This window comes from Sphingomonas ginkgonis, from assembly GCF_003970925.1.
Taxonomy (GTDB): domain Bacteria; phylum Pseudomonadota; class Alphaproteobacteria; order Sphingomonadales; family Sphingomonadaceae; genus Sphingomicrobium; species Sphingomicrobium ginkgonis.
Map to the genome: position 1 here is coordinate 410,314 of NZ_RWJF01000001.1, position 54,532 is coordinate 464,845.

At 69.4% G+C, this 54,532-nt stretch carries 58 protein-coding genes and 1 tRNA gene (2 of these 59 running past the window's edge); 36 read left to right on the forward strand and 23 right to left on the reverse strand.

The genetic code is table 11. The features are described from left to right. Together HMF7854_RS02025 and HMF7854_RS02030 are read left to right on the forward strand one after the other, a co-directional pair. Positions 1-651 carry the 3' portion of a tetratricopeptide repeat protein gene (locus HMF7854_RS02025; protein WP_239016798.1) on the forward strand. 258 nt of this gene lie to the left of the window's left edge, so only the last 651 of its 909 coding nucleotides appear in the window; the start codon falls outside the window, past its left edge; its stop codon occupies positions 649-651. Beyond that, complete coding sequence (locus tag HMF7854_RS02030; protein ID WP_126717579.1) at positions 648-1,280, forward strand: LON peptidase substrate-binding domain-containing protein; 633 nt, start codon at positions 648-650, stop codon at positions 1,278-1,280. The genes HMF7854_RS02025 and HMF7854_RS02030 overlap by 4 nt, the downstream gene beginning before the upstream one ends. A 3-nt stretch (positions 1,281-1,283) precedes the next feature. Here HMF7854_RS02030 and HMF7854_RS02035 read toward each other — a convergent pair whose 3' ends face one another. After that, entirely contained in the window at positions 1,284-2,504 is a 1,221-nt protein-coding gene (locus HMF7854_RS02035; protein WP_126717580.1) for an FAD-dependent monooxygenase, read from the reverse strand. A gap of 138 nt (positions 2,505-2,642) precedes the next feature. Between HMF7854_RS02035 and HMF7854_RS02040 the strand changes: the two genes are divergently transcribed. The 4 genes from HMF7854_RS02040 to ribA all read left to right on the forward strand — a co-directional run bounded on the left by HMF7854_RS02040 (position 2,643) and on the right by ribA (position 7,704). Further along, on the forward strand, positions 2,643-4,991 hold the full coding sequence (locus HMF7854_RS02040; RefSeq protein ID WP_420822356.1) for an FtsK/SpoIIIE family DNA translocase: 2,349 nt from the start codon (positions 2,643-2,645) through the stop codon (positions 4,989-4,991). Between the two features lie 88 nt (positions 4,992-5,079). Continuing rightward, a complete protein-coding gene (locus HMF7854_RS02045) occupies positions 5,080-5,691 on the forward strand; it encodes a LolA family protein (RefSeq protein WP_126717581.1) in 612 nt (203 codons plus the stop codon). A 193-nt stretch (positions 5,692-5,884) separates the two neighbouring features. Next, positions 5,885-6,673: an exodeoxyribonuclease III gene (locus tag HMF7854_RS02050; RefSeq protein ID WP_126717582.1), complete on the forward strand. Its 789-nt coding sequence runs from the start codon at positions 5,885-5,887 to the stop codon at positions 6,671-6,673. A gap of 5 nt (positions 6,674-6,678) precedes the next feature. Continuing rightward, positions 6,679-7,704: a GTP cyclohydrolase II gene (gene ribA / locus HMF7854_RS02055; RefSeq protein ID WP_338056344.1), complete on the forward strand. Its 1,026-nt coding sequence runs from the start codon at positions 6,679-6,681 to the stop codon at positions 7,702-7,704. Here the strand turns inward: ribA and HMF7854_RS02060 are convergent. Further along, complete coding sequence (locus tag HMF7854_RS02060; protein ID WP_126717583.1) at positions 7,701-8,357, reverse strand: YggS family pyridoxal phosphate-dependent enzyme; 657 nt, start codon at positions 8,355-8,357, stop codon at positions 7,701-7,703. The two genes, ribA and HMF7854_RS02060, sit on opposite strands and share 4 nt — an antisense overlap. Positions 8,358-8,380: 23 nt before the next feature. Here HMF7854_RS02060 and HMF7854_RS02065 point away from each other — a divergent pair, with 23 nt between their 5' ends. After that, the gene (locus tag HMF7854_RS02065) at positions 8,381-8,848 is read left to right on the forward strand and encodes a mutator mutT family protein (RefSeq protein WP_126717584.1); all 468 of its coding nucleotides are present in this window, start codon (positions 8,381-8,383) and stop codon (positions 8,846-8,848) included. On the opposite strand, the gene HMF7854_RS02070 is transcribed toward HMF7854_RS02065, so the two are convergent. Next, positions 8,838-9,560: a porin gene (locus HMF7854_RS02070; protein WP_126717585.1), complete on the reverse strand. Its 723-nt coding sequence runs from the start codon at positions 9,558-9,560 to the stop codon at positions 8,838-8,840. The two genes, HMF7854_RS02065 and HMF7854_RS02070, sit on opposite strands and share 11 nt — an antisense overlap. 196 nt (positions 9,561-9,756) lie before the next feature. Between HMF7854_RS02070 and HMF7854_RS02075 the strand changes: the two genes are divergently transcribed. From HMF7854_RS02075 to HMF7854_RS02090, 4 genes are read left to right on the forward strand one after another with little or no spacing between them, the layout of a single operon-like run. Next, positions 9,757-10,191, forward strand: a complete 435-nt coding sequence (locus HMF7854_RS02075; protein ID WP_126717586.1) for a DUF3576 domain-containing protein — start codon at positions 9,757-9,759, stop codon at positions 10,189-10,191. A 16-nt stretch (positions 10,192-10,207) separates the two neighbouring features. Next, the gene (gene leuS, locus HMF7854_RS02080; protein ID WP_126717587.1) at positions 10,208-12,715 is read left to right on the forward strand and encodes a leucine--tRNA ligase; all 2,508 of its coding nucleotides are present in this window, start codon (positions 10,208-10,210) and stop codon (positions 12,713-12,715) included. Continuing rightward, positions 12,712-13,215 (forward strand): LPS assembly lipoprotein LptE, encoded by a 504-nt coding sequence (gene lptE, locus HMF7854_RS02085; RefSeq protein ID WP_126717588.1) that lies wholly within the window; start codon positions 12,712-12,714, stop codon positions 13,213-13,215. Before leuS ends, lptE begins: the two co-directional genes overlap by 4 nt. Further along, positions 13,212-14,228 (forward strand): DNA polymerase III subunit delta, encoded by a 1,017-nt coding sequence (locus HMF7854_RS02090; RefSeq protein WP_126717589.1) that lies wholly within the window; start codon positions 13,212-13,214, stop codon positions 14,226-14,228. Before lptE ends, HMF7854_RS02090 begins: the two co-directional genes overlap by 4 nt. Positions 14,229-14,230: 2 nt before the next feature. Here the strand turns inward: HMF7854_RS02090 and HMF7854_RS02095 are convergent, their stop codons facing one another. The 9 genes from HMF7854_RS02095 to hemE all read right to left on the reverse strand — a co-directional run bounded on the left by HMF7854_RS02095 (position 14,231) and on the right by hemE (position 23,355). Beyond that, positions 14,231-15,121 (reverse strand): ParB/RepB/Spo0J family partition protein, encoded by an 891-nt coding sequence (locus HMF7854_RS02095; RefSeq protein ID WP_126717590.1) that lies wholly within the window; start codon positions 15,119-15,121, stop codon positions 14,231-14,233. Beyond that, entirely contained in the window at positions 15,118-15,900 is a 783-nt protein-coding gene (locus tag HMF7854_RS02100; RefSeq protein WP_126717591.1) for a ParA family protein, read from the reverse strand. The genes HMF7854_RS02095 and HMF7854_RS02100 overlap by 4 nt, the downstream gene beginning before the upstream one ends. Beyond that, positions 15,897-16,523: a 16S rRNA (guanine(527)-N(7))-methyltransferase RsmG gene (gene rsmG, locus HMF7854_RS02105; RefSeq protein WP_126717592.1), complete on the reverse strand. Its 627-nt coding sequence runs from the start codon at positions 16,521-16,523 to the stop codon at positions 15,897-15,899. Before rsmG ends, HMF7854_RS02100 begins: the two co-directional genes overlap by 4 nt. Beyond that, positions 16,520-18,208 (reverse strand): tRNA uridine-5-carboxymethylaminomethyl(34) synthesis enzyme MnmG, encoded by a 1,689-nt coding sequence (gene mnmG, locus HMF7854_RS02110; protein ID WP_126717593.1) that lies wholly within the window; start codon positions 18,206-18,208, stop codon positions 16,520-16,522. Before mnmG ends, rsmG begins: the two co-directional genes overlap by 4 nt. A gap of 85 nt (positions 18,209-18,293) precedes the next feature. Further along, complete coding sequence (gene mnmE / locus HMF7854_RS02115; RefSeq protein ID WP_126717594.1) at positions 18,294-19,562, reverse strand: tRNA uridine-5-carboxymethylaminomethyl(34) synthesis GTPase MnmE; 1,269 nt, start codon at positions 19,560-19,562, stop codon at positions 18,294-18,296. Then, entirely contained in the window at positions 19,562-20,272 is a 711-nt protein-coding gene (locus HMF7854_RS02120; RefSeq protein ID WP_420822371.1) for a YjbE family putative metal transport protein, read from the reverse strand. The genes mnmE and HMF7854_RS02120 overlap by 1 nt, the downstream gene beginning before the upstream one ends. 150 nt (positions 20,273-20,422) lie before the next feature. Further along, complete coding sequence (gene rho / locus HMF7854_RS02125; protein ID WP_126717596.1) at positions 20,423-21,679, reverse strand: transcription termination factor Rho; 1,257 nt, start codon at positions 21,677-21,679, stop codon at positions 20,423-20,425. A gap of 150 nt (positions 21,680-21,829) precedes the next feature. Continuing rightward, positions 21,830-22,297, reverse strand: coding sequence for a CopD family protein (locus HMF7854_RS02130; protein WP_126717597.1), 468 nt, complete (start codon positions 22,295-22,297; stop codon positions 21,830-21,832). After that, positions 22,294-23,355 (reverse strand): uroporphyrinogen decarboxylase, encoded by a 1,062-nt coding sequence (gene hemE, locus HMF7854_RS02135; RefSeq protein WP_275401997.1) that lies wholly within the window; start codon positions 23,353-23,355, stop codon positions 22,294-22,296. Before hemE ends, HMF7854_RS02130 begins: the two co-directional genes overlap by 4 nt. A gap of 290 nt (positions 23,356-23,645) precedes the next feature. Here hemE and HMF7854_RS02140 point away from each other — a divergent pair, with 290 nt between their 5' ends. From HMF7854_RS02140 to HMF7854_RS02180, 9 genes are all read left to right on the forward strand, one after another. Continuing rightward, positions 23,646-24,230: a Maf family protein gene (locus HMF7854_RS02140; protein WP_126717598.1), complete on the forward strand. Its 585-nt coding sequence runs from the start codon at positions 23,646-23,648 to the stop codon at positions 24,228-24,230. A gap of 16 nt (positions 24,231-24,246) precedes the next feature. Further along, positions 24,247-24,840 carry a dephospho-CoA kinase gene (gene coaE, locus HMF7854_RS02145; protein WP_126720013.1) on the forward strand — a complete coding sequence of 198 codons (594 nt, stop codon included), beginning with the start codon at positions 24,247-24,249 and terminating at the stop codon, positions 24,838-24,840. Positions 24,841-24,848: 8 nt separating this feature from the next. Beyond that, on the forward strand, positions 24,849-25,568 hold the full coding sequence (gene dnaQ / locus HMF7854_RS02150) for a DNA polymerase III subunit epsilon (RefSeq protein WP_126717599.1): 720 nt from the start codon (positions 24,849-24,851) through the stop codon (positions 25,566-25,568). Between the two features lie 50 nt (positions 25,569-25,618). Beyond that, the gene (gene hpf / locus HMF7854_RS02155; RefSeq protein ID WP_126717600.1) at positions 25,619-26,203 is read left to right on the forward strand and encodes a ribosome hibernation-promoting factor, HPF/YfiA family; all 585 of its coding nucleotides are present in this window, start codon (positions 25,619-25,621) and stop codon (positions 26,201-26,203) included. 67 nt (positions 26,204-26,270) lie between these two features. Beyond that, entirely contained in the window at positions 26,271-26,735 is a 465-nt protein-coding gene (locus HMF7854_RS02160; RefSeq protein WP_126717601.1) for a PTS sugar transporter subunit IIA, read from the forward strand. Then, positions 26,716-27,186, forward strand: a complete 471-nt coding sequence (locus HMF7854_RS02165; RefSeq protein ID WP_126717602.1) for a PaaI family thioesterase — start codon at positions 26,716-26,718, stop codon at positions 27,184-27,186. Before HMF7854_RS02160 ends, HMF7854_RS02165 begins: the two co-directional genes overlap by 20 nt. Then, positions 27,183-27,524 (forward strand): DUF1491 family protein, encoded by a 342-nt coding sequence (locus HMF7854_RS02170; protein WP_126717603.1) that lies wholly within the window; start codon positions 27,183-27,185, stop codon positions 27,522-27,524. The genes HMF7854_RS02165 and HMF7854_RS02170 overlap by 4 nt, the downstream gene beginning before the upstream one ends. Before the next feature lie 201 nt (positions 27,525-27,725). Continuing rightward, a complete protein-coding gene (locus HMF7854_RS02175; RefSeq protein WP_239017018.1) occupies positions 27,726-28,352 on the forward strand; it encodes a cell wall hydrolase in 627 nt (208 codons plus the stop codon). Positions 28,353-28,389: 37 nt separating this feature from the next. Next, entirely contained in the window at positions 28,390-28,887 is a 498-nt protein-coding gene (locus HMF7854_RS02180) for an MmcB family DNA repair protein (protein ID WP_185829122.1), read from the forward strand. Between the two features lie 4 nt (positions 28,888-28,891). Here HMF7854_RS02180 and HMF7854_RS02185 read toward each other — a convergent pair whose 3' ends face one another. Continuing rightward, positions 28,892-29,497: an ankyrin repeat domain-containing protein gene (locus HMF7854_RS02185; RefSeq protein ID WP_126717605.1), complete on the reverse strand. Its 606-nt coding sequence runs from the start codon at positions 29,495-29,497 to the stop codon at positions 28,892-28,894. A gap of 62 nt (positions 29,498-29,559) precedes the next feature. Here HMF7854_RS02185 and HMF7854_RS02190 point away from each other — a divergent pair, with 62 nt between their 5' ends. Together HMF7854_RS02190 and HMF7854_RS02195 are read left to right on the forward strand one after the other, a co-directional pair. Next, positions 29,560-29,997 carry a YcgN family cysteine cluster protein gene (locus HMF7854_RS02190; protein WP_126717606.1) on the forward strand — a complete coding sequence of 146 codons (438 nt, stop codon included), beginning with the start codon at positions 29,560-29,562 and terminating at the stop codon, positions 29,995-29,997. Then, positions 29,987-30,691: a M48 family metallopeptidase gene (locus tag HMF7854_RS02195; RefSeq protein ID WP_239016800.1), complete on the forward strand. Its 705-nt coding sequence runs from the start codon at positions 29,987-29,989 to the stop codon at positions 30,689-30,691. The genes HMF7854_RS02190 and HMF7854_RS02195 overlap by 11 nt, the downstream gene beginning before the upstream one ends. Here the strand turns inward: HMF7854_RS02195 and HMF7854_RS02200 are convergent. Then, positions 30,653-32,806 carry a transglycosylase domain-containing protein gene (locus HMF7854_RS02200; protein WP_126717608.1) on the reverse strand — a complete coding sequence of 718 codons (2,154 nt, stop codon included), beginning with the start codon at positions 32,804-32,806 and terminating at the stop codon, positions 30,653-30,655. The genes HMF7854_RS02195 and HMF7854_RS02200 overlap by 39 nt on opposite strands. Positions 32,807-32,848: 42 nt before the next feature. Then, positions 32,849-33,262: a peptide-methionine (R)-S-oxide reductase MsrB gene (gene msrB, locus HMF7854_RS02205; RefSeq protein WP_126717609.1), complete on the reverse strand. Its 414-nt coding sequence runs from the start codon at positions 33,260-33,262 to the stop codon at positions 32,849-32,851. Between the two features lie 101 nt (positions 33,263-33,363). On the opposite strand from msrB, the gene HMF7854_RS02210 reads away from it, so the two are divergent. From HMF7854_RS02210 to HMF7854_RS02230, 5 genes are all read left to right on the forward strand, one after another. Then, complete coding sequence (locus tag HMF7854_RS02210; RefSeq protein WP_185829123.1) at positions 33,364-33,873, forward strand: DUF4402 domain-containing protein; 510 nt, start codon at positions 33,364-33,366, stop codon at positions 33,871-33,873. A gap of 149 nt (positions 33,874-34,022) precedes the next feature. Continuing rightward, positions 34,023-34,544 (forward strand): DUF4402 domain-containing protein, encoded by a 522-nt coding sequence (locus HMF7854_RS02215; RefSeq protein ID WP_185829124.1) that lies wholly within the window; start codon positions 34,023-34,025, stop codon positions 34,542-34,544. 221 nt (positions 34,545-34,765) lie between these two features. Beyond that, positions 34,766-35,278, forward strand: coding sequence for a DUF4402 domain-containing protein (locus HMF7854_RS02220; RefSeq protein ID WP_126717612.1), 513 nt, complete (start codon positions 34,766-34,768; stop codon positions 35,276-35,278). 159 nt (positions 35,279-35,437) lie between these two features. Next, positions 35,438-36,256 (forward strand): fimbrial biogenesis chaperone, encoded by an 819-nt coding sequence (locus tag HMF7854_RS02225; RefSeq protein ID WP_126717613.1) that lies wholly within the window; start codon positions 35,438-35,440, stop codon positions 36,254-36,256. A gap of 25 nt (positions 36,257-36,281) precedes the next feature. Then, a complete protein-coding gene (locus tag HMF7854_RS02230; RefSeq protein WP_126717614.1) occupies positions 36,282-39,047 on the forward strand; it encodes a collagen binding domain-containing protein in 2,766 nt (921 codons plus the stop codon). 80 nt (positions 39,048-39,127) lie between these two features. Here the strand turns inward: HMF7854_RS02230 and HMF7854_RS02235 are convergent. Then, a tRNA-Leu gene (locus tag HMF7854_RS02235) sits at positions 39,128-39,214 on the reverse strand. Positions 39,215-39,412: 198 nt separating this feature from the next. Between HMF7854_RS02235 and HMF7854_RS15590 the strand changes: the two genes are divergently transcribed. Next, positions 39,413-39,583, forward strand: a complete 171-nt coding sequence (locus HMF7854_RS15590) for a hypothetical protein (RefSeq protein WP_185829125.1) — start codon at positions 39,413-39,415, stop codon at positions 39,581-39,583. A 9-nt stretch (positions 39,584-39,592) separates the two neighbouring features. Here the strand turns inward: HMF7854_RS15590 and HMF7854_RS15975 are convergent, their stop codons facing one another. Further along, entirely contained in the window at positions 39,593-40,555 is a 963-nt protein-coding gene (locus HMF7854_RS15975; protein ID WP_126717615.1) for a zinc-ribbon domain-containing protein, read from the reverse strand. 131 nt (positions 40,556-40,686) lie between these two features. Between HMF7854_RS15975 and ftsE the strand changes: the two genes are divergently transcribed. From ftsE to HMF7854_RS02260, 4 genes are read left to right on the forward strand one after another with little or no spacing between them, the layout of a single operon-like run. Beyond that, positions 40,687-41,391, forward strand: a complete 705-nt coding sequence (ftsE, locus tag HMF7854_RS02245; protein WP_126720015.1) for a cell division ATP-binding protein FtsE — start codon at positions 40,687-40,689, stop codon at positions 41,389-41,391. Further along, a complete protein-coding gene (locus tag HMF7854_RS15640) occupies positions 41,391-42,260 on the forward strand; it encodes a cell division FtsX domain-containing protein (RefSeq protein ID WP_185829126.1) in 870 nt (289 codons plus the stop codon). The genes ftsE and HMF7854_RS15640 overlap by 1 nt, the downstream gene beginning before the upstream one ends. Then, positions 42,257-42,796 (forward strand): YdcF family protein, encoded by a 540-nt coding sequence (locus HMF7854_RS02255; RefSeq protein WP_126717616.1) that lies wholly within the window; start codon positions 42,257-42,259, stop codon positions 42,794-42,796. Before HMF7854_RS15640 ends, HMF7854_RS02255 begins: the two co-directional genes overlap by 4 nt. Next, complete coding sequence (locus HMF7854_RS02260) at positions 42,796-43,491, forward strand: lysophospholipid acyltransferase family protein (protein WP_338056325.1); 696 nt, start codon at positions 42,796-42,798, stop codon at positions 43,489-43,491. The genes HMF7854_RS02255 and HMF7854_RS02260 overlap by 1 nt, the downstream gene beginning before the upstream one ends. Here HMF7854_RS02260 and pheT read toward each other — a convergent pair. Beyond that, complete coding sequence (gene pheT, locus HMF7854_RS02265; protein WP_126717618.1) at positions 43,468-45,825, reverse strand: phenylalanine--tRNA ligase subunit beta; 2,358 nt, start codon at positions 45,823-45,825, stop codon at positions 43,468-43,470. The genes HMF7854_RS02260 and pheT overlap by 24 nt on opposite strands. Then, on the reverse strand, positions 45,822-46,883 hold the full coding sequence (gene pheS, locus HMF7854_RS02270; RefSeq protein ID WP_126717619.1) for a phenylalanine--tRNA ligase subunit alpha: 1,062 nt from the start codon (positions 46,881-46,883) through the stop codon (positions 45,822-45,824). The genes pheT and pheS overlap by 4 nt, the downstream gene beginning before the upstream one ends. 82 nt (positions 46,884-46,965) lie before the next feature. On the opposite strand from pheS, the gene HMF7854_RS02275 reads away from it, so the two are divergent. Continuing rightward, positions 46,966-47,877, forward strand: a complete 912-nt coding sequence (locus HMF7854_RS02275; RefSeq protein WP_126717620.1) for a DUF5996 family protein — start codon at positions 46,966-46,968, stop codon at positions 47,875-47,877. Here the strand turns inward: HMF7854_RS02275 and HMF7854_RS02280 are convergent. Beyond that, the gene (locus tag HMF7854_RS02280) at positions 47,874-49,283 is read right to left on the reverse strand and encodes a helix-turn-helix domain-containing protein (RefSeq protein WP_221766403.1); all 1,410 of its coding nucleotides are present in this window, start codon (positions 49,281-49,283) and stop codon (positions 47,874-47,876) included. The two genes, HMF7854_RS02275 and HMF7854_RS02280, sit on opposite strands and share 4 nt — an antisense overlap. Positions 49,284-49,478: 195 nt before the next feature. Here HMF7854_RS02280 and HMF7854_RS02285 point away from each other — a divergent pair, with 195 nt between their 5' ends. From HMF7854_RS02285 to HMF7854_RS02295, 3 genes are all read left to right on the forward strand, one after another. Next, positions 49,479-49,682, forward strand: a complete 204-nt coding sequence (locus HMF7854_RS02285) for a DUF4170 domain-containing protein (protein WP_126717622.1) — start codon at positions 49,479-49,481, stop codon at positions 49,680-49,682. A gap of 52 nt (positions 49,683-49,734) precedes the next feature. Then, positions 49,735-51,330, forward strand: a complete 1,596-nt coding sequence (locus HMF7854_RS02290; protein ID WP_126717623.1) for an isocitrate lyase — start codon at positions 49,735-49,737, stop codon at positions 51,328-51,330. An 82-nt stretch (positions 51,331-51,412) separates the two neighbouring features. Next, positions 51,413-53,488, forward strand: coding sequence for a malate synthase G (locus tag HMF7854_RS02295; RefSeq protein ID WP_126717624.1), 2,076 nt, complete (start codon positions 51,413-51,415; stop codon positions 53,486-53,488). Positions 53,489-53,576: 88 nt separating this feature from the next. On the opposite strand, the gene rplT is transcribed toward HMF7854_RS02295, so the two are convergent. The 3 genes from rplT to HMF7854_RS02310 all read right to left on the reverse strand — a co-directional run. After that, entirely contained in the window at positions 53,577-53,960 is a 384-nt protein-coding gene (gene rplT, locus HMF7854_RS02300) for a 50S ribosomal protein L20 (protein ID WP_126717625.1), read from the reverse strand. A gap of 13 nt (positions 53,961-53,973) precedes the next feature. Continuing rightward, entirely contained in the window at positions 53,974-54,177 is a 204-nt protein-coding gene (gene rpmI, locus HMF7854_RS02305; RefSeq protein WP_126717626.1) for a 50S ribosomal protein L35, read from the reverse strand. Positions 54,178-54,313: 136 nt separating this feature from the next. Continuing rightward, positions 54,314-54,532, reverse strand: partial view of an SDR family oxidoreductase gene (locus HMF7854_RS02310; protein WP_126717627.1) — the 3' portion only. 444 nt of this gene lie beyond the right edge of the window; the window shows 219 of its 663 coding nt (coding positions 445-663); its start codon lies off the right edge, out of view; the stop codon is at positions 54,314-54,316.

The following is a 54,532-nucleotide window of genomic DNA, read 5'->3' on the forward strand; positions in this document are numbered from 1 at the left end:
TATGCGCTGTACCGCGGCCAGCCGGTCGGCGATCTCACGCCCTATCGGAGTGAGGGCCAGCTCCGGCAGATCCTCGAGCAGCTCGTCGGACGTCTTGGCGTCAAGGGTGAGGCACAGGCGCTGGAGGCGCAGGTCGACCCGCTGCTGCAGATGGCCGAGCAGGTACTGGAGGACGGCGACGCACCCCGCGCGGAGAACATCCTGCGCCAGGTGCTGGAGCTCGCCCCCTACCATCCCGAGGTCAATGCGGCGCTCGCCCGCGCCCTGGTTGCCCAGCAGCGCGGCGACGAAGCACGCGCCCTGCTCGACGGGCTCGACGAGAAGACCCGGAAGGATCCGGCCGTTGCTCGGGCGAGGGCTGCTTTGGAGCTCGCGTCCGCAGCGCCCGTCGGCGATTCAGCCGAACTCGAGGCGCGCGCCGCGGCCAACCCCGATGACCTTGACACCCAGTTTGAGCTGGCCCAGGCGCAGATAGCGGCGGGCGATCGCGACCGGGCGGCCGACCTGCTGCTGGAGATCGTCGGCAAGGACCGGGAGTGGCGCGAAGGCGAGGCGCGGCAGCGCTTCCTCCAGCTGCTCGAGGCGCAGGGTCTCGGTGACCCGTGGAGTCGCAACCAGCGCCGCCGCCTGTCGGCCCTGCTCTTCACATGAGCCGGATTCAGATCCCGATCTTCCCGCTGGCCGGCGCGCTGCTGTTCCCGCGCGCGCAGCTTCCGCTCCACATCTTCGAGCCGCGCTACCGTGAGATGGTTCGCGATGCGGCCGCCGGGCCGGGCCGGATCGGGATGATCCAGCCGTCGAGCCTCGCCGACGGGCCGGAGCGCCCGCCGATCGCGGCCGTCGGTTGCCTCGGCGAGCTGGTCAACGTCGAGGAGCTCGACGACGGGCGCTTCAACATCGTCCTCCAGGGTTCTCACCGCTTTCGCGTGGTCGACGAGCTGTCGGTCGACACCGCCTACCGCCAGGCGGACGTAGAGCTGGGCCTGTTCGACGACGAGGAGCCCTCACCCCTCAGTATCGCCCGCCGAGCGTCGGTCGAGGAGGAAGCGCGCCGATTGGGCGACGCGATGGGGCTGACGGTCGACTGGAACGCGGTGAACCGGCTCGACGACGAAATGCTGGTCAATGCCATTGCCCAGGTCGCGCCCTTCGATCTCGGGGCCAAGCAGGCGCTGCTGGAAGCGGTATCGCTCCACGACCGGGCCGACCTGCTGGTGCAGCTGATGCAGTTTCAACGGCTCGCGCTGACCGGGTTCGAAACCCAGCCGACGCTGCAGTAGCGGCTAGACCGGCAGCCCGCGCAGGAGCAGCGGGAGGTCGCCCGAGGTGCCCCGGGCTTCCGCCATCATCCGGTCCTTGATGGGCGCAACCCGGTCGATGACGCTCATTCCCAGTCGGCGGATCGCGGACGCGGTCCGGCCGGGAATACTGTAGACTCGGGTCAGGCTATCGGTCGCCATCGCGACGCTGAGCGAATCGAGGCTGCGCCAGCGCTGATAGCGGTCGAGCAGCTGGCGATCGCCGAGGTCGAGTCCGAGCCGCGCCCCCTCGACCAGCACCTGCGCGAGCGCCGCGGCATCGCGAAAGCCGAGGTTCACGCCCTGCCCGGCGATGGGGTGAATGCCGTGGGCCGAATCGCCGACCAGCGCCAGCCGCCGGTCCGTGATCCGCGCGGCATGGTGGAAGCCGAGCGGGTAGGTCGAACGTGGCGAGAGCATCTCGACGGCACCCAGGAAGCCGCCCATCGCCCGGTGCACCTCGGCCGCAAAGTCGGCGTCGGACAGCGACAGCCAGCCTTCGGTGTCCTGCCGCGGCACCGACCACACCAGCGCCGACCGGTGCCGGCCATCGCGATCGTTCATCGGCAGCAGCGCAAAGGGACCGGACGGAAAAAAGATTTCCCACGCGATATTCTCGTGCGGCTCTTCGTGCGCGAAGGTCGAGACGATCGCCGAATGATCGTAGCGCCAGCGAGCGAAGCGGATCCCGGCCTGCTCGCGGGTGGGCGAGCGACGGCCCTCGGCGGCGACGAGCAGCGGCGCGCTGAGCTGGCGACCATCCTGCAGCGACACGGTGACGCCATGCTCGGCGCGCTCGACCCGCGCCGGACTCGCCTTCCACATCAGCCAGAGATGGCGACCGACTTCTGCCCGGGCGCGGAGCGCGGCGCGGAGCTGCCGATTTTCGTACATGAAGCCGAGTGGCTCATCGTCGTCCGCGTCCGGGGCGAAGGTCAGCCCGCCAGGCTGAAGCCCGTCGGCGACCTTGATCGCGCGGATGGGGCATCCCGCTTCCGCGAAATGCTCCGACACGCCGGTGACGTCGAACATCCGCCGGCTCGAGGAGGAGACCGCACTGGTGCGTCCATCGAACCCAGCCGCGCCCTGCTGCTCGGGATCGGCAGGATCGACCACGATCGCCGACAATCCGCTCGCGTCGAGCGCGGCGGCGAGCGACAGGCCGACCAGCCCGCCGCCGAGAATGATCACGTCCGCACGGTCCATGGCCTCCCTCTGTCACCCCGGACGCGGCGACGCAATCCGGCCACAGCCCGGCGCTCGCGATCGCTGGCTCGCCGCTCATCCTTGACCCCCGAGTCCGCCGCAAGGCATTGTGACGCCACGAGTTGGGGAGGGATGGTGATGGCGACCGCAGCAGCGCGGCTACGCAAAGGCGAGATGGCGAAGGACCTCGGGCCCGACTGGCGCGAGCGGCTGTCCGATTCGCTTCGCCAGTTCGCGATCCGCGTGTGGGGCGCCGTCCTGCTCGCGCTCAGCATCGCCGGCGCGGTCGCGCTCGCGACCCACTCGACCGTCGACCCGAGCTTCTCCACCGCCGCCGGGGGTCCGCCGCTCAACTGGCTGGGGTCGCCGGGCGCCTACGCCAGCGACCTGCTCCTTCTGCTGTTCGGCCCGGGCGCCGCGCTGTTCCTCCCGGTGATCGGGCTGGCCGGAGTCCGGCTGATGCGGATGGAACCGACTGGACGCATCGGCCGTGCCCTGCTGGTCGTCGCCGCGGGCGTCCTGCTGATCGGCCTGGCGCTTGGGCTCACCGCCGGCTCCGCCGTGTCAGGGCTTCCCGCCGGCTGGGGCGGCGCGCTGGGGCTAGCGGGGGCGAACGGCATCGACGCCGGGCTCGACCGGATCTCTAATCCGGGCATCGCCGGCCCGGTACGGCTGGCGCTGATTCTCCTGCTCGGCGTTGCCGGGCTGACGCTGGCCTTCTTTTCGCTAGGTCTTCGCTCGGAGGAAAAGGGCTGGTTTGCCAGCCTGTTCCGCCGCGCCCCCCGCGATGTAGAGGCCAAGCCGCGCCGGACCGAGGCGCCGCGCGAGCGCGCCGGTCGTGCCGCGGCGGCGGCCGAGCCGCCCCGCTCGCGACCTGCCGTTTCCGTCGCCGAGCCCGCCCCGCCGGTGGCGAGCGCCCGCGGCAAGGGCGAGAAGAAGGGCAAGGGCCAGCAGACCAGCCTCGCGCTCGGCGACAATTACCAGCTGCCCGGACTCTCGCTTCTCGCGCCGATCCCCGACAGCGGGGCGACCAAGGTCGATAAGGCAGGTCTCGAGCGCAACGCCCGGCTGCTCGAAAGCGTGCTCGAGGACTTCCATGTCCGCGGCGACATCGTCGAGGTCCGGCCCGGGCCGGTCGTCACCATGTACGAGCTCGAGCCCGCGAGCGGGATCAAGGCGAGCCGGGTCATCCAATTGGCGGACGATATCGCCCGCAACATGTCGGCGCTCTCCGCCCGGGTCGCCACCATCCCGGGTCGAAGCGTGATCGGGATCGAGCTGCCCAACCCCAAGCGCGAGACCGTCTCGCTGTCCGAGCTGATCGCCAGCGACATGTTCGAAGACCAGAACATGTCCCTGCCGCTGATCCTCGGCAAGAATATCGCCGGCGATCCCGTCATTGCCGATCTGGCACCGATGCCGCACCTGCTCGTCGCCGGGACCACCGGCTCGGGCAAGTCGGTTGGGCTCAACGCCATGATTCTCTCGCTGCTCTACCGGCTGAACCCCGACGAGTGCCGGATGATCATGATCGATCCCAAGATGCTCGAGCTCAGTGTCTACGATGACATCCCGCATCTCCTCTCGCCGGTGGTGACCGAGCCGGCGAAGGCGATCCGCGCGCTGAAGTGGACCGTGGAGCAGATGGAGGAGCGCTACCGGATGATGGCGAGCCTCGGCGTCCGGGCGTTGAAGAGCTTCAACGACAAGGTCCGCGAGGCCAAGGCGAAGGGCGCCAAACTCGGTCGCCGGGTGCAGACCGGCTACGACGCAGACAGCGGCCAGCCGCTCTACGAGACGGAGGAGCTCGACTATGAGCTTCTGCCGCAGATCGTGGTCGTGGTCGACGAACTCGCCGACCTGATGATGACCGCCGGCAAGGAGGTCGAGTTCCTCATCCAGCGCCTCGCCCAGAAGGCGCGGGCAGCCGGCATCCACCTTATCATGGCCACCCAGCGGCCGTCGGTCGACGTCATCACCGGGGTCATCAAGGCCAATCTGCCGACCCGAATCAGCTTCCAGGTGACAAGCAAGATCGACAGCCGCACCATCCTCGGCGAGCAGGGCGCCGAGCAGCTGCTGGGCAAGGGCGATATGCTCTACATGGCGGGTGGCAAGCAGATCATCCGCGTCCATGGCCCGTTCGTCAGCGACGAGGAGGTTCGCGCAGTCGCCGAGCATTGGCGCGGCCAGGGCGTTCCCGACTATATCCAGGCGGTCACCGAGGAGCCGGAGGACGGCGGCTATCTGCTCGACGGCGCCCCGATCGGCGAGGACGACCCGGAAACCAGCCTCTACCGCAAGGCGGTGCAGGTGGTGGCCGAGAGCCAGAAGGCGTCGACCAGCTACATCCAGCGCCAGCTTCGGATCGGCTATAACAGCGCGGCCCGGCTGATCGAGCAGATGGAGAAGGAAGGAAAGGTCAGCCAACCCGACCATGTGGGCCGGCGCGAGGTGCTGATCGACACCGATGGCCACCCGCTCTGAGGCTGAACGGTCCGGAACCGCCGGGTTCAGGACGCATTCAATCCGCTCGGCCCAACGCTCGGCCAAGCTATTTTCCGGGAGTTTCCTGATGATTTCCACCCGCACCCTGGCGCGGGCGCTTGCCCCGGTTGCGGTCTTCGCCGCCGCCAGCCCGGCCGCCGCTGCGCCGTCCCCCGCGTTGGCACAGGTCCAGCAATCGCTTGCCGCCACCCAGTCGATGACCGCCGCTTTCCGCCAGACCGACGGCAAGGGTCAGACGCTCGCCGGGACGCTGGCGCTCAAGCGGCCCGGCAAGATCCGTTTCGCTTACGGCGGCGGGGCGGACGCGCTTCTCGTTTCCGACGGCGCGACGCTCCACTATCTCGATTATGACGTCGGGCAGCACAGCAAGTGGCCGATCGGCAAGTCACCGCTCGCCATTCTCCTCGCCACCAACCCCGATCTGGCGCGGATCGCCACAATCCTGCCCAGCGACAGCCGTGTCGTCCTCGTCCGGGCGCGCGACGCCCGTCGGCCAGAGTTCGGGACGCTGGTGCTCGCCTTCAGCAAGTCGGCCGGGGCGCCAGGCGGGCTGCTGCTGGAGGGCTGGAGCGCGATCGACGCGCAGAACAAGCGGACCACGGTCAAGCTCGACAACCAGCGATACAACGTCGCGGTGCCGGAGAGTGCCTTTTCATTCACGGAGCCGAAAAAACGGTAGCCTGCGGCTACCGTTCACCTGAGGGTCAGCTAACTGCTTCTATTTCAAAGGTGATCATCAGGCACCTGAGGTTTCCCCCTGTTACTTGGGTCCGGTGATCACCTCGCGTGACGAACGCTTGGTCGGCCCTCGCTCCATGCCCCCGGAGCGGGGGCCTTTGCGTATCCGGGCCCCGGGGCGCTAGGGGAGCCAAGTGACGCTCAAGATCGCCAGCTGGAACATCAACTCGGTTCGCGCCCGCGCACCGATCGTCGAGCGGTTGCTTGACGAGGAGCAGCCCGACATCCTTTGCCTGCAGGAAACCAAGGTGATGGACGGCATCTTCCCGGGCGACCTGTTCCGCAGCCGTGGATATGTCCACCAGCTGCTCAACGGCCAGAAGATGCACCACGGAGTTGCGATCCTCAGCCGGGTGCCGCTCGCCGACCATGGCAAGCACGACTGGCAGGACAATGGCGAAGCCCGCCACGTCGGTGCCCGGCTGCCCGGCGGGCTCCGGCTCGAGAATGTCTACATTCCGGCCGGCGGCGATGTCCCGGACCGCGAAAAGAATCCCAAATTTGGCCAGAAGCTGGACTTTGTCGAGCGGATGACCCGCTGGTCGGAGAAGTTGGCTGAGCCGACTTTGATCGTCGGCGACTTCAACATTGCGCCGCTCGAATGCGACGTGTGGAGCCACAAGGCCCTGCTCGACATCGTCAGCCACACCCCCATCGAGGTGGAGGCGCTGGGGCGGTTGCAGGACGCGCACGGCTGGGTCGACCTCGGCCGCCGCCACATCCCCGCACCGGAACGCAACTTCACCTGGTGGAGCTACCGGGCGATCGACTGGGCGGCGAGCGACCGGGGCCGCCGACTCGACCATATGTGGTGCTCGCCCGAGATCGCCGAGCGTACCCGCAGCCACCGCGTGCTCGAGTCCTGCCGCGGCTGGGAGCGGCCCTCAGATCATGTCCCGCTGATCCTCGAGATTGACGCTTGAGCGAGGTGCCGGCCGCGCTTGCCGCGCTCCGTTCGGGTCGCCCGGTCGGCGTCGGCGCGCTGACCATCCTGGCGGTCGAGACCGCCGGTGATGCAATGCTGGCACTGCTAGACTCGGACCGGACCGCACCTGCCGTCATCAGCCACGAACGCGCTGCGGCGCTCAGCCTCGCCAATGAGATCGCCGGCGCCAGTGGTGCCCCCGTGCGGGTTGGACGGAGCGACTGGCTCGGCGCCGACGAGGTGCGCGCGCTCGCCGATCCTGCCCGCGACATGAACCGCTTCCTGGCCGGTCCGCTCGAGGTCGCCGCCGCGGAGCCGGTGGAGGAGGCCGCTGCCGCCCTGCTGCTGTGCCGGCTCGCCGGCGTGCTCCCGGCGATCTGGCTGGTCGATGCCGAGGTACCCGTACGGGTCACTCCAGCCGAGGTCGTCTCTGCCGCCCGCCGCGGCCGGGCGGAGATCGTTGCCCGCGCCCGCCTGCCCATCGCCGGGCTCGACCAGACGCAGATGGTCGCTTTCCGTGCGCCCGACGACGGCAGCGAGCATGTCGCATTGATGGTGGGGGCGCCCGGCGGCCGGCCGCCGCTCGTCCGGCTCCACAGCGAGTGCCTTACCGGCGACGTGTTTGGCTCCCTCAAGTGCGACTGTGGGCCGCAGCTTCACGAGGCGCTCCGGCTGATCGCCGCCGATGGAGGCGGGATCCTCCTGTACCTGCGCCAGGAAGGACGTGGGATCGGGTTAGCCAACAAGCTGCGGGCCTATGCGCTGCAAGACCGCGGTCTCGATACGGTCGAAGCCAATCGCCGGCTCGGCTTCCCCGACGATGCCCGCGACTATGCGCTCGCCGCGGCGATGCTCCGCACGCTTGGATTTGACCGGGTCCGCCTTCTCACCAACAACCCGAACAAGCTGGCCGGGCTTGCCGCCGAGGGGATCGAGGTGGTGGAGCGGGTTGCTCACCATCTTCCCGCCAACCCGCACAATGCCGACTATCTCGCGACCAAGCGCAAGAAGAGCGGCCACCTGGTCTAATCCTCGAAGAAGGCCGTCCCGACCCGCAGCACCGTGGCGCCCAGCATCATTGCGGTCGGAAAGTCCGCGCTCATGCCTATGCTGAGTCCACCGACGTCATGCCGCCGCGCCAGCTTCGCCAGCAGCGCGAAGAAGGGGCCAGGCTCCGGCTCGGCTGGCGGAATGCACATCAGCCCGGCCAACGGCAGCGGAGTCGCACGGACCTGCTCGAGGAAGGGGGCCAGCGCGGCAATGGCGACTCCGCCCTTCTGCGGTTCGTCACCGATGTTGACTTGGACGAAGGTCTCCGGCGCGCGCCCCGCCACCTTGGCCTCGCGAGCAAGGGCGGCAAGTAGCGACGGCCGATCGAGCGAATGGATGGCGGAAAAGAGGCGGACTGCGGCCTCGGCCTTGTTTGATTGAAGCTGGCCGATCCCATGCAGCCGGACGTGCGGGAAGCGCTCGAGCAGCGGCGGCCACTTGGCCTCGGCTTCCTGCACGCGGTTCTCGCCAAACTCTGACTGGCCGGCGTCGATCAGGGCCTCGATCGCTGCGGCATCGCGCGTTTTCGACACGGCCACCAGCCGGATCGCCTCCGGGTCGCGCTGGGCTACGTCGGCCGCTCGCGCGATCTGGTCGAGGATCCTCTGCCGGCGAAGGGAAGCGCTGCTCATGGCGCCGCGCTATAGGAAAGGCGATGCCCACCCGCCAGCACCAGCGATGGCTGTTCACCGATCCGCGGCTCGAACCGCTGGAACCCGTTCTCGCCCGGCTGCCGCGCGGGGCGGGCGTGGTCGTGCGCCATCACCACCTGCCGCCCGCCGAGCGGCGCCGGCTGCTCGACCGCCTCGCCCGGGTTGCGCGGCGGCGCGGCTTGCTGCTGGTCGATGAGGCGCGAGGTCAGGTCGCGCGAATCCATGACTGCCGCGAGCTTCGCCGGGCACTCGGCCGCAACGTCCCGCTGATCTTCGTCAGTTCGCTCCATCGGACCCGTTCGCATCCCGAGCGGACGCCACTGCCGCGGATGCGCGCGGCGACATTGGCGCGGCTCGCCGGCGGTCGCGCACTGGCGCTTGGCGGGATGGACGCACGCCACTATCGGCGCGTGGAACGGCTGGGGTTCAATGGCTGGGGAGCGATCGACGCGTGGCGCGTCAGAACTTGAACGCGGTCCCGATGTAGACGGCCTGGCTGTCGCGCCGCTCGTCGCTCAGCGCGACACGGTCGCGCTCGACCTTGTAGCGAACGCCGCCGGTCAGCGAGAGGCGCTGGCTCAGGCGATAATCGGTGCCGAGGTCGACGGCGTAGTTCTGCTGGTCGCCGAGCGCGACGGCCTGCTTGCCCGTGCTGCGGTCGGCGCTGGCGGCGATCCGCGGGGTGAAGCGGTTGAGGTTGTAGCTGACCCCGAGCACCGCGCCCTCGCGGCTCCCGAGCGCCGGGTTGGGCGCGCTCGAGCGGGCGACGTCGCCGGACACCGCGAAACGCTTCCAGCCCACCGCGACGCCAAGATTGTAGCTGGCTGGAGTCAAGGCAGTCAGGCCGGTATTGAGCGGCGCGTTCATGTCGCGGCCACGGACCACCTCGGCGGGGGTCTGAGCCCGGGCACGAATCGCGACTCGCAGCTGCGACGGCCGGCCTCGCGCCGCGCTCGGCGTAAAGTGGAAATCACCGGCCATGGTCGGTCGATTGGCAAAGCTGGCGGCTAGCCGGGGATCGCCCTGCGCCGGCGTGAACGTCGCAAACCGGTCGAAACTGAAGGAGATAGCGGGCGCGCGGGCCTTGATCGCGGCCGGCGCGGCAAGCGCGATCGCCGACGGCAGCAGAAGTCCGGCCGCGCCCAGCGCAGCTCCGATCTTCCAGCCTTTGGCGACCCGCATGGACACCGAACAAACCCTCCCTGTCGAATGGATATAGCGCCGCGAAACTTAATGTTCCACGACCGGATGGAATCTCCTGCCGCTGTTGCAAGGAGTCCTCATGAGCGTTCGTCCGACCCGGCTTGCGGGCGCTTGCGGCGTCCGGCGCCCCCTCTATAACGCCGGAGCAAATTCCCCAGCGTGAGAGCTCCACATCATGGCCAGAATCCACCTCGCCGCCGCCGCGATGATCCCGCTGGCGCTCGCCGCCGCCGGCTGCGCCCGCAACCGCGCACTGCCGAACCGGCTGGCGCCCGCCCGGATGACGTCGATCGGCGTCAATTCCTACCTGTGGCGCGCCGCGATCGACACGGTGAGCTTCGCCCCGCTGCTTCAGGCCGACAGTAACGGCGGCGTGATCGTCACCGACTGGTACAGCCAGCCGTCAGCACCGGGCGAGCGGGTCAAGCTGACCGTCTCGATCCTTGACCAGGACCTTCGCGCCGATGCGCTGCGCGTCGCCGCCACCCGCCAGGTCAACCAGGGCGGTGCCTGGGTCGACGCGCCGGTCAGCGCCGCGACGGTGCAGAAGCTGGAGGATATCATTCTGACCCGCGCCCGCGACTTGCGGCGCAGCGCGGTCGCCGGCTGACCGGAGAGGAACGTCCATGACCGACCGCTTCGACCCGGCGGCTAGCGACCGCCGCTGGCAGGAGCGTTGGGAGGCCGAGGAAAGCTTCCGCGCCGACAGCGCGAGCCCCAAACCCAAGTCCTACGTGCTGGAGATGTTCCCCTACCCGTCGGGGCGCATCCACATGGGCCACGTCCGCAACTACACGATGGGCGACGTGCTCGCCCGTTACCGGCGGATGCAAGGCATGGAAGTGCTCCACCCGATGGGGTGGGACGCGTTCGGCATGCCGGCCGAGAATGCGGCAATGGAGCGCAAGGTCCATCCCGGCGACTGGACCCGCGCTAACATCGCCACCATGCGCGACCAGCTGAAGCGGATCGGCTTTGCCCTGGACTGGAGCCGCGAGCTCGCCACCTGCGAGCCCGACTATTATGGGCACGAGCAGGCTCTGTTCCTCGACCTGTTCGCGGCCGGGCTGGTCACTCGCAAGGAAAGCGAGGTCAACTGGGATCCGGTCGACATGACCGTGCTCGCCAATGAGCAGGTGATCGACGGTCGCGGCTGGCGTTCCGGCGCGCTGGTGGAGCGGCGCAAGCTCAGCCAGTGGTTCCTCAAGATCACCGACTTCGCCGAGGAACTGCTCGACGGGCTCGGTTCGCTCGACCAGTGGCCGGACAAGGTGCGGCTGATGCAGGAGAACTGGATCGGCAAGAGCCGCGGCCTGCAGTTCCGCTTCCGGTTGGCCGACAACAGCGGCGACATCGAGGTCTTCACCACCCGTCCCGACACCATCTTCGGGGCGAGCTTCGTTGCCATTTCGCCCGGTCACCCGATTGCCGAGGCACTCGCCGCGGCGCGACCCGACGTCGCCGAGTTCGTCGCCAAGGCGCGCGCCGGCGGGACCAGCGCGGCAGAAATCGAGACCGCGGAGAAGCTCGGCTTCGACACTGGCATCGAGGTTGTTCATCCGCTCGACTCAGGCTGGCGCCTGCCGGTCTGGATCGCGAACTTCGTGCTGATGGACTATGGCACCGGCGCGCTGTTCGGCGTTCCGGCGCACGACGAGCGGGACCATGACTTCGCCACCAAGTACCGCCTGCCGATCCGGCGGGTCGTTGCGGGCGACATGGCGGCGGCGTCGGACCCGGTCACCGCGGCCGAAACCGGCCACGGCGTGGCGGTTAACTCGCGGTTTCTCGACGGTCTCGCGAGCGCCGAAGCTGCCGCCGAAGTGATTCGCCGCGCCGAGACCGCCGGCTGGGGCGAGGGTAAGACCCAGTACCGCTTGCGCGACTGGGGCGTGTCGCGCCAGCGCTACTGGGGCACCCCGATCCCGATCATCCACTGCGAAGCCTGCGGCGCGGTGCCAGTGCCGCGCGACCAGCTTCCCGTGGTCCTGCCCGAGGACGTCAGCTTCGATGTTCCAGGCAACCCGCTCGACCGCCACGATGGATGGCGACTGGTGCCCTGCCCGAGCTGCCGCGCCCCCGCCCGCCGCGAGACCGACACGCTCGACACCTTCGTCGATTCCAGCTGGTACTTCATCCGCTTTGCCAGCCAGCCCAAGGACCAGCCGTTCGACCGGGCCGAGGCGGAGCAATGGCTGCCGGTCGGCCAGTATATCGGCGGGGTCGAGCATGCGATTCTCCACCTCCTCTACGCTCGCTTTTGGACTCGCGCGCTTGAGCGGATTGGCCGTCTCGGGGTCGCCGAGCCGTTCAAGGGCCTGTTCACGCAGGGAATGGTCACGCACGAGACCTACCGCGCCGGCGACGGCAGCTGGCTCAGCCCGACCGAGGTCCGCCGCGACGGGGACGACTGGGTTCACATCGAAAGCGGCGCGCCCGTGACCTCCGGCCGCGTCGAGAAGATGTCCAAGTCGAAGAGAAATACGGTCGATCCCGAGCCGATCCTCGCCCGCTACGGGGCCGACGCGGTGCGCTGGTTCATGCTCTCCGACTCCCCGCCCGAACGCGACCTCGAGTGGTCGATCGGAGGGATCGAGGGCGCTGCGCGCTTCGTCCAGCGGGTCTGGCGGCTGGTTCAGGCGACGGGATCGGGGAACGGCGAGGACCTGGCGCTGCGCCGCAAGCTCCACCGCACCATCGTCGCGGTCGGCGAGGCGATCGAGGGGTTGCAGTTCAACAAGTCGGTCGCCGCGCTCTACGAGCTCACCAGCGCGATCGAGAAGGCCGGCCCGTCTGCCGATCGGGACGCGGCGGTCCATACCCTCGTTCGGCTCGTCGCGCCGATGGCGCCGCACCTCGCCGAGGAAGCGTGGGCGGCGTTGGGCGAACCCGGGATGGTTGTCGACGCGGAATGGCCGGAGCATGATCACGCGCTGCTGGTGGAGAATGAAGTGACCGTGGCGGTGCAGGTCAATGGCAAGCTGCGCGACACGCTCACCGCCCCGCGTGGTGCGGCGCGCGAGGACCTTCAGGCGATGGCGCTCGGCAGCGACAAGATCGCCCGGCTGCTCGACGGCGGAACGCCGCGCAAGGTCATCGTGGTTCCCGACCGCCTGGTGAACATCGTCCTGTGAGGTCGGTCCTGTTCCTTTCGCTCGCCGCGGCGCTGCTTTCGGGCTGCGGGCTCCAGCCGCTCTATGGCGGGGGCAGCGCCAACCCGACAGTGGCGGCGCTTCGGACCATTGCCGTCGACCCGATGCCCAATCGCAGCGGCTGGCTGATGCGCAATGCGCTGTTCGACCGGCTGGGCAATGGTGAGGGTGCGGCGAGCTACCGGCTGCACGTCGAGCTCGACGACAATCTCAGCCGCTTCGGCATTCGCTCCGACCGTGCCGCGACCCGCGAACGGCGGACGCTGCGCGCCCGCTATCAGCTGATCGACAGCGCCACCGGGACGACGGTGCTCGACGCGACTGCCGGCAGCGACGCTGGCCTCGACGTCGTCAGCAGCGAATATGCCACCGTCGCGGCCGAGCAGACCGCACTCGAGAATCTGACGCAGGTGGTTGCCGACCAGATCGTCGCCCGGCTCAGCCTGTTCACCGCGCGCACGGGTGGCGCAGGCCGCCGGTGAAGGCCGACCGAAAGCGGCTCGGCGAGGCGCTCGACCGTCCGGACCCGGCGATTCGCTTCTACCTGTTCCACGGCGACGACGGCTCCACCTCGCGCGCACTCGCGGACCGGCTCCTGAAGGGCTGCGCGGCCGAGAAGGCGCCGCTCGCCGCGGCCGAACTCCGCTCTGATCCGGCCCGATTGGTGGACGAGGCGCAGGCGATCGGCCTGTTCGGGGGAGCGCGGTTGCTGTGGATTGAACCCGCGGGTGAGGAATGCGCCGCCGCCGTGACGGCCCTGCTCGACGCGCCCGCAGCCGAAAGTGCGACGGTCGCGATCGCCGGCAAGCTCCGCAAGGGGTCGGCGCTGCTCAAGCTGGCGGAGGGAGCCAAGACCGCTCTCGCCCATGTCAGTTATGAGCCGTCCGCGCGCGATGCCGATCAGGCGATATTGGCGCTCGCGGCATCGGTCGGCCTGCGCATCCGCCCCGACGTGGCCCGCCGAGTGGCGCAGGCCACCAACGCCGATCCGCTCGTCGCGCGGCAGGAACTGACCAAGTTCGCGCTCTATCTGGATGCCACCCCGGGCGCTCCCAAGGATCTCGGCCATGACACGGTCGATGCGGTCGGGGTCGACGCCAGCGAAGGCGAAGGTAGCCGCGCGGTCGACCTTGCGCTGACTGGCTCGACCGTTGCGCTCGTGGCCGAGCTCGACCGGCTTGAGGCTGGGAGCCTCGAGGCGATATCCCTCCTCCGCGCGCTGCAGCGCCGGCTTCTGCTGCTCGCCCCCTTGCACGCTCGCGTTCAAGGAGGTGAGAGCGTCGATTCGGTGCTTGCAACGCAGAAGCGCACGCTCTTCTGGCGCGACTTCGACGCGATCGCGCCGATGCTGCGCCTGTGGAATGCCGACAAGCTCGCTCAGCTAGGTGAGCGGCTTGCCCAGCTCGAGTGTAACCTGATGCTCCAGCCGATCCCCACAGATGCGTCGCTGGGCGAAGAGATAGTAGCGATTGCCCGCGCAGCCGCTCGGCGCTGAGTTCAGATCGTTTCGCCGGACAGGCGCTGGCAGATCATGTCGAGCTGATCCAGATTGGAGTAGGCCAGCGTCACCGTTCCGCCCTTCGCTCCATGGGTCAGCTTGACCTTGAGTCCGGTCACGTCCCCAAGCTGCCGTTCCAACGCGACAAGGTCAGCATCCGCCGAGCCGCCGCCGGTTCGACCAGCGCCTTTCGGCTGCTCGCCGCCCGGCCGCACCTGCTTGGCCAGTGCCTCCGCTTGTCGCACCGACAGACCCTTCTCGATGATCTCGCGGGTCAGCGCCTCAGGATCAGCCGCCGCGGCGACCGCCCGGGCATGCCCCATGTTGATCTCGCCGTTCATCAAGGCCTTCTGGACGAACTCGGGAAGATCGAGCAATCTCAATAGGTTAGTGACGTGGCTACGCGACTTGTGGACGAGCGCGGCGACGTCTTCCTGGCGATGGCCGTACGTAGTGATTAACGCCTTGTAGCCCTGCGCCTCTTCCAGCGCATTGAGATCGTCGCGCTGAATATTCTCGATCAGCGCGACTTCGGCCGTGGCGGCATCGTCCATCTCTCGGACGATTGCCGGGATGCGGTGCAGTTGCGCGCGCTGGGCAGCCCGCCAACGCCGCTCACCGGCGATGATCTGGTAGGTACCACCAGCTGCCAGCCGCACGAGAATGGGCTGGAGCACGCCGCGAGCGCTGATCGATTGGGCGAGCTCGGCAATGCTCTCCTCGTCGAACTGTCGTCTTGGCTGGTTCGGGTTCGGCCGAATGGAGGCAATCTCAATCTCGCGTGGACCGGCTCGATCTTGGGGGGCCGCATCGGGATCCGGACGCCCTTGCTCCTCCAGGAGGGCAGACAGTCCGCGGCCGAGCCCCATGCCAGGCTTGCGCAGGCTCATGCCGCTTCCGCCGGGCGCGGCAACCGGCCCATCAACTCGCGGGCAAGCTTCACATAGGCCTCGGATCCCGGGCACTTAAGGTCGTAGATCAAGGCTGGGAGGCCATGGCTCGGCGCTTCGGAAAGACGGACGTTTCGCGGCACCACTGTTTCGAACACGGCGGTGCCGAGACAGGCGCGCACATCGTCGGCGACTGCCTGACTCAGGTTGTTGCGGCGATCAAACATCGTCAGTGCAACACCAAGAATGCCAAGGTCATCGTTGAAGCGGACCCTGATCCGCTCAACCGTCTGCAGCAACTGGCTTAGCCCCTCGAGTGCGAAGAATTCGCACTGGAGCGGCACCAGCAAATGCTTGGCCGCAACTAGCGCATTCACGGTAAGCAGGCCCAGAGAAGGTGGGCAGTCGATGAGGCAGATGTCCCATCGGCCGGCAGGCGATCGATCGAACGCATCGGCAAGCCGGTGAGTCCGACGCTCGAACTCGACCAATTCTATCTCGGCTCCCGAAAGATCCTGGGTGGCGGGCAGTAGGTCAAGCCGTGGAACACGCGTCGGCATCACCGCTTCCGCAATACTCGCCTCTCCGATCAGTACGTCATAACTGCTTCTCTCGCGAACAGATTGGCCGACGCCGAGCCCCGTCGAGGCGTTGCCTTGTGGATCGAGGTCGACCAGCAGTACCTTCCAGCCGACTGCGGCCAGTGCCGTCGCCAGGTTCACCGCAGTGGTCGTCTTACCGACCCCACCCTTTTGATTCGCGATGGCGACGCGGATCATCTCTTCCCTCCCCGGAAACGCGGACGAACCCCACTCGCGACAACGATCAGCGATTCAGTGCTGGTCAGGCTGGGCTCGAACCGGAAATCACCTTGCCACGCTTGCCGCGCCTCTTCCACTTCGATCTTTGCTCCACGCCCCTTGGGCAGGATCCACAGTGTCTCTGGTGCGGCAAGCTGCCATGCGGCGGCGAACAGATTGGACAGCGAGGCCACTGCTCGCGCCGTGATCGTAGAATATGGTCCACTGACTCCCTCGACCTTGCCGGTTACGATCTCAAGATTGTCGAGGCCAAGATCATGCTTCACCTTGGTCAAGAAGGCGGTGCGGAGCGGCCGAGGTTCAACGAGAGTTGTTGGTTCGTTCGTCAGGATCGCGGTAACAACGCCAGGGAGTCCAGCGCCAGATCCAATGTCCAGCCACGTCCGAATAAGTGGCGAAGAAAGTCGAACCAGCTGTGCGCTATCGAGCAGATGTCGAGACCAAACCTCTGCGACACTGCTCTTCGCGATTAAGTTTTGGCGCTTGTTTTCGTCGACAAGCAGCCGGACGTATTCGTTCAACTGCTTCCATGTTTCACGTGAAACATCACGCCCGCTTGCTGCGGCGAAAGCCTCAATCATGCCGCAGCGCGAACAAGCGCTACGTTCAAGGCAGATAATGCCGCCGGCGTGATGCCCGGTATGCGCGAAGCCTGCTCGAGATTGTCCGGGGACGCAGATGCAAGACGTTCAACCATCTCTCCAGAGAGACCTGGAACCGCTCGGTACGCAAAGCCTAACGGTATAGGCAGCTTTCGATCACTCTGGACCTGCTCCCACTCGCGCTTCTGGCGATCGAGGTAAGGTGCATAGAGCGCGTCGGCGGCGCCTTCCGGCGTGTCTGACCAGGTCGGAGAAGCTCGCGAAGTCAAATGCCTTTCGATAAGTTTGCGTCGTTCAACGCTAATGCACGCGGCATCGATTGCTGTCGTCCCCAGACGAGTAGTGGCATTATCCGCGCGTAAGGCCAGTCGATACTCAGATCGAGCTGTCATCATTCGGTACGGCTCACTGACGCCTTGAAGTGTCAGATCATCAATCATGACCCCAATGTAGCTGCTGGTTCGATCAAACAGCACCGGAGCCAGGTCGCACCCGACTGCAGCAGCATTCAGCCCCGCCACTAAGCCTTGCCCTGCGGCCTCCTCGTACCCAGTGGTGCCGTTGATCTGCCCAGCGAGGAACAGGCCTTTCAGACCCTTCACGCTCAACGTAGAATCAAGGCGCCGCGGATCAACGAACTCGTACTCAACTGCGTAACCCGGCTTGCTGATTTGAACTCGCTCAAGCCCTTCAATCGTCCGGAGGAACTTCCTCTGGATTTCAATTGGAAGTGAAGTGGATACTCCATTCGGATACACGGCGTGGTTCGTTAGACTTTCAGGCTCCAGAAAAATCTGGTGGCTGTGGCGATCTCCAAATCGCTGCACCTTATCCTCAATGGATGGACAGTATCGAGGCCCCCTTCCCCCAATAGCGCCTGAGTATAGCGGAGATCGGCTCTTCGCTGAACGGATGACCTCGTGCGTATGTTCGTTAGTCCGGGTGACTGCGCAACTCAGCTGCGGATTGTCGTTGGGCAGTGAAAGGAACGACATCGACCAGTGGTCGGCATCGCTATGCTGAGATTCCAGGCGCGCCCAATCGATCGTGCGTCCATCCAGCCGAGGTGGCGTACCCGTTTTTAGCCGACCCTGCCCGAGGCCGATCTCACGCAGCCGCGCGGAGAGTGCATGAGCGGACTTCTCCCCCGTTCTTCCCCCCACAAGGGTCTGCTCCCCGATGAAGAGTCGGGCGGACAGGAAAGTGCCCGTTGCAATTACTAAGGCATGCGCATTCAGAATCGTGCCGTCGCTTAGTTTCACGCCGCGCAATCGATCCGATGCGAAAACGAGGTCAGTCGCCTCGCCTTCGATCAGTCGAACACCACTTTGGCCAACCATCTCGCGAATGGCTGACGCATAGACACTCCGATCCGCTTGCACGCGCGGACCCCATACTGCCGGCCCCTTCGAGCGGTTCAGCATGCGTCGGTGAATAGCCGCCCGGTCGGCCGCTCTTGCCATTAACCCATCGAACACGTCCAATTCGCGAACGAGGTGCCCCTTGCCCACCCCGCCGATCGACGGGTTGCAGGACATCTGCCCGAGGTTTGCCCGGTCGAAGCTCAGAAGCGCCACTCGGGCGCCTCGACGTGCCGCCGCGGTGGCGGCTTCGCAGCCGGCGTGACCGGCGCCAATTACGATAACATCGAACATATCGACCATAATTCGAGTCGCCTTTGGACCCCTAACGCGCCCGGGGGGATGCCGGTGCTTTAGAGGAAATCAACCCGATGTTCCACGTGGAACATCATTTGCCGAGGCAGAAGCGGGTGAAGAGGGCGTCGAGCATGTCTTCGATCCCTACCTGGCCGGTGAGGTGGTCGAGCGCGCGGAGGGTAGCCCGGAGTTGTTCGGCGAGGAGGAGAAGGTCGCTGCTCGGTGATGCCAGGGCGTCCTCGGCATCGGCGAGGCAATCGCGCTGGCGGCGGTTGAGGGCGATCTGGCCTTCGTGCGGCAGGAGGGTCGATGCGCGGGTGCGCACCTCGGCCATGAGGTCGGTGAGGCCAGCGCCGGTCAGTGACGAGACCGGCAGACCGACCGCGGATTGTTCGAGATCTGCCTTGGGGGCGACCAGGATCAGCTGGTCATGGATCGGAGCATCCGACGCATCTCCAAGCCAGAGCAGGATGTCGGCACCCGCGGCCTCGGCCTCGGCCCGCGCCACCCCGATCCGCTCGACCGGATCGTAGGTGTCGCGCTGCCCGGCGGTGTCGACCAGCGTGAACGCCACGCCGCCGAGCGCCAGCGGCACCTCGATTACGTCACGGGTGGTCCCGGCAATCGCCGTTACGATCGCCCGCTCGCTCCCTGCCAGTGCGTTGACCAGGCTCGACTTGCCCGCGTTGGGCGGACCCGCGACAACCAGCCGGATACCCTCGCGCAGCTTTTCGGCGGATGGACGGTCCAGCCAAGACCGCCACTCCCGCACCAGCCCTTCCGCCTCGCACCGCAAAGGCTCGAGATCCGTCCGGGTCTCCTCCTCCTCGTCGACATAGTCGATCGCCGCTTCGGCCTGCGCCGAGAGGTTCACCAGCCGCTCGCGCCAGCCGCGGATCGCGGCACCGAGGGTTCCGTCGGCGAGCGCCAGCGCCTGGCGTCGCTGGGTCTCGGTCTCGGCCTCGAGCAGGTCGGCGAGCCCCTCCGCCGCGATCAGGTCGACCCGGCCGTTCGCCAGCGCCCGGCGCGTGAACTCGCCCGGCTCGGCCAGTCGGGCAAGGCCCGTCGCACCGAGCGCCGCGAGCACCGCGTCGACGACCGCGCGGCCACCATGGCAATGCAGCTCGACGCAATCCTCTCTGGTTGCGCTCGCCGGCGCATCGAAGCGGAGCAACAACGCCTCGTCCAGCTTCTGCCCGGCGGCGTCACGCAGCCAGCGCAGCGCGGCGAGACGCGGCGGTGGCAACTCCCCCGCCAGCGCACGGGCCGAATCATGCGCGGCGGGGCCGCTGATCCGGATAATGGCGATCGCCGCCGGCGGCCGTCCGCTCGCCAGCGCGTAAATGGTGTCGGCGGCCACTAGCCGAGGCCGAGGACGGGCGCGACATTGTGCCAGCCTTCCCAGATCATCTTCAGCGCGACGTAGACGATCACGACCAGCCCGACATACGCGATCCAGCGATAGCGCTCGATGAAGCGGGCGATGATGTTGGCGGCGACGCCCATCAGCGCGACGGCGACGATCAGCCCGACGATGAGGATGCCGGGATGCTCACGCGCGGCGCCGGCGACCGCCAGCACATTGTCGAGGCTCATGCTGACGTCGGCGACGGCAACGGCCCAGGCGGCCGCGGCGAAGCTCTTGGCCGGGCGCATGCCGCTATGCTCATCGCCCTCGATCTCGACGCTGCCAGGACTCTCCCCCGCCGCCGCGCGCAGCTCGCGCCACATCTTCCACGCGACCCACAGGAGGAGGAAGCCGCCCGCGAGCACCAGCCCGACGATCCGCAGCAGCTGGCTGACCACCAGCGCGAAGGCGATCCGCAGCACCAGCGCGGCGAGCACGCCGATGACGATGACCTTGCGCCGGTCCGCGGGCGGCAGGCCGGCGGCGAGCGCGCCGACGACGATCGCATTGTCCCCCGCCAGCACGAGGTCGATCATCAGGACCTGGAAGAAAGCGGCGAGCGCCGCCGGCTCGTTCAAGCGCGAGAAGTCGGCCACGATGTGGCCCCAGATCGCGGCCGGGCCGCCAAGCCCCGGCGCCGCCGCCGTCGTCGCTGCGGCCATCAGATCAAGCACGTGGATCCCCTCTCGTCACGGCAGCCGACCGGCGACCGGCACCGGGCCCCGCTTAACGGAGAGAGGGCCACCGGCTCAAGCCATGTGGCGCGGAACCCACGGGAGGGTCGCCGGCCAAGCCGGCGAAATCCCGCTAAGCTATTGATTCATTGAGGCAAAAAAGTCCTCGTTGGACTTTGCGTCCTTCATCTTGTCGAGCAGGAACTGCATCGCGTCGACCGTTCCCATCTGCATGAGGATGCGGCGCAGCACCCACATCTTCGACAGGATGCCCTGCTCGACCAGCAGCTCCTCCTTGCGGGTGCCGGATTTGCCGACGTCGAGCGAGGGGAAGATGCGCTTGTCGGCGACCTTGCGGTCGAGCACGATTTCGCTGTTGCCGGTACCCTTGAACTCCTCGAAAATAACCTCGTCCATCTTGGAGCCGGTGTCGATCAGCGCGGTGGCGATGATCGAGAGCGAGCCGCCCTCCTCGATGTTGCGGGCGGCGCCGAAGAAGCGCTTGGGACGCTGCAGCGCGTTGGCGTCGACACCGCCGGTCAGCACCTTGCCCGACGAGGGCACGACCGTGTTGTAGGCGCGGCCAAGGCGGGTGATCGAGTCGAGCAGGATCACCACGTCCTTCTTGTGCTCTACCAGCCGCTTGGCCTTCTCGATCACCATCTCGGCGACCTGGACGTGGCGGCTGGCGGGCTCGTCGAAGGTGGAGGAGACGACCTCGCCCTTCACCGAGCGCTGCATGTCGGTGACTTCCTCGGGCCGCTCGTCGATCAGCAGGACGAGGAGGAAGACCTCCGGGTTGTTGTCGGTGATCGCCCGCGCGATGTTCTGCAGCAGGACGGTCTTGCCGGTCCGCGGCGGGGCGACAATCAGCGCGCGCTGGCCCTTGCCGAGCGGGGCGACGATGTCGATCACCCGCGCGCTCTTGTCCTTGATGGTCGGGTCGAGCGTGTCGAGGCGCAGCTTCTCGTCCGGGTAGAGCGGCGTCAGATTGTCGAAGTTGACCCGGTGGCGGACCGCCTCGGGATCGTCGAAATTGATCTGGGTGACGCGGGTCAGCGCGAAGTAGCGCTCGCCGTCGCGGGGCGCGCGGATCTCGCCCTCGACCGTGTCACCGGTGCGCAGGCCGAAGCGGCGGACGTGGTTGGGCGCGACATAGATGTCGTCCGGCCCGGCGAGATAGTTCGCCTCGGGGCTGCGGAGGAAGCCGAAGCCGTCGTTGAGCACCTCGATGGTGCCCATGCCCATGATCTCGGCGCCGCTCTCCGCCCGGACCTTGAGGATAGAGAACATGAGGTCCTGCTTGCGCAGGGTGGAGGCGCCTTCGACGCCCATTTCCTCGGCCATGGCGACGAGGTCGGCGGGGGTTTTCTGCTTGAGGTCCTTGAGATGCATGATGGTGGCTTTTGATGAAGGAGACAGGGGAGACAAGCGGGCCGGCGGCAGGACGTCGCAGGGAATAGTCGCACCGGCGATCGGGAAGAAGGGCCGGCGCGGCGCTTGTCATCGGCGTTATGGCGCGGCGGGCGCCAAGTCAATCAGGGTTCAGAACGGCTTGACGATCACCAGGGTGACGATGAGCACCGCGGCGATCCCCGGCACCTCGTTCATGATCCGCAGCGTCTTGTTCTCGAGCGGGCGGGCGCCTCCCGCGAGCTTGCGCCCATAGGCGCCCATCCAGCCTTGGTAGCCGGTCAGCGCCACCACCAGCGCGAGCTTGGCCGAGAACCAGCCCTGCCCGAATGCGCCGATGTTAAACGCCAGCAGCAGGCCGAACAGCCACACCAGCAGCATCGCCGGGGTGAGGATGATCGACCGCACCCGCTTCTCGCGCTCGATCCAGGCGCGGTCCTCGGCGGATCCGGGCGTGGTCTCGTGGTGATAAACATAGAAGCGTGGCAGGATGAACAGGCCCGCCATCCAGAAGATGACGAAGGTCAGGTGCGCGCTCTTCACCCAAGGGTAGGCGGCGCCGAGGAAGCCGACCAGATCCGATCCGTGAAAACCGTTCATGCCGCATTCCCTAGCAGCGCGAACAGCTGCTCGACATGCGCAATCGGCGTGAACTGCTGAATGCCATGGCCGAGATTGAAGATGTGGGGACGGTCCTTCAGCGCGTCAAGGACGAAGCGGACCGCGCGCTCGAGCGGCTCGCCGCCGGCGATCAGCGCGAGCGGGTCGAGATTGCCCTGGACCGGAAGCCCGGGCGGGAGCGCCGCGTCCGCCCAGCGCGGGTCGACCGTCTCGTCCAGCCCGAGCGCGTCCACCCCCGTTTCGCGGGCGTAGGCGGGGAGCTTGCCGCCGGCGCCCTTGGGAAAGCCGATGATCGGGGTTCCGGGGCAGCGCTCGCGGACCGCGGCGACGATCCGCGCGGTCGGGGCGATCACCCACTGCTCGAACTGCAGCGGCGAGAGGCTGCCCGACCAGCTGTCGAACAGCTGGACCGCGTCGACCCCGGCCGCGACCTGGCCGGCGAGATAGTCGACCGTCGCCTGCTCGATCGCGGCGATGATCGCGGCGAACCGCGCCGGGTCACGATAGGCGAGGCTGCGCGCCTCCTCCTGGTCACGGCTGCCCTGCCCCGCGACCATGTAGGTGGCGACGGTCCAGGGGCTTCCTGCGAAGCCCAGGAAGGTGGTCGCGGGGTCCAGCGCGGCCCTGACCTGCCGGACCGTCTCGTAGATCGCCTGGAAGCGCTCAGGGGCCGGCTGGAAGCCGTCCAGCGAGGCATCCTTGAGCGGCGGAGCGAGCCGCGGCCCCTCGCCGGCGACGAAGCTCAGCTGCTGACCGAGCGCGTGCGGGACGATCAGGATGTCGGAGAAGAGGATCGCGGCGTCGAGCGGGAAGCGGCGGAGCGGCTGGAGCGTGATCTCGGCCGCGGCGGCGGGGTCATAGACCATGTCGAGGAAGCCGCCCTTGTCGGCCCGGAGTGCGCGGTACTCGGGGAGGTAGCGCCCGGCCTGGCGCATCATCCATACCGGCGGGGGGTCGAGCCGCTCGCCGCGGAGCACGCGCAGGAGGGGCTTGGCAGCGCTCGCCAGGCTGGTCGGATCGCTCGGCGGCGGGGCCACCCTTATCTCCTCTTATTTAAAGAATAGTAGGATTGAGATTGTTGTTGGGCGTCGGGGCGCGGGGTTTAGGCGCGGCTCCCGGCTTTGCCAACAGCGGGCGGGAATCGGCGACTCGTTGAGTCGGCGCGAGTCGCGCGGCGACTCCCTCGTGATTCACAGGCTGTGGGCTGAATCGACCGGCTGGGCATGAATCGCGGGACGACTGGGGACGGATTGGGGGCAAAGCGCCGGTTTGGAGCGCCCACCGATTCCCGCTAGCGAACGTCTCGGGATATTCCACAGGAACGAACATGGAACTTCTGCTCGCCTCGACCAGCCCGATCCGCGCCGAGCTGCTGGCGGCTGCGGGGGTCGGCTTCCGGGCGGTCGCGCCGGGGGTCGACGAGGCCAAGCTCAAGGACGGGTACCATGGCGCGGCGGCCGACCTCGCCACCCGGCTCGCCGAGGCCAAGGCGCTCGGGGTCAGCGCCGGCGAACCCGACGCGCTGGTGATCGGCAGCGACAGCCTGGTCGAGGTGGACGGCCGGCGCGTCTCCAAGCCGCGCGACCGGGCCGAGGCGGAGGAGCATCTCCGCTTCTTCGCCGGCCGGACGATGGAACTCACCAGCGCGGCGGTGCTCGCGCGCGGCGGCGCGATCCGCTGGCGCCACGCGGAGACGGTGCGGCTCCAGGTCCGGCCGCTCGGCGACGCCTTCATCCGCGACTATCTCGCCGCCGAGTGGCCGGCGGTCGCCTATTGCGTCGGGGTGTTCCGTTTCGAGGGGCTGGGGGTGCAGCTGTTCGAGGCGGTCGAGGGAAGCCATTTCTCGGTCCTCGGACTGCCCCTGCTGCCGCTGCTCGGCGCGCTCCGGGCGGAAGGAGTGCTGGCGTCATGACGGCGGCGTGGCGGCGATGATCCGGCTGGCGCTCACCGGCTTGATCGGCATGGGCAAATCGACCGTCGCGGCGATGTTCGCGCGGCACGGCGTGCCGGTGTTCGACGCCGACGCGGCGGTCCACGCGCTGCAGGGCGTCGGCGGCTCAACGGTCGCCCCGATCGAGGCGCGCTTCCCCGGCACGACGCGGGACGGAGCGGTCGACCGCGCCCGGCTCGCCGCCGCGGTGCTCGGCAAGCCCGACGAGCTCGCCGCGCTCGAGGCGATCGTCCATCCCGCGGTGCTCCTCGCGCGCGAATCCTTCGTCGCCGCGCACCGGGACTCGCCCGCGCTGCTGTTCGACATCCCCCTCCTGTTCGAGACCGGCGGCGAGCGGGCGTTCGACAAGGTGATCGTCGTCTCCTCCCCGGCGGAGCTGCAGCGCCGGCGGGTGCTCGGCCGGCCGGGGATGAGCGAGGCCAAGCTCGCCGCGATCCTCGAGCGGCAGACGAGCGACGCGGACAAGCGCGCGCGGGCCGATTTCGTGGTCGACACCAGCGGCAGCCTCGCCGCGACCGAAGCCCAAGTGGAGCAAATCCTGGCTTGCCTGAGTCTCGCTCAAGGCGCATGATTCCGGGCATGCGCGAGATTGTGTTCGACACGGAAACGACGGGCGTGAACCCGGCGTCGGGGGACCGCATGGTCGAGATCGGCTGCATCGAGCTGGTCAACCGGGTCGAGACGGGGCGCCACTTCCATGCCTATTTCAACCCCGAGCGATCGATGCCGAGCGAGGCGGAGGCGGTCCACGGCCTGTCCGCCATCTTCCTCTCGGACAAGCCTCGCTTCCACGAGAAGGCGGAGGAGCTGCTGCTGTTCATCGGCGATTCCCCGCTAGTCGCGCACAACGCGGGGTTCGACTTCTCTTTCCTCAACGCCGAGCTCGAGCGCTGCGGGCGCGACCCGGTCTGCCTGTCGCGGATGATCTGCACGCTGGTGATGGCGCGCGGCAAGCATCCCGGCGCCAAGCACAGCCTCGACGCCCTGTGCAGCCGCTTCGGGGTCGACCGGTCGCAGCGGGTCAAGCATGGCGCGCTGCTCGACGCGCAGCTGCTCAGCCAGGTCTATGTCGAGCTGACCGGCGGCCGGCAGATCGGGCTGGGACTGGTCGCCGACGCCGGGGTTCGGGCGGACTCCGCCGCGGCGACGGCCGGCGATCCGGCGCGGCGCCCCGTCCGGCCACCGCGTCCCCACGCGGCGAGTGTTGAAGAATTGCAGAAGCACGCCCAGTTCGTCGCCGGACTTACCGAGCCCTTGTGGCAGCGCTTTGGCTCCAGTGCAGGCGTGTCGGTTCACTGAGGCGGTCGGATCGGTGGTCCGCCGCCGCTGACATCTGAGGAAGAAAGCTCATGGACGTTCGTGTTGCAGGTCACCAGGTGGAGACCGGGGGCGCGCTGCAGGACCATGTTGGTCGGCGCATCAACGCCATGGCGGACAAATATTTCGCGCGCGCGATCGGCGCCAACGTGACCTTCGGCAAGGGCCCGCACGACAATGGCTTCACCTGCGACATCGTCGCCCCGGTGAACCAGGGGATCGTGCTCAAGGCCTCGAACCGGGCGGGCGACGCGCACGTCGCCTTCGACGGCGCGGCCGACAAGATCGAGCGGCAGCTGCGCCGCTACATGGCCCGCCTGCGCGAGCGCGGCGGCGGCGCCAACGGCGCGGCGCGCGACGAATTCGTCGAGAACGCCAGCTACACCATCTTCGCCTCGCCGGTGATCGAGGAGGAGGAGCCGGTGATCGAGCATCCGCCGATCGTCGCCGAGACCCGGGTCGACATCCCCGACGCCAGCGTCAGCGACGCGGTGATGATGATGGACCTGCGCAATACCAACGCGCTGCTGTTCCGCAACAGCAAGACCGGCGCCCACAACATGGTCTACAAACGGGACGACGGCACGATCGGCTGGGTGGAACCTCGCACCGCCTGACCATTTACATTTGTTGCAGTAACTGATTGTAGGCGCCGCCCCGTGGCGGGCGGTTGAGAGTGCGTCCATGCATCTGAGCGATTTCGTCGACTTCGACACGATCCGGACCGGCGTGACCGCGGGCAACAAGCGCGGGCTGTTCCAGCTGCTCGGCCAGCAGTCGGGACAGCGGCTGGGAATCGACGGCGCGCAGATCACCGCCGCCATCGCCGAGCGCGAGCGGCTCGGCTCGACCGGCTTCGGCAACGGTGTCGCGATCCCCCACGGCAAGATCGAGGGGCTGGCGCGCAACTTCTGCATGCTGGTCCGGCTCGCCGAGCCGATCGACTACAAGGCGGTCGACGGCGCCCCGGTCGATCTCGTCTTTTTCCTCCTCTCGCCGCCGGAATCGGGCGCGCAGCACCTCAAGGCGCTCGCCGCGATCAGCCGGCTGGTCCGCCACGCGCCGACGCTGGAGAAGCTGCGCGGCGCCCGCTCGCAGGACGCGCTCGCGGCGGTCCTCCTCGGCGCGGATGAACGCGACGCCGCTTGAGCCGGCGGCGGCGGGCGAAGCGGCGCACTTCCGCGCGCTCGAATCGCTCTACCGCTCCGCCCCGGTCAACCAGTTGTTCGAGTCCCGGCTGCGGATCGAGTCGGCGGGGACGTCGAGCATCGCCTTCGACGTCGGTCCGGCGCTGTTCCACGCTGCCGGCGCCGCGCACGGGACCGTCTATTTCAAGATGATGGACGACGCGGCCTTCTACGCCGCGAACAGCCTGGTCAGCGACCGCTTCCTCCTCACCACCGGGTTCAACCTCTTCTTCACCAAGCCGCTCGGCGAAGGGCCCGCCCGCGCCGAGGGGCGCTGGATCAGCGGCCGGCGCCGGGTCTTCGTCGCCGAGGCGCGGATCATCGATTCGAGCGGGGAAGAATGCGCGCGCGGCACCGGTACCTTCATGCGCAGCCGGATCCCGCTGGCCGGGCTGGACGGCTACCGGGCATGAGCGACGACCGGCTCGCCGCGCATCTCGAGGTCGCCGGGCTGCTCCGCCGCGCCGAGGCGCTGGGCGGCACCGGGACGATCGTCGCGCGCGGCGACCGCGAGCGCGGCGGGCTGCTGATCCAGGTCACCGAGCGCGGCACGACCACCGCGGTGCTCGAACGGCTGCTCGGCGCCGACGGCCGTTATCGCTGGCAGCGGAGCGGGCCGAAGGACGCGAGCGAATCGGCGGTGGACGGCTGGATGACGAGTCGCCGACGCAACGATCCCGATTTATGGCTGATTGAGCTAGCCATCGTGCCCTCGGCTCGATTCATCGATGAAACGACCGGCGTGCCTTGATTAACCCCCCGGATGCGGTGAAACGAGGAACCAACAAGAGCGGGGGGTTTCCGTTCACCGGCGAGGGGCCGGCAGGAAACCACGCAGACGGGGGATTTCCCAAGGCTGGCAGGCGCGCAGTAAGCGCCCATACGCATGCCCGGCGGCGATCCACCGCACATGTCGGTGTAGTTGGTGACGGTTTCCATTCGCTTTTTCGTGATGCTCGCCGCAGTCGCGCTCGGTGCCTCCTCGGTGGCCCCCGCGCAGGTCGCTCCAGCCGGAGCGGTTCCGTCGGTCGGTGAAGCGGTCACGTCTGTTGCGAATGCCCCGCTGCTCCGCAGCGCCGTCCTCCCCACCGCCGACGCCGTCACCCGCGAGGCCGCGCTGCCCGCGCCCGCCCCGGTTCTCGACACCCCCGCCCCGGTCCACGCCAGCGGCTCGCTGTCCGAGATGGTCGGCCAGCTCCGCAGCACCGAGGCCGGCAGCCGCGAGCTCGAGTGCCTGGCCACCGCCGTCTACTTCGAATCGAAGAGCGAGCCGCTCGCCGGCCAGCTCGCGGTCGGCCATGTCATCGCCAACCGCGCCAAGTCGGGCCGCTTCGCCAAGAGCTATTGTGGCGTGGTGTTCCAGCGCGGCCAGTTCAGCTTCATTCACGGCGCCGCGCTGCCGTCGGTCCCACGCTCGGGCCAGCAGTGGAAGACCGCGGTGGCGATCGCCAAGATCGTCGACAACAAGCTGATGGAATCGAACGTCGGGAAGGCGCTTTTCTTCCACGCCAAGCATGTCAGCCCGGCGTGGCATGCCTCGATGGTCGCCTCGATCGGCAACCATCTCTTCTTCCGCTAGGCTTGGCCTTGATCCCGGTTTGTTCTAACCGGGACTCGTGACCGCCGCTTCCGACCCCAGCACCTCCGCCAACTGCTTCGCCGACCTGCCGCCGGTCGCGACCGACGTCGCGCGCGGAGTCACCCGCCTGCTGTGCCGCGGGGACTGGTTCGCGATCTGCGAGGTGCCCCTGCCCAACGGCCGCCGCGCCGACCTGATGGCGGTCGGGCCCAAGGGCGAGCTGACCATCGTCGAGATCAAGGTCAGCCGCGCCGACCTGATCGGCGACGCCAAGTGGCACGACTATCTCGACTATTGCGACCGCTTCTACTGGGCGGTGCCGCCCGCGCTGGCGCCGATCACCGAAGGGGAGCGCTTCCTTCCGGGCGAGGCCGGGCTGATCGTCGCCGACCGCTACGACGCCGCGATCATGCGCGACGCTGCGCACCGGCCGCTCGCCGCCGCGCGCCGCAAGGCCGAGCTGCTGCGCTTCGCCCGCCGCGCCGCGCGCCGGCTCGCTGGGCAGATCGACCCGACCCTCGGGCTCGGCAGCTGAGCCGCTAGCGAAGCACCGGGCCGGCCGCGGGCTTCTTCGCGCCGACCGTGTCGAACAGCTTGACCAGATCGGCCGAGCGGGCGCCGTCGCGCTTGGCATAGTCGCGCGCGCTGAAGCCCTGCGAATGATCGCTCTTGTCGGGATTGGCGCCGGCCTCGAGCAGCCGCTTGACGATCGCCGTCTGGTGGTTCTGCACCGCGACGATCAGCGCGGTCTCGCCCGCGCGGTTGGCAAGGTCGACCCGGGCGCCGCGCTGGAGCAGCATGTCGACCGCGTCGGCATAGCCGATCCGCGCCGCGCTGATCAGCGCGGCGTCGCCGGTGCCGCGCGCCTGGAAGTTGGGATCCGCGCCCTTGCTCAGGAGGAAGGCGATATAGGTGTCGTCGCGCCGGGCGATCGACACGTTGAGCGGGGTCTGCCCGTCGTCGCTGCTGTAGTTGGTGAGGTTGGAGGCCGACTGGAGCAGCTTCATCACCTTGTCGCCGTCGCGTTCCTTGACGGCCTGGAGGAAGCTGTAGCCGTCGTCGGACAGCGGAACGCCCTGCGCAACCGCTCCGCCAGCCAGCCCGAGTGCCACGACGCCGATCACTACACCTTTGAAAAGGCGCATCTTTCACCCCATCTCAAACCCGCTTGATCATTAGCGGTTAGCAGATCAAGGCTGTGTTCGCCATGAACAGCGCACCTCTATTCTGGGAAAAACCGATCGCCGAGCTCGACCGCGGCGAATGGGAGGCACTGTGCGACGGCTGTGGCCGCTGCTGCCTCCACAAGCTGGAGGACGAGGACACCGGCGAGCTGTTCCCGACCAACGTCGCCTGCAAGCTGCTCGACCGCCGCACCGGCCAGTGCACCGACTATCCGCGGCGCAAGGCGCTGGTCGGCGACTGCGTCCAGCTCAGCCGCGACCGGCTCGACGAGCTCGAATGGCTGCCCTCCACCTGTGCCTACAAGCTGCGCTACGAGGGGCAGCCGCTGCCCGACTGGCACTATCTCAAGTCGGGCAGCCGCGAGACGGTGCACCAGGCCGGCCAGTCGACCCGCGGCTGGACGATCAGCGAGGTCGATGCCGGCGAGCTGGAGTTCCACATGGTCGATCGTGAGCTCTGACGGGCTGCACCGGCACCCGGCGCTCCCACTGCCCGTCGCCATCCGCCGGATCGCCACCGCCCGGGTGATGCGGCTCCGCCTCGACCATGGCGGGACGATGCTCAAGCTGACCATTCCCCGCCGCGTGTCGGAGCGGTCGGCGCTCGCCTGGGCCGCCGAGCAGCAGGGCTGGGTCAGCGCGCAGCTGGCCAAGCGCCCGGAGGGGCTGCCGCTGCGACCCGGCGCGCGGATCCCGTTCGACGGCGGCGAGCTCGAGCTGGTCCACGCGGAGGGGCGGCCGCGGGCGATCCGGCTGGTCGGCACCGAGCTGCACTGCGGCGGCCCGCTCGAGGGGCTGGAGCGACGGGTGCTGCTGTGGCTGCGGAACATGGCGCGCGACCGGCTCAGCGCGGAAGTGGCGGCGATCGCCCGGGAGGCCGGGGTGACGGTTGCCTCGGTCGCAGTCGGCGACCCGGTCAGCCGCTGGGGCAGCTGCTCGGCGGCGGGCGCGTTGCGCTTCAGCTGGCGGCTGATCCTCGCCTCGCCGGGCGCGCGGCGGTTCGTCGTCGCGCACGAGGTCGCGCACCGGCTGCACATGGACCATGGGCCGCAGTTCCGCGCCGCCGAGCGGCGGCTGTTCGGCGGCGACGTCGCCGCCGCGCGCGCCGAGCTTCGGCTAGTAGCCCCCCGGCTCCGCGCCGTCGGCCGGCTGTGACGGGGGCGCCTGCCGCTCGCGCGGAGGCGGCGGGCTGTTGAAGATGCGGTCGAGCTCGTTCTGGTCCGGCTGCCCCGGCCGCTGCTGCGGCGGGGTCGCCGGGGTGGCGGGCGCGGGACGGGTGCCGGGCGGGAAGCGCTGGCCATTGTCCAGCGGCAGCCCGGTCGCGGGATCGACCTGCTGGACCTGCCCGTAGGGGTCGTTCGGCTGGACGTTGATCGGGTTGCCGTTCTCGTCGACCAGCGGCTGCGAGGGGTTGAGCGCGGTCCCGCCACCATTCTCCTCGCCCGGGTCGAGCTGCCAGTCGGGCATCGGCACCTGGGTCTCGAACTGCTCGACCGGGCGCTTGGCGGTGGCGACCACCATGAAGTCGTGGAAGGCGCGCGCGGGGGCGGTGCCGCCCTGCAGCCCTGGGATCGCGCGATTGTCGTCGCGGCCCATCCACACGCCGGTGGTGAGCCCCGAGGAATAGCCGATGAACCAGCCGTCCTTGTTGCTGTTGGTGGTCCCGGTCTTGCCCGCGACCGGGCGGCCGATCTGCGCGGCGCGGCCGGTGCCGCTGAGCACCGCCGACTGCATCAGGTCCATCATCTCGGCCGCCACCCACGGGGCGACCAGCACACGGTCGTCGCTATTGTCCTTGCGGTAGAGCAGCCGGCCATCGCCCGAGACGACCTTGGTGATCGCGTAGGGGGTGACGGCGATGCCCTTGTTGGCGACCGAGGCGTAGGCGCGGGTCATGTCGAGCAGCCGGACCTCGGAGGTGCCCAGCACCATCGAGGGATAGGTCGAGATCTGCCCGCTGATCCCGAACCGATGCGCCATGTCGGCGATCGTCGAGAAGCCGAGCTGCGACCCGATCTTGGCGCTGATCGTGTTGATCGAGCGCGAGAAGGCCTCGCGCAGGGTGACCGAGCCGGCATAGCTGCGGGTCGAGTTGCGCGGGGTCCAGCCATCGATCGTGACCGGCTCATCGACGATCGTGTCGGTCGGCTTCATCCCGCTCTCGAGCGCGGCGAGATAGACGAACAGCTTGAAGGAGGATCCCGGCTGGCGCTGCGCCTGGGTGGCGCGATTGTAGAGCGAGCTGACATAGTCCTTGCCGCCGATCATCGCCCGCACCGCGCCGTCGCGGTCCATCGCCACGAGCGCGCCCTGCGCGCCGGCCGGCGCATTGGCCACCACCGCCTTGTCGGCGGCGCCCTGCATCCCGGTGTCGATGGTGGTCCACACCTCGATCGGGCGGCTGGTCTCGTCGATCAGCGTGTCGAGCTGGGGCAGCGCCCAGTCGGTGAAGTAGCGGATGCTGTTCTGCTTCTGGTCGGGCTGGACGACGATCCTGGCCGCGTTGGCCTCGGCGCTGGCGGCCTGCTCGGAGGTGATGAAGCCGTTCTGCTCCATCGAGTTCAGCACCACCGCCGAGCGGCTCCGCGCGGCGTCGACGTCGGCGGTTGGCGAATAGTTGGACGGCGCCTTGACCAGCCCGGCGATGATCGTCGCCTCGGCCAGCGAGAGGTGGCGGGCGTCGTGGCCGAAGAAGGTCCGGCTCGCCGCGTCGATCCCGTAGGCGCCGCCGCCGAAATAGACCCGGTTGAGGTAAAGCTCGAGGATCTGGTCCTTGCTGAACTTGCGCTCCAGCGCGAGCGCCAGCACGCCCTCCTTCACCTTGCGCCCGAAGGTCTTGTTGTTGGTGAGGAAGATGTTGCGGGCGAGCTGCTGGGTGATGGTCGAGCCGCCCTGGCGCCAGTGGCCGGTGTCGACCCGCACCTTGACCGAGCGCGCCATGCCGATCGGGTCGACGCCAACATGGCTGCGGAAGCGCCGGTCCTCGACCGCGATCATCGCCGCGCGCATCGAGGCGGGGATCTGCTCGTAGGGGATCCATTCGCCGAAGGTCGGCCCGAGCGAGAGGATGACCTGGCCGTTGGCGGCATGGACCCGGATCATCTGGCCGAGGTCGTTGCGCTGTGCGAGCTGCTGGTAGCTTGGCAGCTGCGACATGGCGACCGCGACCGCGACGCCGAGCGCGAGGACGCCGAGCAGCGCGAAGCCCAGTCCCCATTTCAGGATGCTGACCAGTGTGCGGCTGAACCTTCCGGGGGGCGAACTGGCCATGTGGCTGCGTTAGCTATCGGCTCGGTCGCCCCCCTGCAAGCGTCACTCCGATTTCGAGCCCGGCGCGAAGTCGAGCGCGGCCGAGTTGATGCAGTAGCGCAGCCCGTTGGGGCCGGGCCCGTCGGGGAAGACATGGCCGAGATGGCCCTCGCACTTGGCGCAGCGGACCTCGGTCCTCACCATCCCGTGGCTGACGTCGCGGTGCTCGGCGACGCTGCCCTCGACGGCCGGGGCGGTGAAGCTCGGCCAGCCGCTGCCGCTCTCGAACTTGGTGTCGCTGCCGAACAGCGGCTCGCCGCAGCCGGCACAGACATATTGCCCCTGCTCCTTGTTGTTGAGGAGGTGGCCGGTCCATGGCCGCTCGGTGCCCGACTGGCGCAGCACCTGGTACTGCTCGGGGCTGAGCCGCTCGCGCCACTCCTGCTCGCTGGCCGGCATCTTCTTGTCTTCGGTCATCGCGGATCCTTTCCGGCACGATGTGGGTGAGCGCCGGGACCGCCGCAATGGTTAGCGGGGCGTTTACGCGAACTTCACCAGTATGGAGGCAAGAACAGCCGATGCGGCTCGTCCTGCTCCTGCTGCTCGCGGCCGTGCTGGCGGGCCCCGGCTCCCCGGCCGGGGCGCAATGCCGGCTGTGCGGGTCCGCGCCCGGGCTGGGCGAGCCGGCGACCGCGGCGACGCCGATGCGGCTGGAGGTGGAGACCCGGCTCGACTTCGACCGGCTGGTGCTGCGCAGCCCCGCCGGCGGCCAGGCCCGGCTCGGCCCCGACGGGTCGCGCAGCCTCGCCGGAGTCGAGGAGATCGGCGGCCGGGCGTTCGCCGGGACCATCGTCATCCGCGGGGAAGCCGGAAGGCTGGTGCGGATCGACCTGCCGGCGGAGATTAGGATGAGCGGGATCGGCGGCGGCCAGATCCGCATCACCGACCTCGTCAGCGACGCGCCGGCGGTGGCCCGCCTCGATTCGAGCGGGCTGCTGCGGGTGCGGCTCGGCGGTCGGCTCGACATCAGCGGGGAAGCCGAGGGCGACTATCGCGGCGAGATCCCGATCACCGTCGAATATCTCTGAAGAAGGCTCCGCAACGGCGGAAATGCAAACGCCCCGTTAACTTCCCTCCACAGGGAAGCGGCAAGCGGACGCGGTTAATGCCAGCCTCACCGACATCCGGTTCACCCGATGATGCCGGGTCAACTCGGACCAAAGTGGGGACAAGACCAATGAAGACTCTGACCAAGGCGGCCGTGCTCGCCGTCGCCGCGCTGGGCGCCACGCCCGCGCTCGCCGCCCCGGTGCCGGTCTCCGGCACCGTTCCGGTGGCCAAGGCCAACATCGTCCGCCCGCTGGTGCTGACCGCCAGCTCGGACCTCAACTTCGGCACGATCATCCTCGGCAGCTATGCCTCGACCCAGACCGTCACGGTCAGCCAGGGCGGTGCCCTGGTCGGCTGCGGGACCAGCGGGCTGACCTGCCAGGGCGCGACCTCGGCCGCCAACTATCTGGTCAAGGGCACCAACAATGCGGTGGTGACGGTCGCCGCGCCCAACGTGACGATCACCAACGCCAACAATGCGGCGCAGACGCTGACGGTTGTCTTGAACGCCCCGGCCACGGTCAATCTCGGCGCCAACGGCAACAGCACCGGCGCGCCCTTCTCGATCGGCGGCTCGCTCGACGTCCCCGTGGGCGCCGGCGACGGGCTCTATGCCGGCACCATGGCGGTGACCGTCGACTATCAATAATCGCTTCCGGCTGCTGGGCCGGTCAGACGGGAGGGGTCATGCGCCGCCAGGGCGCGCGGCCCCTTTCGTATTGGCGCTGTTGCCGCCGGAACGGGGCAAACCTCAACGCGCCGTTAACCAAGACCTTCAGCCAAGCCGTAAGTGGTGAGGGTTAATGCAGTCCTCACGCTGTTTCCGAAGTGGACGCAGCGGTCTGTCTGAACCAGTGGGGACCGAATCACATGAAGACCTTCGTTCGTATCGCGGCGCTCGCCGTTGCCGCTGCCGCCGCCACCCCGGCGGCCGCCGCACCGGTGGCCGTTTCCGGGACCGCGCCGGTGGCCAAGGCGCAGATCGTCAAGCCGCTGACGCTGACCCGCGTCGCCGACCTCAACTTCGGCACCATCCTGCTCGGCACGCTGACGGCCAATCAGACGGTGTCGCTGACCCCCGCCGGAGCGCTTACCTGCGGCAGCGCGGGGCTGACCTGCTCGGGCACCACCGCGGTCGCTCAGTACAAGGTCACCGGCACCAACAACCAGACCGTCTTCATCTATTCCGCGGCGACCAACCTGACCAACGCCAACGACAGCACGACCATCGCCTTCACCCCGTCGGTGCAGGCCAGCGTCGCGCTCGGCAACTCGGGCACCGCGGGCGTCAACTTCCCGGTCGGCGGCTCGATCGTGATCACCCCGACGACCACCGACGGGCTCTACAGCGGCGCGATCAACGTCACCGTCGACTATAACTGATCCCCTTACCAAGGGGCCAAGTGGACGAGGGGTCGCCGGCAACGGCGACCCCTTTTCGTTGGGGTGCGCGGCGCGGGGCATGGTTAGCTCCAAAGTAACCATTATGGGGCAAACCGGGACCGGAACGGCGGCTTGACCGCCGCCGAAGGGGAGCCCTGAATGTCTCTAGTCACGTCAGTCCTGCGCGGATCGCTGGTCGCCTCCGCGCTCCTGTTCACCGCGGCGCCGGCCGCCGCCGGGGTCGGCGACCTGCTGGTCGCGCCGACCCGCATCGTGCTCAACGGCAGCCGCGGCACCGAGGTCATCCTCAACAATATCGGCGACGACGTCGCGACCTACCGGATCAGCCTCGAGATGCGCCGGATGAAGAGCGACGGCTCGTTCGAGGAGGTCACCGCGCCGAGCGAGGCGGAGAAGCAGGCCGAGGCGATGATCCTCTACGCGCCCCGCCGGATCACCCTCCCCCCCAACCAGCCGCAGTCGATCCGGGTCTCGGCGCGGGCACCCGCCGGGTTGCCCGACGGCGAGTATCGGGTCCACCTCCTGTTCCGCGCCGTGCCGCCGCCGCAGCCCGCGGTGAAGGCGCCGGCCGACTTCAAGGGCATCGGCTTCCAGCTCACCCCGGTCTACGGGGTCACCATCCCGGTTATCGTCCGGCTCGGCAACCTCCAGGCCAAGGCGGCGATCAGCAACGTCCACCTGGCGCGCGACGGCGGCAAGCCGGCGATCGCGCTCGACCTCGCCCGCAGCGGCTCGCGTTCGACCTATGGCGAGGTCCGGGTCTATCGGGCCGGGTCGAGCGACCTCGTCGGGCTGCAGCGCGGGGTGGCGGTCTACACCGAGCTCCAGCGGCGCAGCCTGTCGATCCCGCTCGACGAGACCAAGGGCGCCGTCGGCGGGCCGGTGACGGTGCAATATTTCGAGACCGGCGACGGGCCGCCGCTGCTGGTCGCCGAGGCCCGGACGGTCCTCCGCTAGGCCGGCCCGGACGGGACTTCCCTCGATGCGGCTCGGGTTCGGCTGGCGGCGCGTCTCGCGCTTTGCCGCGGGGGTGCTGGCGCTGGTCGCCGGCACCGCCGCCGCGCCCGCCGCCGCGCCGGTCAACCCGGCCTGGACCGCCGACCCTGACGAGCAGTTCATGCTCGACGTCCAGCTCCGCCAGCGCGTGTTCGGCGACGGGGTGCGCGCCTACAATACGCCCGAGGGTACCTGCGTCCTCCTCGGCGACTTCCTCGCCGCGCTCGACGTGCCGATGAAGATCGATCTCGGCGCCCATCGCGCCAGCGGCTGGGCGTTCCGCGAGACCAACCGGATCAGCATCGACCAGGCCGCGCGCTCGGTCAGCTACGGCGGCCGGACCGAGGCGCTCGCCGCGACCACCATCCGCGAGGTGCCGGAAGGCTGGTGCGTCGGGGCGGAGGCGCTGGGGCGCTGGTTCGGGCTCGGCATCAGGCCGGTCACCGGCGGCTCGGTGCTGCTGGTGACCAGCGAGGCCAAGCTGCCGGTGGAGCTGGCCAAGGAGCGCCGCGAGCGCGCCGCTCGGCTGCACAAGGCGAGCTTCGATCTTTCCAGCCTGCCGCAGGTGCGGGTCCCCTATCGCATGTGGCGGACCCCGGCGCTCGACTTCGTGGTCGACGCGGGCGCGACCTACGACGCGCACAGCGGGGTGCGGGTCGACCGCCGCGCCTCGCTCGTCGCCGCGGGCGAAGCGCTCGGGCTCAGCGTCGACGCCCGGCTCACCACCACCAGCCGCGGCCGGCCGCAGACGCTGCGCATGAAGGCCTTCCGCTCGGATCCCGATGGCGGGCTGCTCGGCCCGCTCCATGCCACCACCCTGGCCGCCGGCGACGTCGAGAGCTTCGGCGACGCCTTCACCGGCAACAACGTCAGCGCCGGGCGCGGCCTGCTGCTGACCAACCGCCCGCTCGCCCAGCCGCTGGCGTTCGACCGCACCGCGCTGAGCGGGGAGCTGCCGTCGGGCTGGGAGGCGGAGCTCTACCGCAACGGCGAGCTGATCGCCTTCGCGCCCGCCACGTCCGACAACCGGTATCGGTTCGACGACGTCCAGCTGCTCTATGGCGACAACCGTCTCGAGGTGATCAGCTACGGCCCGCAGGGGCAGGTGCGGAGCCGGATCGAGACGATCAACGTCGGCGAGCAGAGCGTCCCGCCGGGCCGAACCTGGTACTGGGCGGGGATCAACCAGCCGGGGCGCGACCTCCTCTCCTTCGGCCATGCCGCGACCGGGCCGCCGGCAGCGACCCTGCTGGGCGACCCGCCGGCCAGTCTGCTGCAGGGCGGCGCGCTCGCCACCACCGACCCGCCGCCCCGGGAGGGGCTGCGGGCCGCGGTGTCGGTAGAGCATGGGCTCGACCAGCGGACCTCGGTCGCCGCGCTCGTCCAGACGCTGACCGTCGACGACCGGCGGGTCACCTTCGTCGAGGGGGCGGTGCGCCGCTCGATCGGGCCGGCGCTGGTCGAGGCCGGGATCGCCGCCGACGACCGCGGCGGGCTCGCCTTCCGCGCGCAGGCGCTCGCCCGCGTGGGGTCGGTCAACCTCTCCGCCCAGACGATCGTCGGGCGCGACTTCCGCGCGCGGGGCGCCGGAGCGCTTGCGCAGGAGCATCGCCTCGCGCTCGACGCCCCGCTCAAGCTGGGACGGACCACCATCCCGCTCCACGGCGACCTTCGCTTCGCCGAGATGGCGGGGGGCGACCGGCTGCTCAGCGCCAATCTCCGCTCTTCGGTGCAGCTCAACCGCTTCAACCTGGCGACCGTCGTGCAGATGCAGAAGACGCTCGGATCCGGGGCCTCGGCGAGCCCCGGGCAGCTCGACCTTACCGTGATCGGCTCGGGCCGGATCCGCGGGGTGCGGCTGCGCGGCGCCGGCCAGTTCGACCTCGCGCATGGCGGCCGGTTCCGCCAGGCCGAGCTCAGCGGCTACTGGAGCGTCGGGGACACGACCGACCTCGAGACGACGCTCGCCTGGGACGGCGCAGCGCACCGCGCGCGGGCGCGGGTCGGCTACATCCGCCGCCTCTCCACCCTGGCGCTGGCGCTGACCGGCGAAGCGGCCAGCGACGGCTCGGTCGCGGCCGGGCTCAACCTCGTCTTCTCGCTGTCGGGCGGGGGCGAGCGGATGCGGCTGTCGCGCGAGCCGCTCGCCACCGCCGGAAGCGTCGACGCGCTGGTCTTCCGCGATTTGAACGGCAATGGCGTGCGCGATCCCGGCGAGCCGCTCGAGAAGGGCGCGCTGATCACCGCCGGGATGCAGACCGCCGAGCGGCCGACCGATGCCCGCGGGCTCGCCAGCGTCGGGGGGCTGCAGCTCTACCGGCCGGTCGCGATCGGGATCGACACCACGACGCTCGCCGACCCGATGCTGGTGCCCGCCAAGGCCGCGCAGGTGGTGACGCCGCGGCCCGGCGTCGCGGCCAAGGTCGAGATCCCGCTGGTCGGCGCCGGCGACGTCGAGGGCGTGCTGATCAAGGACGGCGGCGGCGGGTTCGAGGGGCTCGACCTCGAGCTGGTCGACCAAGCGGGCCATGTCGTCGCGACCACCCGCACCGACTATGACGGCTATTTCCTGTTCGAGCGGGTCGGCTACGGCCGCTACGCGCTCCGGCTGACGCGGGATTCGGCGCAGGCGGCGCGCTCGCCCGCGGCGCTCGGCGATGCCATCGCCGTGACCCCGGAGAAGAGCAGGGTCCGGCTCGGCACGATCCGGGTCAGCGCCACCGTGCCGGCCAAGGTCGCCAGCGCGCGATAGGAAGTCGTCTCAGACGATTTCGACGGATCGGGTGGGGTGCGAGGACGGCCCTGCCCGGCAGGACCGTCGTTCCGGCATGATGGTGCGGTCGAGAAGACTCGAACTTCCACGGCCTTTCGGCCACAGCGACCTCAACGCTGCGCGTCTACCAGTTCCGCCACGACCGCACATCGTAGATCCCGCGGCGGCTAGGCCGGGGCTGGCAAGGCGGAGGCCTCTAGCAGCCGATTTCCGGGCGCGCAATGCCGGTTCGTCCGTACCATTTCGGAGCAAACTCTAAAGAGCGCTTAACTTTCGCGTGCGACCGCCGTTTCCTCCTGGCGATGGTCCCGCTGCTCGCACTTGCCGCCCTCGCGGCGCAGCCCATGGCACCGCCACGCAGCGGGCCGAGCGCGGTGGCGCAGGTGAGCGTCCGGATCGTCCGCCCGGCGCGGGTCGTGGCGGGCCGCACGAGCGAACCCCATACCCCCGCGACGCTGGTCGTCAGCGAGCCCGACGGCAGCCGCAAGTCCTTGAATGTCGTCGAGTTTCCCTGACGGGCGGGATCAGCCCAAAGTCACCGTCAGCATGTCCGCGCCCTGCGGGACGTCCATTTCGGCGCTGTTGAAGGCGGCGCTGGCGCCCGGCGGGAGCGCGCGGGTCGGCGGCGAGATGGTCCAGCTGTAGATGAGCTTGCCCGAGGTATTGCGCAGCTCGGCCTTGATCGGCGGGACCGACTGCGTCTGGTTGGTCGGGTTGAGCACCCGGCCGCTGACCGCGAACAGCTCGTTGCCGCTCTCCAGCTTCTGGCGGTCGTGCTGCTGGACCTGGAGCAGCAGCGGGGTCTCGCTGTTGTCGGCGACCCCGACCCGCTGCTTCCACTGCGCCGGCGCGAGAAACCAGAAGGCGGCGGCGATCGCCACGATCAGCACCAGCGCCCCGATCACGATCAGCGGTCCACGCCGCGACGCGCGCTCGACCGGCGCGCGGGTCGCGAACGGGCTGTAGTCGTCGTCGCCACTGGCCGCCGCGGTCGCCGCCCGGAACGGGTGCGATTCCGGGTAGCTGGTGGTCACCAGCGGCTCGCTCGCCGCGGTCGCAGCGGGCTCCTCCTCCGGCTCGGCCGCGGGGACAAACGCCGGCTGCGGCTCGGCCTGCCAGGCGGGTGGCGGCACGGCCTCGCTGAGGAAGCCGCCCTCGCTCGCCGCCGCCTCCTCCTCCGGCGCCTCGCGCGACGAATAGGCGGCACTGTCGTGGAGCGCGCCGATGCTGCCGGCGCCCGGCTCGGGTAGCGGCTGCGTGTCCGGGTCGGCGCGCGTCGCCGCCGGGTCGATCACCGGGTGGGCAAGCGTCGGGCTCGCCAGCTCGGCGGTCGCGGTGTCGTCGACCTGCTCGGCCGACGCGGCGACCTCGGGATCCTGGTGCCAGCTGTGGCGGCACGAGGCGCAGCGGACCTGCCGTCCCTCGGGCGGAATGGCCCCGTCTTTGACCACATAGCGCGTCCCGCACTCGGGGCAGGTGAGGATCATCGGCGGCCTTTCAAACTGTCACACCCTCGAAGATCGGGCCGTGGTGAACGAGATAAACAGGATGCCGCGCTTATTGGCAAGGTGAGCGGCGCATGGCAGGGGATAAACGAAGGTTAGCGGGGGATGGGACGCTGGGCCCGATCGTTGAGTTCGACAGCGTTGGCCTGCGGTACGGCACGGGCGCCGAGGTGCTGCGTGATCTCGACTGCCGGCTGAGCGCGGGCGGCTTCTACCTGCTGATGGGGCCCTCGGGCGCGGGCAAGACCTCGCTGCTCAAGCTCCTCTACCTCGCGCAGCGCCCGACCCGCGGCCGGATCAGCCTGTTCGGCGAGGACCTGACCGAGGCACCGCGCGAGGCGATGCCCGCCTTCCGCCGCCGGATCGGGGTCGTGTTCCAGGACTTCCGGCTCATCCCGCACCTCAGCGCCTTCGACAATGTCGCGCTTCCGCTGCGGGTGGCGGGACGGCGCGACGCGGAGATCGAGGGGCCGGTGCGCGAGCTGCTCGCCTGGGTCGGGCTGGCCGATCGCGCCAGCGCCCGCCCGCCGACCCTGTCGGGCGGGGAGCAGCAGCGGGTCGCGATCGCCCGCGCGGTGATCGGCCAGCCCGAGCTGCTGGTGGCGGACGAGCCGACCGGCAACGTCGACGCGGACATGGCGGCCCGGCTGCTCCACCTGTTCCAGGAGCTCAACCGGCTCGGCACCACCATCGTGGTCGCCACCCACGACGTCGGGCTGCTCGCCGCTGCACGCGGGGCGCAGCTGCTGCGGCTCGAGCAGGGGCAGCTGGTCGACCGCACCGGCGCGCTGCGCAACCCGCCGGCGCGGGTGATGTGATGCTGGCCTGGGCCTTCCCCTCTTCGGCGGAGCGCCGCCTCCTGCCCCCGGCCCGGCGCTCGCCGACGCCGTGGGTGATCGCGATCATGATCTTCGTGACGGTGATCGTCGGCGCCGCCGGGCTCGCCGTCGCCAATGCCGCGCGGCTGGTCGGCGACGGGGTCCGCAACCGCGTCTCGGTCCAGCTCCCCGACGGACCGCGGCAGAGCCCCTCTGCGGTCGCCCTGCTCGGCCGCACCGCGGGGGTGGCCGGAGTCCGCCCGGTCAGCGAGGCGGAGCTGCGGCGGACGCTTCAGCAATGGCTCGGCCCCGGCGAGCTCAGCGGCGAACTCCCCGTGCCCGGGCTGATCGACGTCGACCTCGCGCCCGGCACCAGCCCGGACGCGCTCGCCGCTGCGGTCGAGCGCGCGGTGCCGGGAGCGCGGGTGTCGGCCTATGCGACCGAGCTTGCCCCGCTCAGCCGCGCGCTGGCGGCGCTGCAGTGGCTGGCCGCCGGCCTCGTCCTGCTGATGACCGTCGCGATGGCCGCGGCAGTTGTGCTGGCGGCGCGCAGCGCGCTCGACGCCAACCGCCGGACGATCGAGGTGATGCACGGGATCGGCGGGACCGACGAGCAGGTGGTCGGGCTGTTCCAGCGGCGGATCGCGATCGACGCGCTGGTCGGCGGCGCCGCGGGCGCGCTCGCGGCCGGAATCATCCTCTTGCTGGTGCTGCTCAGCGACGGCGGGCTGGTCGGCGAGCTCGCCGGGCGCGCGCTGCTCGGCTGGCGGGACGCGCTGCTGCTGGCGCTGCTGCCGCTGCTCGGCGCGGCGGTCGGGACGGTGGCGGCGCGGCGGGCGCTGCTAAAGGCGTTGCGGGCCGACCTGTGATCCTCCGCCTCGGCGCCTTCCTCCTGCTCCTGTTCGCGCTCGGCTTTGCGCTGTTCACGGTCACGCTCGGCACGCCGGCGCCGGCCGGCACCCCGGCCGCCGACGCGATCGTCGTGCTGACCGGGGGAAGCGGGCGGATCGAGCGCGGCATGGCGATGCTCGCCGCGGGCAAGGCGCCGCGGATGCTGATCGCCGGCGCCGACCCGAGCGTCACCAAGGCCGACCTGCTGCGCCGGCTGCACGGCAAGGGCGGACGGCTGATCGCCTGCTGCGTCGACCTCGGCTCGGAATCGGTCGACACCCGGTCCAACGCGGAAGAGGCCAAGCGCTGGCTCGACCGCGGCGGCTACAAGTCGGTGTGGCTGATCACCAGCGACTGGCACATGCGCCGCTCCGCCTACGAGTTCCGCCGCCATCTCGGCAGCAGGACGCGGATCGTCACCGACGCGGTGCCGACCGAGCCGAGCCTCACCACGCTGTTCGGCGAGTACAGCAAATATGTGTTGCGCCGGCTCGCGGTCTGGCTCGACGTGTGATGCGGCTGCGCTCGCTCCTGTTCGCCGTCCTCTTCTACGGCGGCACCGTCTATTATGTGCTGTCGAGCTTCCTCGTCGCGCTGGCAGGGACGCCGGCGATGCGCCGCCACGTCCACCAGTGGACCCGCTACCACCATTGGCTGGTCACCCGCCTGCTGCGGATCCCGATCGAATGGGAAGGCGAGATCCCGCGCGGCTGCTGGCTGATCGCGGTCAAGCACCAGGCCGAGGCCGAGACGCTCGAGGTGGTCCGCCGCGGCGACACGCCGGTGATCGTCCTCAAGCGCGAATTGAGCGACACGCCCGGGCTGGGCTGGGTGATGCGACGCTATGGCGTCATCCCCGTCGACCGCGAGGCGGGCGCCAAGGCGCTGCGCGAGATGCTGGCGGCGGGCAAGGCCGCGAAGGCGGTGAACCGCGCGGTGGTGATCTATCCCGAAGGTACCCGCACCCGGGTGGGCGACATGCCCCCGCTGCGGTCAGGGTTCGCGGGGCTGTACCGGGCGCTGGGCCTGCCGGTCGTCCCGATCGCGGTCGACAGTGGGCGGGCGATGGCGGGGCTGATGAAGCGTCCTGGCCGGATCCGCTTCGCGGTCGGCGAGACGATCCCGGCCGGGCTCAGGCGCGACGAGATCGAGGCGCGGGTCCACGCCGCGATCAACCGCTTCGAACTAGCCGCGGAGGACCGCGCCTAGCTTCCCGGCGGCGGCGACGACCTTGTCGCTGACCGCCTTGATGTCGGCATCGGTCAGCGTCCGGTCCTGCGGCTGGAGAGTAACCTCGAGCGCGAGGCTGAGATCGCCGCCCTCGGGCTGGTAGCGGTCGAACAGCCGCACCCCGGTGATCAGCGCCTTGTCCGCCCCGCGCACCGCGCGGACCAGCGCGTCGGCGGCCAGCTCGGCAGGGACGGTGAAGGCAAAGTCGCGGGTGACCGCCTGCAGCGCCGGCGGGGCAAAGGCGGGGCGGGCCCGGCCCTGGCCGCGCGGCGCGGGAATGGCGTCGAGGTAGATCTCCGCCGCGACCGTACCGGCCGGGGCGTCGAGCGCCTTGGCGAGGCGGGGGTGCAGTTCGCCGAACACCGCGAGCAGCTGCCTGGGGCCGAGCCCGAGCCGTGCCGAGCGACCGGGGTGCCAGGCTTCGCCCGCGCCCGGGGCGAGCTGGAGATTGGCGACCGGCGCGCCCGCCGCCTCGAGCAGCGCCAGCACTTCGGCCTTGGCGTCGAAGGCGTCGACGCCCTGCGCCTTGCCGCTCCGCCAGCCGCGCGGCTCGCGCGATCCCGCGAGAAGGATGCCGACGGTCGGCCGCTCTCCCTCGGCGAGGTAGCGTCGGCCGAGCTCGAACAGGCGGATGCCCGGCTGGCCGCGATCGGCGTTGCGGCGGGCGGCGGCGACGAGGCCGGGCAGCAGCGAGGGCCGCATCGCCTTCATCTCCTCGCTGATCGGGTTGGCGAGGACGTGCGCCGCGCCGCCGACCGCGTCGGCTTCCGCCGGCGCGATGAAGCTCCAGGTGACCGCCTCGTCGAGCCCGCGCGCGGCGGCGGCGCGGCGAACCCGCCGCTCGACCCGCTGCGACGCCGTGGCGACCGGGCGGGCGACCCCCGAGGCGCGCGGCAGCGGGGTCGACGGGATCCGGTCGAAGCCGTGGATCCGGGTCACTTCCTCGACCAGGTCGGCCGGGCCGTCGATGTCGCGACGCCACGTGGGAACGCTCGCCTCGCCGCCGGAAACGGTGAAGCCGAGCCGCTCGAGGATCGCGACCTGCTCGGCCGGCGGCACCTCGACCCCGCCGAGCGAGGCGGTGCGCGCCGGGTCGAACGCGATGCGGCGCTCGCTGAGCGGCGGGGTGCCGACCCGCTCGACGCGGCTCGCCTCGCCGCCGCAATGCTCGAGGATCAGCCCGGTGAGGATCGCCAGCCCGTCGTCGAGGAAGCCGGGGTCGACCCCGCGCTCGAACCGGCTGCGGGCGTCGCTGGTCAGCGCCAGCGCCTGGCCGGTGCGGGCGATCCGCTCGGGATCGAACCAGGCGACCTCGAGCAGCACCTCGGTCGTGCCGTCGGCGACACCGCTATGCTCGCCGCCCATGATCCCGCCGATGTCGTGGACCTGGGCGTCGTCGGCGATCACCGTCATCGCCGGGGTGAGCGCATAATCCTTGCCGTTCAAGGCGGTGACGGTCTCGCCATCGCGGGCCCGGCGGGCGGTCACGGCGCCGCTCAGCTGCGCGACGTCATAGACATGGCTCGGCCGGCCGAGGTCGAGCATCACATAGTTGGTGAGGTCGACCAGCGCCGAAATCGGTCGCTGCCCCGCCGCGCTCAGACGCCGCCGGATCCACTCGGGCGCCTCGCCGTTGCGCAGTCCGCGGATCGTTCGGCCGAAGAAGGCCGGGCAGCCCTCCGGGTCCTCGATCCGGATCGGGACCGGGCAATCGAACCCGCCCTCGATCGCCGGCACCGCCAGCGGCTTCAGCGCCCCGACGTCGGCCGCGGCGAGATCGCGGGCGATGCCGCGAACGCCCATGCAGTCCTGGCGGTTGGGGGTGATGGCGACGTCGAACACCGGGTCGTCGAGCCCGGCATAGTCGGCGAAGCTGGTCCCAACCGGCGCCTCGGCGGGCAGCTCGATGATCCCGCTATGGTCGTCGCCCAGCTCCAGCTCGCGGTAGGAGCACATCATCCCGTTGCTCTCGACACCGCGGATCGCCGCCTTCTTGAGCGTCATGTCGCTGCCCGGGACATAGGTGCCGGGGCCGCCGAACACGCCGACCAGCCCGGCGCGGGCGTTCGGGGCGCCGCACACCACCTGGAGCGGGTCGCCCGCGCCGGTGTCGACCGTCAGCACCTGCAGCTTGTCCGCCTGCGGATGGCGGTCGGCGGTGAGCACGCGCGCCACGGTGAAGGGACGCAGCGCCTCGGCGGGGTTCTCGACGCCTTCGACCTCCAGCCCGATGGCGGTCAGCTTCGCCGCGATCTCCTCCGCGCCGGCGGCGGTGTCGAGATGGTCCTTGAGCCAGGACAGAGTGAACTTCATGCGCCCACTCCCGCCGAGAGGGTGGGGGTGGCGAGCGCGCCGAAGCCGTAGTGCTTGAGCCAGCGCAGGTCGCCATCGAAGAAGGCGCGGAGGTCGTCCATCCCGTATTTGAGCATCGCCAGCCGGTCGACGCCGGTGCCGAAGGCGAAGCCCTGCCACTCGTCCGGGTCCAACCCGGCGGCGGCGATTACCCGCGGGTGGACCATGCCGCTGCCCAGCACCTCCATCCAGCCTTCCGAGCCGCCGACGACGCGGCGGCCCTTCTCCATCGACCAGCCGACATCGACCTCGGCCGACGGCTCGGTGAAGGGGAAGTAGCTGGGACGGAGCCGGATGACGATGTCGTCGCGCTCGAAGAAGGCCTTGAGGAAGGTCTCCAGGGTCCACTTGAGGTGGCCCATGGTGATGTCGCGGTCGATCACCAGCCCCTCGATCTGGTGGAACATCGGGGTGTGGGTGGCGTCGCTGTCCGAGCGGTAGACGCGGCCCGGGGCGATCACCCGCAATGGCGCGCCGAGCGCCTGCATCGCGCGGATCTGCACCGGCGAGGTATGGGTGCGCAGGACCTTGGCTTCCTCAACGTCCTTCGGTTCGAGGTAGAAGGTGTCGTGCATCGCCCGCGCCGGGTGGCTCTCGGGCATGTTGAGCGCGGTAAAATTATGCCACTGGTCCTCGATCTCCGGCCCTTCCGCGACCGCGAAGCCCAGGTCGGCGAAGATCTCCGCCAGCTCGTCCATCACCTGGCTGACCGGGTGCACGCTGCCCAGCGGCCGTTCGGGCGCGGGGAGCGAGAGGTCGAGCCGCTCGGTCGCCAGCCGCTGCTCGAGCGCCGCATCCTCCAGCGCCGCCTTGCGCGCCGCGATCCCGTTGGTGACCGCCTCGCGCAGCGCGTGGATCTTGGGCCCCTCGCTGGCGCGGGTCGCCGGGTCCATTCCGCCCAGGGTCTTGAGCAGCTGGGTGACCTCGCCCGACTTGCCGAGCAGCGCGACCCGGACGCCTTCGAGTGACGTCAAGCTGTCGGCGGCGGCGATACGATCGAGAAGCGGGGCGCTGTCCATGGCCGCGGCCTTAGAAAATGGCAGCGGGCAGGACAACCTCGCTACAGTGGGGGGCGAGACTCAGGACCACGGGAGGCAGAGGATGAGCGACTGGCCACGGCTCGACCCGGCAGAGGACGGCCCGACCTTCGCGCTGCTGCACCTCGCCAGCCAAATGGTCGGCAAGCTGCGGCTCGCCAACTCGACCTGGGAGAACCATGGCTGGAACATCACGCTACGCCCGACCGCCAGCGGCCTCGCGACCCTGCCCAGCGCAGCGCCCGACGGGCGGCAATGGAGCCTCGCGCTCGACCTCTGCCGTCACGGCATCGCGTTGGAGGTGAGCGGCGGCGAGCGCGACCTGCTGCCCTTCGCCGGCACCACGGTCAGCCGGCTCCATGCCGATCTCGTCGCGCTGCTCGACCGGCACGGGCTGCCGAGCCGCTTCGACGGCCGCCCCAACGAGATCGCCGACGCCCCGCGCTTCGCCGACGATCAGGAGCCACGCGACTATCGTCCCGACAGCGCCGCCCGGCTGCACGCGGCGTTGCAGCGGATCGTCCCCATCTTCGAGACCTTCCGCGCCGGCTTCCAGGGCAAGGCCAGCCCGGTGCACTTCTTCTGGGGGAGCTTCGACCTGGCGGTGACCCGTTTCTCCGGGCGCCCGGCACCGGCGCACCCCGGCGGGATCCCCGGCCTGCCCGACCGGATCACCCGCGAGGCCTACAGCCATGAAGTGTCGAGCGCGGGCTTCTGGCCCGGCGGGGTCACGCAAGCGCCGCCGCTCTTCTACAGCTACGCCTATCCCGAGCCCGACGGGTTCCGCCAGGCGCCGGTCGCGCCCGGACGGTTCGATGCGGCGATGGGCGAGTGGGTGCTCGACTATGCGGCGGTGCGCGCCGCGGCCGACCCCGCGGCGGTCCTCTCGGCCTTCCTTCGGTCGAGCTACGCCGCCGCCGCCGATCTCGCGCGCTGGGACCGCGCCGCGCTGGAGCGCGAACCGGTCGCGCCCTAGGCGGGGACGAACGGGTAGGGGCTGATCGTCTTGCGGTTGCCGGTCACCGCCAGCTTGCGGCCGGCCGGCGGGGCGGCGCGGTAGCCGCAGTCGATCCGTGGGCAAATGGTGCAGGCCGGGCCGACCGCCACCACCGGCGCGCGGTCGAGGTCGATCCCCTCCGCGCAGTGCAGCTTATGCGCATAGCTGATGTCGCAGCCGAGCCCGATCGCCAGCAGCCCACCGCTCAGGTCCGACTTGATCGGCCGCTCGATCGTCCGCGCGACAGTGAAGTAGCGGTGGCCGTCGGGGGTCTCGATCAGCTGGGTGACCACTTGGCCGGCGGCCTGGAAGGCGGCGTGGAGGTTCCACTTGGGGCAGGTGCCGCCGAAGCGCGAGAAGGGGAATTTCTCGCCTGCGTAGCGCTTGGAGATGTTCCCCGCCGGGTCGACCCGCAGCATGAAGAAGGGGACGCCGCGGGCATTGGGGCGGTTGAGCGTGGTCAGCCGGTGCGCCACCTGCTCGACGTTGGCGCCATATTCGCCGCACAGCCGGTCGATCGAATAGTGCATCTCCTCCGCGCTTCGGAGGAACTTGCCGTAGGGCATCATGATCGCCCCCGCGGCATAGTTGGCGAGATGCATGTGGAGGAGCTCGGCGATCCCCTCGTCGGGCGGGGAGGCGTCGCCGACCATCCGGTCGAACAGCCCGGCAAACTCGGTCACCGCCAGCTGGTAGGCGAGCGCGAAGGTGCGGTTCTCCTGCCGGAGCTGGGAGGAGATGAGGAACATCCGCCGGTCGGGATCATAGGCCTGGCTGAGATTGCCGAGCAGCGACTGGGAGACGACCCGGGCGGTGATGCCCCACGCGTCCTTGAGCCGTCGCCGCATCGGTTCGGCAACCGACAGCGGGTCGGTCAGCGCGCCGCCGATCGTTTCCGCCGCTTCCTCGATCTCGGGATAATGGTTGCGGTGCGCCTGGATGTAGTCGCGCACCCAGTTCTCCGGGGTCACCAGCGAGCGCGCGTCGTCGGCCTCGGCCAGCGCCGGCATCCGCTCCGCCTCCTTGAGCGCGGCATAGATGCGGGCGATCCCTTCCGCGACCGTCGGCGCGTTGTGGGCGAGCTCGACCAGCTCGTAGCGCGGGACGCTGAGGTCGCTGAGCAGCGGATCGGCGAAGATCTCGGTCAGCTCGTCCGGGCCGGTGCGGGCGCCGCTTCCCGAGGCGAAGCTCAGCACGTCCACCTGGTAGGTATCGGCAAGCTTGAGCAGCAGCGCGGCGGTGACCGGCCGCTGGTTGCGCTCGAGATGGTTGAGGTAGCTGGGGCTGATCGCGAGCGTAGACGCCATGTCGGTCTGCGACAGGCCGCGCTCCTTGCGGAGCCGGCGCAGCCGGTGGCCGAGGAAGAGCTTTGCTGCGGTCGCCATCACGGTTTGTTGTCAAGCCGAGCACAGAATCACAAGTCAATCTGTGACAAGCGGACCGTTTTTGCCGCTGCCATCCGGCCCCGCGAGTGTTGGAAGGCTCCGTAACAACCGCCGATTCGTCGGTGTGTGGACGCGTTGGCAAGTCTTCACTCGCCACCATCCCACCCCCGGTCGGCCCCCGTGTGGAGACGGACCATGACACAGCGCTACTGGGTGATCGGCGGCGAATATAGCGATTGCGCCTTCAGCCGGATCCAGCCGGGGACCGAGCGGGTCTGCGGCCCCTTCCAGGACGAGCTCAAGGCGCGGATGGAATGGCAGCGCCTGACCTTCCGCGACAATTGCGCCGCGACCGAACGCTACACCATCGCGATCGAGCCCCGCATCGGCGGTCGCTAACCGCGCCGCGGCGCTCAGCCGCTTGCACCACAACATAAAGAAGGAAACGCGCTTGTCTTACCAGTCGCAGACCACCACCGCCGCGCAGCTGATCGCCGGCAACGGCACCCCCTGGTCGGGGATCGACGCGGAAGCCGTGGCCCGGATGCGGCTGCAGAATCGCTTCGCCTGCGGGCTCGACATCGCCCGCCACACGGCCGAGATCATGCGCCGCGACATGGCGGCCTATGACGCCGACCCGGCGGCCTACACCCAGTCGCTCGGCTGCTGGCACGGCTTCATTGCCCAGCAGAAGATGATCAGCATCAAGAAGCATTTCGGCACGACCAAGGGGCGCTACCTCTACCTGTCGGGCTGGATGATCGCGGCGCTCCGTTCCGAGTTCGGGCCGCTGCCCGACCAGTCGATGCACGAGAAGACCAGCGTCCCGGCGCTGATCGAGGAGATCTACACCTTCCTCCGCCAGGCCGACGCGCGCGAACTGGGCGGCCTGTTCCGCGAGCTCGACAAGGCGCGCGAGGCGGGGAACGCGATCGAGGAGCAGCGGCTGCTGAACGCGATCGACAACCACGAGACCCACATCGTCCCGATCATCGCCGACATCGATGCCGGCTTCGGCAATGCCGAGGCGACCTACCTGCTCGCCAAGAAGATGATCGAGGCGGGCGCCTGCGCGATCCAGATCGAGAATCAGGTCTCGGACGAGAAGCAGTGCGGCCACCAGGACGGCAAGGTGACCGTCCCGCACGAGGACTTTCTCGCGAAGATTCGGGCGGTGCGCTACGCCTTCCTCGAGCTGGGGATCGACGACGGGATCATCGTCGCGCGCACCGATTCGCTCGGCGCCGGACTCACCAAGCAGATCGCCTTCAGCCGCGAGCCGGGCGACCTTGGCGACCAGTACAACGCCTTCCTCGACTGCGAGGAGGTCGGCGACATCGCGCAGGCGAACGGCGACGTCATCATCAACCGCGGCGGCAAGCTGCTGCGGCCCAAGCGGCTGCCGTCCAACCTCTACCAGTTCCGCCCGGGCACGGGTGCGGACCGCTGCGTGCTCGACTGCATCACCTCGCTTCAGAACGGCGCGGACCTGCTGTGGATCGAGACCGAGAAGCCGCACATCGAGCAGATCGCGGCGATGGTCGACCGCATCCGCGAGGTGATTCCCAACGCCAAGCTCGCCTACAACAACTCGCCCTCGTTCAACTGGACGCTGAACTTCCGCCAACAGGTGTTCGACGCGTGGGAGAAGGAGGATCGCGACCTGTCGGCCTACGACCGGGCGAGGCTGATGAGCGCGGACTACGACGGGACCGAGCTCGGCGCCGAGGCGGACGAGCGGATCCGGACCTTCCAGCGCGACGCCGCGGCGCGGGCCGGCATCTTCCATCACCTCATCACCCTGCCGACCTATCACACGGCGGCGCTGTCGACCGACAATTTGGCGCGCGAGTATTTCGGCGACGCCGGGATGCTCGGCTATGTCCAGAACGTCCAGCGCGAGGAGATCCGCCAGGGGATCGCCTGCGTGAAGCACCAGAACATGTCCGGCTCGGACATCGGCGACGATCACAAGGAATATTTCGCCGGCGAGGCTGCGCTCAAGGCGGGCGGCGTCCACAACACGATGAACCAGTTCGCCGCCTGACATCGTTCTGGTTGATAAGAAGGTGGCCCGGGCAGCACCCGGGTCACCTCGCCTCGTTCGCGCCGGGAAGGATCCCCCATTCATGAATGCACCGACCCAGCAGGACGGGATCGTCGTCGACCCGGCACTCGCCCAGTTCATCGAGGCCGAGGTCCTCCCCGGCACCGGTCTCGACCCCGACCGCTTCTGGCGCGGCGCCGACGAGATCTTCGCCCGCTTCGCCCCGCGCAACCGGGACCTGCTCGCCCGCCGCGACGAGCTTCAGGCGCGGATCGACGCCTGGCACGAGGAGCGCCGCGGCCGGCCGCTCGACCCGGCGGACTACCAGCGCTTCCTCCGCGAAATCGGCTACCTGGTAGAGGAGCCGGGGCCTTTCACGATCGGCTCGATGAACATCGACGCGGAGATCGCCACCACGGCCGGCCCGCAGCTGGTGGTGCCGATCCTCAACGCGCGCTTCCTCCTCAACGCGGCGAACGCGCGCTGGGGCAGCCTCTACGACGCGCTCTACGGGACCGACGCGCTCGGCAGCCTGCCCCCGGAGGGTGGCTATGACCGTGCGCGCGGGGCCGAGGTGGTCGCCTTCGCCCGCCGCTTCCTCGACGAGACGGTTCCCGGCTGGGAAGCCGCGCTGACCGGCGGCGACTGCCCGTATCGCTTCGCCACCCGCGAGGGCGGGCTGCTGTTCGAGCATCACGGCCTCCACATCGAGCTGGTGATCGATCGCGACCACCCGATCGGCCGCGACGACCCGCTCGGGATCGCCGACGTGGTGCTGGAGAGCGCGCTCACCACCATCTGCGACCTTGAGGACTCGGTCGCCGCGGTCGACGCCGAGGACAAGGTCTCGGCCTACCGCAACTGGCTTGGGCTGATGCGCGGCGACCTGACCGCCAGCTTTGCCAAGGGCGGCCGGACCGTCCACCGCGCGCTAGAGGACGACCGCGAGTGGAGCTGGAGCACGGGCGAGCGGTTCACCTTACCGGGCCGGAGCCTGCTGCTGGTCCGCAACGTCGGCCACCTGATGACCACGCCCGCCGTTCGCCTCGCCGACGGCTCGGAAGCGCCCGAGGGCATCCTCGACGCGATCGTCACCAGCCTGATCGCGCTCCACGACCTGCGCGGGACAAACCGCCGCAACAGCCGGACGGGGTCGATCTACATCGTCAAGCCGAAGATGCACGGGCCGGAGGAAGCCGCCTTCACCAACGACCTGTTCGACGCGGTCGAGGACCTGCTCGGTCTCGAGCGCCACACGATCAAGGTCGGGGTGATGGACGAGGAGCGGCGCACCTCGGCCAATCTCGCCGCGACGATCCGCGCGGTGCAGGGCCGGATCATGTTCATCAACACCGGCTTCCTCGATCGCACCGGAGACGAGCTGCACACCTCGATGCGGGCCGGGCCGATGATCCGGAAGGGCGCGATGAAGGAGAGCGGGTGGATCAAGGCCTATGAGGCGCGCAACGTCCAGATCGGGCTCGCCTGCGGGCTTTCCGGCAAGGCGCAGATCGGCAAGGGGATGTGGGCCGCGCCCGACCGGATGGCCGACATGCTAGAGCAGAAGATCGGCCATCCGCGCGCCGGCGCCAACACCGCCTGGGTGCCGAGCCCGACCGCCGCGACGCTTCACGCGCTCCATTATCACCGCGTCGACGTGTTCGCCCGGCAGGAGGAGCTCAAGGCCGAGCCGACGCCCGGGCTCGACGCGCTGCTGACGATCCCGCTGGCGAACGGCGCCAACTGGTCGCCCGAGGAGATCCGCGAGGAGCTCGACAATAATGCGCAGGGAATCCTCGGCTATGTCGTCCGCTGGATCGACCAGGGCGTCGGCTGCTCCAAGGTGCCCGACATCCACGACGTCGGGCTGATGGAGGACCGCGCGACGCTGCGCATCAGCTCGCAGCACCTCGCCAACTGGCTGCTCCATGGGGTGTGCACGGCCGAGGAGGTCGACGCCGCGCTGCTGCGGATGGCCGCCAAGGTCGACGCGCAGAACGCCGGCGACCCGCTCTACCGACCGATGGCGCCGGACCCGCAGGCCAGCATCGCCTTCCAGGCGGCCCGCGCGCTGGTGTTCGAGGGGCTGGAGCAGCCCAACGGCTACACCGAGCCGCTGCTGCACCGCTTCCGGCAGGAGGCGAAGGCGGCGGGCTGATCCGCCCTTCCGCGGGTCGATAGCATCAAGAAAAAGGGCGCCGAGGTTTCCCCCGGCGCCCTTCCTGATCTCGCCTGGAGCGGACCGCTTACTCGGCGGCCAGCGCCTCGCCCTGCGGCGGCAGCTTGCCGCGGACGGACGCGAGCAGCGCGCTGAACGCGGCGCCCTCGTGCATCGCCATGTCGGCCAGGACCTTGCGGTCGAGGTCGACGCCCGACAGCTTCAGCGCGTGCATGAACTGACCGTAGGTCAGCCCCTCGGCGCGGACGGCGGCGTTGATGCGCTGGATCCAGAGGGCGCGGAAGCTCCGCTTCTTCACCTTGCGGTCGCGATAGGCGTACTGCCCGGCCTTCTCAACGGCCTGGCGGGCGACCCGGATCGTGTTCTTGCGACGGCCGCGATAGCCCTTCGCCTGCTCCAGGATCCGCTTGTGCTTGGCGCGCGTGGTAACGCCGCGCTTGATGCGTGCCATTTCCCGCTACTCCTTACTTGAGGCCGTAGGGCGCCCAGAGCTTGACCCGCGCCGTATCGGCGTCGGCCAGCACTTCGGTGCCGCGGTTCTGGCGGATATACTTGGCGTTGTGGCTGATCAGCCGGTGGCGCTTGCCAGCGACCCCGTGCTTGATCTTGCCGGTCGCCGTGAGCTTGAAGCGCTTCTTGACGCCGCTCTTGGTCTTCAGCTTGGGCATTTCGTCTCCTTGTGTCCCGTGCGGGACGACGTTTGCGAACAGCCACGGCAGCCCTTTCGGCCGGGCCGTTCATGTTTCCAACGAGCTTGGAAGCGACGCGCCTATAGGCAGGAGCCGCGCTCTTGTCGAGTCGGGCTTACCAGGGGACCCGCGCGCCATCCCACTGGAAGAACTCACCCGCGTCCTTCGGTCCCAGGCCGGCGATGACCTTGCGCAGCCCGGCGATGCTCTCCTCGGGTTCGAGCGGGGCGCTCCGCCCGCCCATGCGGGTCTTGACCCAGCCTGGATGGAACATGGTCGCGATCACCCCCTGCGAGCGGGTTTCGAGCGCGAGGTTGCGCCATGCCATGTTGAG

Coding starts and splice junctions, on each gene's coding strand:
- HMF7854_RS02030 (WP_126717579.1), top strand. CDS start 648: ATGAGCCGGATTCAGATCCCGATCTTCCCGCTGGCCGGCGCGCTGCTG.
- HMF7854_RS02035 (WP_126717580.1), bottom strand. CDS start 2,504: ATGGACCGTGCGGACGTGATCATTCTCGGCGGCGGGCTGGTCGGCCTG.
- HMF7854_RS02040 (WP_420822356.1), top strand. CDS start 2,643: ATGGCGACCGCAGCAGCGCGGCTACGCAAAGGCGAGATGGCGAAGGAC.
- HMF7854_RS02045 (WP_126717581.1), top strand. CDS start 5,080: ATGATTTCCACCCGCACCCTGGCGCGGGCGCTTGCCCCGGTTGCGGTC.
- HMF7854_RS02060 (WP_126717583.1), bottom strand. CDS start 8,357: ATGAGCAGCGCTTCCCTTCGCCGGCAGAGGATCCTCGACCAGATCGCG.
- HMF7854_RS02065 (WP_126717584.1), top strand. CDS start 8,381: ATGCCCACCCGCCAGCACCAGCGATGGCTGTTCACCGATCCGCGGCTC.
- HMF7854_RS02070 (WP_126717585.1), bottom strand. CDS start 9,560: ATGCGGGTCGCCAAAGGCTGGAAGATCGGAGCTGCGCTGGGCGCGGCC.
- HMF7854_RS02075 (WP_126717586.1), top strand. CDS start 9,757: ATGGCCAGAATCCACCTCGCCGCCGCCGCGATGATCCCGCTGGCGCTC.
- leuS (WP_126717587.1), top strand. CDS start 10,208: ATGACCGACCGCTTCGACCCGGCGGCTAGCGACCGCCGCTGGCAGGAG.
- HMF7854_RS02095 (WP_126717590.1), bottom strand. CDS start 15,121: ATGAGCCTGCGCAAGCCTGGCATGGGGCTCGGCCGCGGACTGTCTGCC.
- HMF7854_RS02100 (WP_126717591.1), bottom strand. CDS start 15,900: ATGATCCGCGTCGCCATCGCGAATCAAAAGGGTGGGGTCGGTAAGACG.
- rsmG (WP_126717592.1), bottom strand. CDS start 16,523: ATGATTGAGGCTTTCGCCGCAGCAAGCGGGCGTGATGTTTCACGTGAA.
- mnmG (WP_126717593.1), bottom strand. CDS start 18,208: ATGGTCGATATGTTCGATGTTATCGTAATTGGCGCCGGTCACGCCGGC.
- HMF7854_RS02120 (WP_420822371.1), bottom strand. CDS start 20,272: ATGGCCGCAGCGACGACGGCGGCGGCGCCGGGGCTTGGCGGCCCGGCC.
- rho (WP_126717596.1), bottom strand. CDS start 21,679: ATGCATCTCAAGGACCTCAAGCAGAAAACCCCCGCCGACCTCGTCGCC.
- HMF7854_RS02130 (WP_126717597.1), bottom strand. CDS start 22,297: ATGAACGGTTTTCACGGATCGGATCTGGTCGGCTTCCTCGGCGCCGCC.
- HMF7854_RS02140 (WP_126717598.1), top strand. CDS start 23,646: ATGGAACTTCTGCTCGCCTCGACCAGCCCGATCCGCGCCGAGCTGCTG.
- coaE (WP_126720013.1), top strand. CDS start 24,247: ATGATCCGGCTGGCGCTCACCGGCTTGATCGGCATGGGCAAATCGACC.
- dnaQ (WP_126717599.1), top strand. CDS start 24,849: ATGCGCGAGATTGTGTTCGACACGGAAACGACGGGCGTGAACCCGGCG.
- hpf (WP_126717600.1), top strand. CDS start 25,619: ATGGACGTTCGTGTTGCAGGTCACCAGGTGGAGACCGGGGGCGCGCTG.
- HMF7854_RS02160 (WP_126717601.1), top strand. CDS start 26,271: ATGCATCTGAGCGATTTCGTCGACTTCGACACGATCCGGACCGGCGTG.
- HMF7854_RS02165 (WP_126717602.1), top strand. CDS start 26,716: ATGAACGCGACGCCGCTTGAGCCGGCGGCGGCGGGCGAAGCGGCGCAC.
- HMF7854_RS02170 (WP_126717603.1), top strand. CDS start 27,183: ATGAGCGACGACCGGCTCGCCGCGCATCTCGAGGTCGCCGGGCTGCTC.
- HMF7854_RS02175 (WP_239017018.1), top strand. CDS start 27,726: ATGCTCGCCGCAGTCGCGCTCGGTGCCTCCTCGGTGGCCCCCGCGCAG.
- HMF7854_RS02185 (WP_126717605.1), bottom strand. CDS start 29,497: ATGCGCCTTTTCAAAGGTGTAGTGATCGGCGTCGTGGCACTCGGGCTG.
- HMF7854_RS02190 (WP_126717606.1), top strand. CDS start 29,560: ATGAACAGCGCACCTCTATTCTGGGAAAAACCGATCGCCGAGCTCGAC.
- HMF7854_RS02200 (WP_126717608.1), bottom strand. CDS start 32,806: ATGGCCAGTTCGCCCCCCGGAAGGTTCAGCCGCACACTGGTCAGCATC.
- msrB (WP_126717609.1), bottom strand. CDS start 33,262: ATGACCGAAGACAAGAAGATGCCGGCCAGCGAGCAGGAGTGGCGCGAG.
- HMF7854_RS02210 (WP_185829123.1), top strand. CDS start 33,364: ATGCGGCTCGTCCTGCTCCTGCTGCTCGCGGCCGTGCTGGCGGGCCCC.
- HMF7854_RS02215 (WP_185829124.1), top strand. CDS start 34,023: ATGAAGACTCTGACCAAGGCGGCCGTGCTCGCCGTCGCCGCGCTGGGC.
- HMF7854_RS02220 (WP_126717612.1), top strand. CDS start 34,766: ATGAAGACCTTCGTTCGTATCGCGGCGCTCGCCGTTGCCGCTGCCGCC.
- HMF7854_RS02225 (WP_126717613.1), top strand. CDS start 35,438: ATGTCTCTAGTCACGTCAGTCCTGCGCGGATCGCTGGTCGCCTCCGCG.
- HMF7854_RS02230 (WP_126717614.1), top strand. CDS start 36,282: ATGCGGCTCGGGTTCGGCTGGCGGCGCGTCTCGCGCTTTGCCGCGGGG.
- HMF7854_RS15590 (WP_185829125.1), top strand. CDS start 39,413: ATGGCACCGCCACGCAGCGGGCCGAGCGCGGTGGCGCAGGTGAGCGTC.
- HMF7854_RS15975 (WP_126717615.1), bottom strand. CDS start 40,555: ATGATCCTCACCTGCCCCGAGTGCGGGACGCGCTATGTGGTCAAAGAC.
- HMF7854_RS15640 (WP_185829126.1), top strand. CDS start 41,391: ATGCTGGCCTGGGCCTTCCCCTCTTCGGCGGAGCGCCGCCTCCTGCCC.
- HMF7854_RS02260 (WP_338056325.1), top strand. CDS start 42,796: ATGCGGCTGCGCTCGCTCCTGTTCGCCGTCCTCTTCTACGGCGGCACC.
- pheT (WP_126717618.1), bottom strand. CDS start 45,825: ATGAAGTTCACTCTGTCCTGGCTCAAGGACCATCTCGACACCGCCGCC.
- pheS (WP_126717619.1), bottom strand. CDS start 46,883: ATGGACAGCGCCCCGCTTCTCGATCGTATCGCCGCCGCCGACAGCTTG.
- HMF7854_RS02275 (WP_126717620.1), top strand. CDS start 46,966: ATGAGCGACTGGCCACGGCTCGACCCGGCAGAGGACGGCCCGACCTTC.
- HMF7854_RS02280 (WP_221766403.1), bottom strand. CDS start 49,283: ATGGCGACCGCAGCAAAGCTCTTCCTCGGCCACCGGCTGCGCCGGCTC.
- HMF7854_RS02285 (WP_126717622.1), top strand. CDS start 49,479: ATGACACAGCGCTACTGGGTGATCGGCGGCGAATATAGCGATTGCGCC.
- HMF7854_RS02295 (WP_126717624.1), top strand. CDS start 51,413: ATGAATGCACCGACCCAGCAGGACGGGATCGTCGTCGACCCGGCACTC.
- rplT (WP_126717625.1), bottom strand. CDS start 53,960: ATGGCACGCATCAAGCGCGGCGTTACCACGCGCGCCAAGCACAAGCGG.
- rpmI (WP_126717626.1), bottom strand. CDS start 54,177: ATGCCCAAGCTGAAGACCAAGAGCGGCGTCAAGAAGCGCTTCAAGCTC.